Annotated in this window: 58 protein-coding genes (2 of these 58 cut by a window edge); 25 read left to right on the forward strand and 33 right to left on the reverse strand. The window is 37.7% G+C overall.

Annotated features, from left to right (window positions below; all coding sequences use genetic code 11):
* Positions 1-151, forward strand: partial view of a response regulator transcription factor gene (locus tag ACUN24_RS16095; RefSeq protein WP_445563413.1) — the end only. 542 nt of this gene lie to the left of the window's left edge; the window shows 151 of its 693 coding nt (coding positions 543-693); the start codon falls outside the window, past its left edge; the stop codon is at positions 149-151.
* A gap of 657 nt (positions 152-808) precedes the next feature.
* Here the strand turns inward: ACUN24_RS16095 and ACUN24_RS16100 are convergent.
* Together ACUN24_RS16100 and ACUN24_RS16105 are read right to left on the reverse strand one after the other, a co-directional pair.
* On the reverse strand, positions 809-1,513 hold the full coding sequence (locus ACUN24_RS16100) for a type 1 glutamine amidotransferase domain-containing protein (protein ID WP_445563414.1): 705 nt from the start codon (positions 1,511-1,513) through the stop codon (positions 809-811).
* A gap of 6 nt (positions 1,514-1,519) precedes the next feature.
* On the reverse strand, positions 1,520-1,666 hold the full coding sequence (locus ACUN24_RS16105) for a hypothetical protein (protein ID WP_445563415.1): 147 nt from the start codon (positions 1,664-1,666) through the stop codon (positions 1,520-1,522).
* Positions 1,667-1,805: 139 nt separating this feature from the next.
* Between ACUN24_RS16105 and ACUN24_RS16110 the strand changes: the two genes are divergently transcribed.
* Together ACUN24_RS16110 and ACUN24_RS16115 are read left to right on the forward strand one after the other, a co-directional pair.
* On the forward strand, positions 1,806-2,036 hold the full coding sequence (locus ACUN24_RS16110) for a hypothetical protein (protein WP_445563416.1): 231 nt from the start codon (positions 1,806-1,808) through the stop codon (positions 2,034-2,036).
* A gap of 78 nt (positions 2,037-2,114) precedes the next feature.
* The gene (locus ACUN24_RS16115; protein ID WP_445563417.1) at positions 2,115-2,402 is read left to right on the forward strand and encodes a hypothetical protein; all 288 of its coding nucleotides are present in this window, start codon (positions 2,115-2,117) and stop codon (positions 2,400-2,402) included.
* Between the two features lie 279 nt (positions 2,403-2,681).
* Here the strand turns inward: ACUN24_RS16115 and ACUN24_RS16120 are convergent, their stop codons facing one another.
* Entirely contained in the window at positions 2,682-3,008 is a 327-nt protein-coding gene (locus ACUN24_RS16120) for a hypothetical protein (RefSeq protein ID WP_445563418.1), read from the reverse strand.
* Positions 3,009-3,205: 197 nt separating this feature from the next.
* Here ACUN24_RS16120 and ACUN24_RS16125 point away from each other — a divergent pair, with 197 nt between their 5' ends.
* The 3 genes from ACUN24_RS16125 (at position 3,206) to ACUN24_RS16135 (ending at position 4,625) form a co-directional block, all read left to right on the forward strand.
* The gene (locus ACUN24_RS16125; RefSeq protein ID WP_445563419.1) at positions 3,206-3,409 is read left to right on the forward strand and encodes a DUF3891 family protein; all 204 of its coding nucleotides are present in this window, start codon (positions 3,206-3,208) and stop codon (positions 3,407-3,409) included.
* A 91-nt stretch (positions 3,410-3,500) separates the two neighbouring features.
* A complete protein-coding gene (locus ACUN24_RS16130; protein WP_445563420.1) occupies positions 3,501-4,328 on the forward strand; it encodes a transporter in 828 nt (275 codons plus the stop codon).
* Positions 4,329-4,439: 111 nt separating this feature from the next.
* Complete coding sequence (locus ACUN24_RS16135; protein ID WP_445565160.1) at positions 4,440-4,625, forward strand: hypothetical protein; 186 nt, start codon at positions 4,440-4,442, stop codon at positions 4,623-4,625.
* Positions 4,626-4,921: 296 nt separating this feature from the next.
* Here ACUN24_RS16135 and ACUN24_RS16140 read toward each other — a convergent pair whose 3' ends face one another.
* The 5 genes from ACUN24_RS16140 to ACUN24_RS16160 form a co-directional block, all read right to left on the reverse strand.
* On the reverse strand, positions 4,922-6,595 hold the full coding sequence (locus ACUN24_RS16140; RefSeq protein ID WP_445563421.1) for a MutS-related protein: 1,674 nt from the start codon (positions 6,593-6,595) through the stop codon (positions 4,922-4,924).
* A 300-nt stretch (positions 6,596-6,895) separates the two neighbouring features.
* Positions 6,896-7,444 (reverse strand): hypothetical protein, encoded by a 549-nt coding sequence (locus tag ACUN24_RS16145; RefSeq protein WP_445563422.1) that lies wholly within the window; start codon positions 7,442-7,444, stop codon positions 6,896-6,898.
* A gap of 61 nt (positions 7,445-7,505) precedes the next feature.
* The gene (locus ACUN24_RS16150) at positions 7,506-8,180 is read right to left on the reverse strand and encodes a hypothetical protein (RefSeq protein ID WP_445563423.1); all 675 of its coding nucleotides are present in this window, start codon (positions 8,178-8,180) and stop codon (positions 7,506-7,508) included.
* Positions 8,181-8,200: 20 nt separating this feature from the next.
* Positions 8,201-8,839 carry a suppressor of fused domain protein gene (locus ACUN24_RS16155; RefSeq protein WP_445563424.1) on the reverse strand — a complete coding sequence of 213 codons (639 nt, stop codon included), beginning with the start codon at positions 8,837-8,839 and terminating at the stop codon, positions 8,201-8,203.
* Between the two features lie 114 nt (positions 8,840-8,953).
* Positions 8,954-9,418 carry a hypothetical protein gene (locus ACUN24_RS16160; RefSeq protein WP_445563425.1) on the reverse strand — a complete coding sequence of 155 codons (465 nt, stop codon included), beginning with the start codon at positions 9,416-9,418 and terminating at the stop codon, positions 8,954-8,956.
* A gap of 550 nt (positions 9,419-9,968) precedes the next feature.
* Between ACUN24_RS16160 and ACUN24_RS16165 the strand changes: the two genes are divergently transcribed.
* Together ACUN24_RS16165 and ACUN24_RS16170 are read left to right on the forward strand one after the other, a co-directional pair.
* Positions 9,969-10,784: a hypothetical protein gene (locus ACUN24_RS16165; protein ID WP_445563426.1), complete on the forward strand. Its 816-nt coding sequence runs from the start codon at positions 9,969-9,971 to the stop codon at positions 10,782-10,784.
* 46 nt (positions 10,785-10,830) lie between these two features.
* The gene (locus ACUN24_RS16170; protein ID WP_445563427.1) at positions 10,831-11,661 is read left to right on the forward strand and encodes a M949_RS01915 family surface polysaccharide biosynthesis protein; all 831 of its coding nucleotides are present in this window, start codon (positions 10,831-10,833) and stop codon (positions 11,659-11,661) included.
* Positions 11,662-11,729: 68 nt separating this feature from the next.
* Here ACUN24_RS16170 and ACUN24_RS16175 read toward each other — a convergent pair whose 3' ends face one another.
* Positions 11,730-12,638 carry a hypothetical protein gene (locus tag ACUN24_RS16175; RefSeq protein ID WP_445563428.1) on the reverse strand — a complete coding sequence of 303 codons (909 nt, stop codon included), beginning with the start codon at positions 12,636-12,638 and terminating at the stop codon, positions 11,730-11,732.
* 718 nt (positions 12,639-13,356) lie between these two features.
* Here ACUN24_RS16175 and ACUN24_RS16180 point away from each other — a divergent pair.
* From ACUN24_RS16180 to ACUN24_RS16215, 8 genes are all read left to right on the forward strand, one after another.
* Positions 13,357-13,692, forward strand: a complete 336-nt coding sequence (locus tag ACUN24_RS16180) for a hypothetical protein (RefSeq protein WP_445563429.1) — start codon at positions 13,357-13,359, stop codon at positions 13,690-13,692.
* A gap of 214 nt (positions 13,693-13,906) precedes the next feature.
* Positions 13,907-14,629 carry a response regulator gene (locus ACUN24_RS16185; protein ID WP_445563430.1) on the forward strand — a complete coding sequence of 241 codons (723 nt, stop codon included), beginning with the start codon at positions 13,907-13,909 and terminating at the stop codon, positions 14,627-14,629.
* A 43-nt stretch (positions 14,630-14,672) separates the two neighbouring features.
* A complete protein-coding gene (locus tag ACUN24_RS16190; RefSeq protein WP_445563431.1) occupies positions 14,673-15,692 on the forward strand; it encodes a hypothetical protein in 1,020 nt (339 codons plus the stop codon).
* Positions 15,693-15,741: 49 nt separating this feature from the next.
* On the forward strand, positions 15,742-16,824 hold the full coding sequence (locus ACUN24_RS16195; protein WP_445563432.1) for a HEAT repeat domain-containing protein: 1,083 nt from the start codon (positions 15,742-15,744) through the stop codon (positions 16,822-16,824).
* A gap of 11 nt (positions 16,825-16,835) precedes the next feature.
* The gene (locus ACUN24_RS16200; RefSeq protein ID WP_445563433.1) at positions 16,836-18,353 is read left to right on the forward strand and encodes a glycosyltransferase family 2 protein; all 1,518 of its coding nucleotides are present in this window, start codon (positions 16,836-16,838) and stop codon (positions 18,351-18,353) included.
* Positions 18,350-21,229: a tetratricopeptide repeat protein gene (locus tag ACUN24_RS16205; RefSeq protein ID WP_445563434.1), complete on the forward strand. Its 2,880-nt coding sequence runs from the start codon at positions 18,350-18,352 to the stop codon at positions 21,227-21,229. The genes ACUN24_RS16200 and ACUN24_RS16205 overlap by 4 nt, the downstream gene beginning before the upstream one ends.
* A gap of 16 nt (positions 21,230-21,245) precedes the next feature.
* Positions 21,246-23,669 carry an NAD-dependent epimerase/dehydratase family protein gene (locus tag ACUN24_RS16210; protein ID WP_445563435.1) on the forward strand — a complete coding sequence of 808 codons (2,424 nt, stop codon included), beginning with the start codon at positions 21,246-21,248 and terminating at the stop codon, positions 23,667-23,669.
* 5 nt (positions 23,670-23,674) lie between these two features.
* Entirely contained in the window at positions 23,675-25,939 is a 2,265-nt protein-coding gene (locus ACUN24_RS16215) for a DUF4838 domain-containing protein (protein WP_445563436.1), read from the forward strand.
* A gap of 305 nt (positions 25,940-26,244) precedes the next feature.
* Here the strand turns inward: ACUN24_RS16215 and ACUN24_RS16220 are convergent, their stop codons facing one another.
* The 3 genes from ACUN24_RS16220 to ACUN24_RS16230 are packed head-to-tail and all read right to left on the reverse strand — an operon-like array spanning position 26,245 to position 28,844.
* A complete protein-coding gene (locus ACUN24_RS16220) occupies positions 26,245-27,057 on the reverse strand; it encodes a helix-turn-helix domain-containing protein (protein WP_445563437.1) in 813 nt (270 codons plus the stop codon).
* A 35-nt stretch (positions 27,058-27,092) separates the two neighbouring features.
* A complete protein-coding gene (locus tag ACUN24_RS16225) occupies positions 27,093-27,821 on the reverse strand; it encodes an SDR family oxidoreductase (protein ID WP_445563438.1) in 729 nt (242 codons plus the stop codon).
* A 3-nt stretch (positions 27,822-27,824) separates the two neighbouring features.
* Positions 27,825-28,844: an SDR family NAD(P)-dependent oxidoreductase gene (locus ACUN24_RS16230; protein WP_445563439.1), complete on the reverse strand. Its 1,020-nt coding sequence runs from the start codon at positions 28,842-28,844 to the stop codon at positions 27,825-27,827.
* Between the two features lie 393 nt (positions 28,845-29,237).
* Here ACUN24_RS16230 and ACUN24_RS16235 point away from each other — a divergent pair, with 393 nt between their 5' ends.
* The 6 genes from ACUN24_RS16235 to ACUN24_RS16260 all read left to right on the forward strand — a co-directional run bounded on the left by ACUN24_RS16235 (position 29,238) and on the right by ACUN24_RS16260 (position 35,080).
* Positions 29,238-29,855: an RNA polymerase sigma-70 factor gene (locus tag ACUN24_RS16235; protein WP_445563440.1), complete on the forward strand. Its 618-nt coding sequence runs from the start codon at positions 29,238-29,240 to the stop codon at positions 29,853-29,855.
* Positions 29,856-29,899: 44 nt separating this feature from the next.
* Positions 29,900-31,066 carry a FecR family protein gene (locus ACUN24_RS16240; protein ID WP_445563441.1) on the forward strand — a complete coding sequence of 389 codons (1,167 nt, stop codon included), beginning with the start codon at positions 29,900-29,902 and terminating at the stop codon, positions 31,064-31,066.
* Positions 31,067-31,552: 486 nt separating this feature from the next.
* Positions 31,553-32,407, forward strand: coding sequence for a helix-turn-helix domain-containing protein (locus ACUN24_RS16245; protein WP_445563442.1), 855 nt, complete (start codon positions 31,553-31,555; stop codon positions 32,405-32,407).
* An 81-nt stretch (positions 32,408-32,488) separates the two neighbouring features.
* Positions 32,489-33,175, forward strand: a complete 687-nt coding sequence (locus ACUN24_RS16250) for a hypothetical protein (protein WP_445563443.1) — start codon at positions 32,489-32,491, stop codon at positions 33,173-33,175.
* A 46-nt stretch (positions 33,176-33,221) separates the two neighbouring features.
* Positions 33,222-34,781, forward strand: coding sequence for a DHA2 family efflux MFS transporter permease subunit (locus ACUN24_RS16255; RefSeq protein WP_445563444.1), 1,560 nt, complete (start codon positions 33,222-33,224; stop codon positions 34,779-34,781).
* Positions 34,782-34,936: 155 nt separating this feature from the next.
* Complete coding sequence (locus ACUN24_RS16260) at positions 34,937-35,080, forward strand: hypothetical protein (protein ID WP_445563445.1); 144 nt, start codon at positions 34,937-34,939, stop codon at positions 35,078-35,080.
* A 559-nt stretch (positions 35,081-35,639) separates the two neighbouring features.
* On the opposite strand, the gene ACUN24_RS16265 is transcribed toward ACUN24_RS16260, so the two are convergent.
* Together ACUN24_RS16265 and ACUN24_RS16270 are read right to left on the reverse strand one after the other, a co-directional pair.
* Positions 35,640-36,941 carry a hypothetical protein gene (locus tag ACUN24_RS16265; protein ID WP_445563446.1) on the reverse strand — a complete coding sequence of 434 codons (1,302 nt, stop codon included), beginning with the start codon at positions 36,939-36,941 and terminating at the stop codon, positions 35,640-35,642.
* Between the two features lie 47 nt (positions 36,942-36,988).
* Entirely contained in the window at positions 36,989-37,282 is a 294-nt protein-coding gene (locus tag ACUN24_RS16270; RefSeq protein WP_445563447.1) for a hypothetical protein, read from the reverse strand.
* A gap of 68 nt (positions 37,283-37,350) precedes the next feature.
* Here ACUN24_RS16270 and ACUN24_RS16275 point away from each other — a divergent pair, with 68 nt between their 5' ends.
* Entirely contained in the window at positions 37,351-37,647 is a 297-nt protein-coding gene (locus ACUN24_RS16275) for a hypothetical protein (protein WP_445563448.1), read from the forward strand.
* A gap of 381 nt (positions 37,648-38,028) precedes the next feature.
* Here ACUN24_RS16275 and ACUN24_RS16280 read toward each other — a convergent pair whose 3' ends face one another.
* From ACUN24_RS16280 to ACUN24_RS16330, 11 genes are all read right to left on the reverse strand, one after another.
* Complete coding sequence (locus ACUN24_RS16280; RefSeq protein WP_445563449.1) at positions 38,029-38,457, reverse strand: hypothetical protein; 429 nt, start codon at positions 38,455-38,457, stop codon at positions 38,029-38,031.
* 1 nt (position 38,458) lies between these two features.
* Positions 38,459-39,322, reverse strand: coding sequence for an endonuclease/exonuclease/phosphatase family protein (locus tag ACUN24_RS16285; protein WP_445563450.1), 864 nt, complete (start codon positions 39,320-39,322; stop codon positions 38,459-38,461).
* Positions 39,323-39,394: 72 nt separating this feature from the next.
* The gene (locus ACUN24_RS16290; RefSeq protein WP_445563451.1) at positions 39,395-40,069 is read right to left on the reverse strand and encodes a M48 family metallopeptidase; all 675 of its coding nucleotides are present in this window, start codon (positions 40,067-40,069) and stop codon (positions 39,395-39,397) included.
* 1 nt (position 40,070) lies between these two features.
* Positions 40,071-40,370, reverse strand: coding sequence for a hypothetical protein (locus ACUN24_RS16295; protein ID WP_445563452.1), 300 nt, complete (start codon positions 40,368-40,370; stop codon positions 40,071-40,073).
* A gap of 14 nt (positions 40,371-40,384) precedes the next feature.
* Positions 40,385-42,049: a type I restriction-modification system subunit M gene (locus ACUN24_RS16300; RefSeq protein ID WP_445563453.1), complete on the reverse strand. Its 1,665-nt coding sequence runs from the start codon at positions 42,047-42,049 to the stop codon at positions 40,385-40,387.
* A gap of 297 nt (positions 42,050-42,346) precedes the next feature.
* Positions 42,347-43,663 (reverse strand): McrC family protein, encoded by a 1,317-nt coding sequence (locus ACUN24_RS16305; RefSeq protein WP_445563454.1) that lies wholly within the window; start codon positions 43,661-43,663, stop codon positions 42,347-42,349.
* Positions 43,660-46,158, reverse strand: coding sequence for an AAA family ATPase (locus ACUN24_RS16310; protein ID WP_445563455.1), 2,499 nt, complete (start codon positions 46,156-46,158; stop codon positions 43,660-43,662). The genes ACUN24_RS16305 and ACUN24_RS16310 overlap by 4 nt, the downstream gene beginning before the upstream one ends.
* A gap of 25 nt (positions 46,159-46,183) precedes the next feature.
* Positions 46,184-48,001, reverse strand: a complete 1,818-nt coding sequence (locus ACUN24_RS16315; protein WP_445563456.1) for an RNA-directed DNA polymerase — start codon at positions 47,999-48,001, stop codon at positions 46,184-46,186.
* 209 nt (positions 48,002-48,210) lie between these two features.
* Complete coding sequence (locus ACUN24_RS16320) at positions 48,211-48,447, reverse strand: hypothetical protein (RefSeq protein ID WP_445563457.1); 237 nt, start codon at positions 48,445-48,447, stop codon at positions 48,211-48,213.
* A 258-nt stretch (positions 48,448-48,705) separates the two neighbouring features.
* Positions 48,706-48,894, reverse strand: a complete 189-nt coding sequence (locus ACUN24_RS16325) for a hypothetical protein (protein WP_445563458.1) — start codon at positions 48,892-48,894, stop codon at positions 48,706-48,708.
* A gap of 223 nt (positions 48,895-49,117) precedes the next feature.
* The gene (locus tag ACUN24_RS16330; RefSeq protein WP_445563459.1) at positions 49,118-49,603 is read right to left on the reverse strand and encodes a hypothetical protein; all 486 of its coding nucleotides are present in this window, start codon (positions 49,601-49,603) and stop codon (positions 49,118-49,120) included.
* 87 nt (positions 49,604-49,690) lie between these two features.
* Here ACUN24_RS16330 and ACUN24_RS16335 point away from each other — a divergent pair, with 87 nt between their 5' ends.
* Positions 49,691-49,933, forward strand: a complete 243-nt coding sequence (locus ACUN24_RS16335) for a helix-turn-helix domain-containing protein (RefSeq protein WP_190328827.1) — start codon at positions 49,691-49,693, stop codon at positions 49,931-49,933.
* 149 nt (positions 49,934-50,082) lie between these two features.
* On the opposite strand, the gene ACUN24_RS16340 is transcribed toward ACUN24_RS16335, so the two are convergent.
* Complete coding sequence (locus ACUN24_RS16340; protein WP_445563460.1) at positions 50,083-50,988, reverse strand: hypothetical protein; 906 nt, start codon at positions 50,986-50,988, stop codon at positions 50,083-50,085.
* A 1-nt stretch (position 50,989) separates the two neighbouring features.
* Entirely contained in the window at positions 50,990-51,496 is a 507-nt protein-coding gene (locus ACUN24_RS16345) for a hypothetical protein (protein WP_445563461.1), read from the reverse strand.
* 324 nt (positions 51,497-51,820) lie between these two features.
* Between ACUN24_RS16345 and ACUN24_RS16350 the strand changes: the two genes are divergently transcribed.
* On the forward strand, positions 51,821-52,426 hold the full coding sequence (locus ACUN24_RS16350; protein WP_445563462.1) for a hypothetical protein: 606 nt from the start codon (positions 51,821-51,823) through the stop codon (positions 52,424-52,426).
* Positions 52,427-52,567: 141 nt separating this feature from the next.
* Here ACUN24_RS16350 and ACUN24_RS16355 read toward each other — a convergent pair whose 3' ends face one another.
* From ACUN24_RS16355 to mnmE, 6 genes are all read right to left on the reverse strand, one after another.
* Positions 52,568-53,530 carry a phage/plasmid replication domain-containing protein gene (locus tag ACUN24_RS16355; RefSeq protein WP_445563463.1) on the reverse strand — a complete coding sequence of 321 codons (963 nt, stop codon included), beginning with the start codon at positions 53,528-53,530 and terminating at the stop codon, positions 52,568-52,570.
* Between the two features lies 1 nt (position 53,531).
* Positions 53,532-54,131 carry a hypothetical protein gene (locus ACUN24_RS16360; protein WP_445563464.1) on the reverse strand — a complete coding sequence of 200 codons (600 nt, stop codon included), beginning with the start codon at positions 54,129-54,131 and terminating at the stop codon, positions 53,532-53,534.
* Entirely contained in the window at positions 54,112-54,408 is a 297-nt protein-coding gene (locus ACUN24_RS16365) for a helix-turn-helix domain-containing protein (protein ID WP_445563465.1), read from the reverse strand. The genes ACUN24_RS16360 and ACUN24_RS16365 overlap by 20 nt, the downstream gene beginning before the upstream one ends.
* A gap of 106 nt (positions 54,409-54,514) precedes the next feature.
* Positions 54,515-55,525, reverse strand: a complete 1,011-nt coding sequence (locus tag ACUN24_RS16370) for a hypothetical protein (protein ID WP_445563466.1) — start codon at positions 55,523-55,525, stop codon at positions 54,515-54,517.
* A complete protein-coding gene (locus ACUN24_RS16375) occupies positions 55,522-56,631 on the reverse strand; it encodes a site-specific integrase (protein WP_445563467.1) in 1,110 nt (369 codons plus the stop codon). The genes ACUN24_RS16370 and ACUN24_RS16375 overlap by 4 nt, the downstream gene beginning before the upstream one ends.
* 290 nt (positions 56,632-56,921) lie before the next feature.
* Positions 56,922-57,671, reverse strand: partial view of a tRNA uridine-5-carboxymethylaminomethyl(34) synthesis GTPase MnmE gene (gene mnmE, locus ACUN24_RS16380; RefSeq protein WP_445563468.1) — the 3' portion only. Its footprint extends 609 nt past the window's final position; the window shows 750 of its 1,359 coding nt (coding positions 610-1,359); its start codon lies off the right edge, out of view — the gene reads right to left on this strand; the stop codon is at positions 56,922-56,924.

A 57,671-nucleotide genomic window follows, 5' to 3' on the forward strand; every position in this document is an offset into this window, starting at 1 on the left:
GGATGCTTTGATCAAAATATGGGGGGAAGATAGTTTTTATAATGGCCGTAGTATGGATGTTTTTATGGCACACCTACGCAAGCTCCTAAAAAGTGAACCTGAAATACAGATTATCAGCTTAAGGGGAGTAGGGTATAAGCTTATTTGTTGATTGTATTCCGGATTGTATAGTTCCAGCCCTGATGTGGTTAGCTATTTTGCCTAGGGCTGCTCGTTAGCGTCTTCACAAAAAACAGTTTTTACACCTAATGTTCAGAAACTTAATGTGGATCAGAATGGCAAATAATCTATAACAGAGATAAAACTTTTCACAACTCGTTATATGGTAAGGTACTTAATAACCTGAGTTAGATAATATTTAAAAATTAATGTACTTTATTAGGACGATTGGCTAGCCGTTTCGTCATGCTGAATTTATTTCAGCATCTTTCCTGTTAGACCACCTTGCTATAAAAGACCCTGAAACAAGTTCAGGGTGACGGCCGTTCATGTAAGGTGCCAAATAACCCAAATTAAAGCACATTATTAATCGAACTCAGGTTAATAGATTCTTAATTATCCTTTAAGGTGCTTACTTTAATATGTCTGATGATAATTTCTTTTTGGTTAAGTGTTTTCTCCAGATTCAATTTTATCTCTTTCCAGAAGGATATGCTAAAATGAGGCGTCATCACTTCAATTATGATCAGTTTATCGTATTCTGTATGGTTGCCATCTTTCCAGATACCTTTTATGGGTTGTCGGGTGTAAAGACTTAGCCCTCCAAATTTTTCAGTCAGGCTTTTTTGAAGCTTTCCGTTTCTGGCGATTATTTCGATTGCTGTTGTGGTTCCTCTGCAAGTCGTTCAATCAATGCTTTAGCAACAGGTCCTGCTGATAATGGATTCTGTCCGGTAATTAACAATCCATCAATTTCCACGTGGGAAAGAAAAGGCACTAAACTATTTTTTATTTCAGCCCCCAGTTCTTCAATTTTTGTTTGTAGCAGATAAGGAACGTGGTCACCACGGCCAACTATTGTTTCTTCGGTATTGCTAAAAGCCGAAATTCTTTTGCCCTTTAAAAAACCAGGACGTATGTTTTCGGCACTAAACAATGCGGCCGGGCCATGACATACCGCTGCCACGGGTTTGCCAACGTCTAAAAAGTCATGAATTAGGATACCACTATTATTGTCGACTGCCAAATCCCAAAGTGGCCCATGTCCGCCGGGATAAAATACCGCATCATAGTCACTAGCCAGGATCCCGTTCAAGGTGCTGGTATGCGAAAAGGCGTTTTTGGCATGGTCATCATCCTGAAATCTACGGTTAGATCCGGTAATGTTTTCGGTCAGTTCACTCATCGGGTCTACTGGCGGTCGTCCTCCTTTAGTGCTCACAAGATCTACCTGATAGCCAGCATCGATAAATTCATAATAGAGATCGGTAAATTCGCCAAGCCATACCCCGGTTTTATCTTCAGTATTTTGCATGTCGCGATGAGAAGTCATCACCATTAATATTCTTTTCATCATATGTTATTTTATGTCTTCAGGATCAAGTTCATTACCTTCTTCATCTATACGCTGGTGTTCATCCCAATTGGAATTTTGTTGGTTTTCAGTTTGTGGATTTTCTGTTTGCTGTTCTACATTTTCCTCTTCTTGTTCTTTTGGATCTTTCATGTTTTTCGGATTTTAGTATATACAGATAACAAGTTTAAGCGACTAATGGTTCGCTAAAGCTGAAAAGAAATGTTTAACAGCGTAAAAAGATTTGGATAATACACAACTGTTTTAACCCCATGATCTAAAATTGCCTTAATTGTTTAAACCTTATCGCCATTTGCATGTTTTATTAAGAAAAATGATTATGAACGATAACATTGAACCAAGAGACACGGATGCTGAAGACAGCAATGGCCAGTCGCAAGTAAGTCCCAATGAGGAAAAAGAAGTCGATGATAACGAAGTACAACGGGGCCTTACAGGCGAAACAGATGATGAAGAAGATGTTGGTGGGGACCTTGCAGGTAATGCTGGCGGAAATGCTTAATTATTAGGTCTGATTAACCGTTGTTCCAAAATTGGAACGTCAGCACGGTTTAATTTTTAAAATAAAGAATCACTAAAAATGGAAACTGAAGAAGAAAATAAAAATTTAGGCGACAAAAATGCTGAAAATAGTGCGGAGCGCACCAACATGCCCGATAACCAGGTGCCAAGATTTAGAAGTAATGAGAATCATGAAAAAAACCGTGTAAAAAGCGAAGCTGGATTTTTGAGCAGGGAGGTGGGTGAAGGCGATTTCGGATCGGAGGAAGCAAGAGCAGATTCGGAAAAAGGAAATCAAGGGAATGCGGGAAATATGCCCAATTCGGTAGGTAAAGAAAATAGTGACGATGATGGAAATCAGCCTTAATCCTAATGGTAAGGTTGTCCAAATGATTAACATTCAATTACTTATTAAATCCGGATAGGCTATTTTTGTAAATAAGTATGTAAAAAAATGCAGTAATATTTTTAATCAGATTGAACTTTTGGATTTTAAAAAGGTTAGCCATGGCTAACCTTTTTTGTTTTCAATTGGAGTATTTTTATTTATCTTGCCTTTTCCCCCTTTTACTAAAATAGCACAACTTTCTCTTCGCATATTTTTGTGATATTAGCATCAATGGGTGCATTTATCTATGGTTGGTGACTATGCCATGTTTAAATTTTTGTTCAAGAAATCCTGCGCACTTCTTAAATCGGTGTTAATCTGTTCCTTGGTTAAATCAGAAATTGAATGCAGTGGATCATCTGTAAATTCGCTCACTAAACTAACTGCTTCAGTTCCATTTGCCCCGGTATTTCCAATAATATTAAAAATTCCTTCTACTCCCTCGTTAACAAAGCTATACTTTATTTCAAATTGTTGTTTGCCTTCTGTAGGGATCTCTGCAATTTCTCTATATTCACGGGCCTGTATAGTTTCAAGGCCTTGTTTCACTAATTTTATAGCTTCTGTTTTTTGCTCTTCTGTCATAATCCATTAATTAGATTTAATGGTTAACATTTAAGAAAGGCTAAAGTTTGATTTAAGCGACACGCTTGTAGAAAACAGCTCTTAGCATATCAATTATGATTGCTGACACTATAACTGGTAATTCGGATATAAATTTGGATATAAATTGAGTAGGTTTTTCTCACCTTATTCAATTTTTTTAGTTCAGATCGTACCATTTGAGTGAATCGATTAAATCATCTCTAGGCTGGCTGCAATCCGCTCACGTAAATAAAGCTGAAGTAGACCGCGCTTATGAATTACTTGAGTTTTGTGACGCACTCTCTTTGATTATCTGTCAGGAAATTGTTCCACCCGAGGGCCGAAGAGTAGAAATTGGCTGTGGCTCTTCTGGTACCACATATTTGCAAAAGCAGATGTAGAACAGGTTAGCTTGAAATTCAAAAACCTGCAGTATTCAGTTAAGTCCTAAACTTTTTTAACACCTGTCCTGTTTATACATAAATTTTAAAAATGAAAAATAGTATTTTAATTCTCGCTCTGCTAAGTATTTTCACTATTGAGGCTTTCGGACAGCAAAAACCCTTCTATCATCTATTCAGGCCAGTTCCGAGTGATAGTTTACGGGAAATGGAAACCGACCGGCCGGATGTAACTGAAAGTCCGAAAACTGTTGATGCCGGACATTTTCAGTTCGAAACTGATCTTATGCGCTTTCAACGCGAAAATAGCAATGAAGGCAGGAGCGACGAATACCTTTTTAACCAGGCCAATATAAAGCTTGGGCTTACAAATTCGACAGCCGTCCAGCTTACATTTGAAAGTTATGTGGTAAAAAAAGATTTTGATGCAGAGGGCAGTGTTGAGCGGAGCAGTGGATTTGGCGATCTTACCCTAAGGCTAAAACAAAACCTTTTGGGCAACGATAAAGGTAAATTTGCCATTGCATTGCTCCCATATCTTAAGTTTCCAACTTCCCATGCAGATCAGGAAAGCCAATACGAAGGCGGTATCATCATACCAATGAGTATTGAGTTTGGAAACGATTGGAAATTAGGCTTTCAGGTAGAAGCAGACCGTTTACAGGATGAGGAAGGATCGGGTCATCACAACCAGTTTTTACAGACACTTGCCGTATCACACCCGCTCACTAAAAAGCTTGATGGTATTATTGAAACCTATTATACCTACGAATTTAAAGATGCTCACTTAAAAAACTTTCTGAATGCTGCACTACAATATGAGTTATCTAAGGATTTTCTTATCGACGGTGGCCTTAATTATGGTGTTCAGCATGATGCGAGAAAAAGCTATTTTGTGGGGCTTTCTTTTAGATTATAATTTCTAAAACAACAGATAGTCAGTTATATGGAAAGAAAAATAGGGAGGGAATAAGGAGAAAAAACATTTAGCAGCCATCTGTAATAAGTAATAGATTAATCATCACATATTATGGGAAATAACCTATCGGGAAAAATCCCCCAAACTAATTTGCCCAAAGAAACTGAGCTTCCAGAAAATACAGATTACCGTAAAATCGCCGGAAAAGGAAGTCTGAGCAATGATCCGAACTCACCTGATACAGCGAGGCATCCGGAGAATAAGATCATAATGAAGAAACGGATCATAATCCATTGATCCGGGGCATTTAACTTTTGCCTGAAAAACGTATCTATAAGCTCACTAATCTTGCGAAGTAAATTCTCCTTGGGAATAATCAGCTCATAAAGCTTGGAAAACTCACTAAACTGGATTTTTTGTTGTCGAAGAAGCATCTTGAAAGAAGTAATAATATAACTTTAAAATACAATAAAAGGGACTTTTTTAGTGCCCTCGTGTTCAACTTAGAAGCTTTGTTAATTATCATTTTATTACAAAGTATTTGGCCTAGGTTTGGCTTATTTTACGGTATCCTGTTTTCCTACAGGTTTGGCTTATTTTATAATGTCAATTGGATTTTTGCTGGTTGATTTTTCTGCCAACCCGGAAGCCTCTTTGGTGATTTCTTCAGGATAACCGGACATTGCAAGGATTTTGATGGCATTTCTGGTTGTCAAAGGTCCTTTTTTTAACTGGTGGTCAAAATTCATTTGATCTTTCAGGATCGTTTCGGTAAAATGGTAGAGGTCGAATTCATCGTACAGAAGCCCGGACAGTTCTACATCGTGGGTTGATACAAATACCAGGCTGCCTGATTTTTTAAGGTAAGACAGGATTGCTTTCGCCGAAGCAATTCTTTCAGCAGTATTGGTGCCCTTGAAAATTTCGTCGATCAAAAATATGTTCCGGTAGCCACTTTGCACATTATCGATGAGTTCCTTCATTACCGTAACTTCCTGCAGATAGTAACTTTTGCCTTCGAATATGCTGTCATCGATCCTAATGGAAGAGAAAAGCCTTAGCAATGGGGCACTATAGTGCTCGGCATAACAGGTATAGATGGTTTGGGCCAGTATTGAGTTGATGGCCAATGCCCTTAAAAATGTTGTTTTTCCAGACATATTGGATCCTGTGATCAGTATTCCCTTATCCGATACTTCTAGCGAATTGGGCACACATTCTAACACCAATGGATGGATGGCGTTTTTTATGGTGAATTTGTTTTCGGTTGCTGTAAAAGAAGGGTTACACCAGGTATCGGTACCGGCCCTTAATGAAGCAACAGAGATTGCCACATCAATGGCACCGATATATTCGAAGATCATAGAAACCTGCTGCTGGTTTTTTTCTATAGATCTGATGAGACCGAATATGGTAAAAAGATCGATGAGGAATATAGCCTTAAGGATTTCAAACAGATAAATTGGTATCTGGCTGAGGTCTGCGGCACCGGAGGGATTGGTCTGGACGAACAGTAACCGGATCTTTCGCTGTATTTTTTTGAATACTACTGCTCCCTTTATCTTTCCAGCATCAAAAGGGATGTTTTTTTTTGATAGTTTTTGGGCGACCTTGATGAGTACGTCGAGCTGTACAAGCGATCTGGAAAATGATAAAATATGCCGTTTGTTCCAATAATTCAGATAGGTAACGTTGTAGGCTACTATGAGAATTGCGAACAGGAATGCGATCGGAAATTTAACGGATAGAATGAAGCAGGCGATCAGTACGAGGATGTCAAAGACTAGATAGCGCAGCCATCCGGGTTTTTCTATCAGCTCTTCTTTTAATAATAGAGAAACCGAGTAAGCATCACGGGACCCGAGTCTGTTAAGCTTAAGCTGGACCTCTTCCCGTAATAACGGGTTTTGCGAAAAAAAAATGGCCTGCCGGTCAAGTTCGGTCAGGTGTTCAAGATCATCACTAGGGTGTTGCAGTTTGTGGAATAAAAACTGTTCACCTATTTTGCTGGTGGTATGGTTGATGTGGGCGAAAAGCTGAAAGAAATCTATGTCTGAGCGTGTCTGGGAAGTCAGTTTATGGTAGTCGGATGGTCTTTGCGCAGGGCTGTACCAATCTAGCTTTGCAAGGTCTATATTTTCGCTGTTTGCCTTCGCCCAGTTTTCCCTTAATTTGAGGAGCTGTTTCTCTTTTAGCTTTTTATGGCTGAAAACCAGGAAAAAAGAGAGTATTACCAATAAAGAAACTGCAGCAAATACATAAACCATAATCTTATAATAGTGTTGACAATTTACAGAACGGATCTGAAACCTCCTTGAAAATTAATTTATTTTTTCCATAGATGGATTCACAAAGACAGTCTGATATCCTTCAAAAACATCAACGATTAGCGGTATACCTCATGAACGCATGCACGGCTTGACTGGAACCTAGAATAGTGAATGACGGTGTCTCCTTCACAATGACAGAAGTATGGTATAATATTATGGTTTTAGCTCGTTGTCTAACCGATATTAGATCGGGGAGCACAAGGGCGTGGGTTTATTTGCGTCATACCGGCTAGGTCTTCATTTTTTAATTAACCGTATGTACTTCGCATTACACTCTCCAATTTTCACATAATAGTTCATAGAATTACCTGCATTTTGGATAGTAATTTGATTTTTTTCCAATATGCCCTGAATCTCTGTTGGTAAAGTTATATCCGGATCAGTTGGGTCACCCTCATCATCCAATGTGCCTTCGTTTTCACTCCACTCAATATTTTTCAGCGTAAGATAATAGCCATCCTTACGCTCGTTAAGTTCTATTTCAGCCTTATCTGCTAAAGTTCTTGTATTGGTAATCAACTTGTAGACTAGTTGATCTTTTTTGTAAGATAGGATTAAGTTTATTTCACATGACGGATCGCCGTTTTCAATCATATAAGTTCCTTCAATAGGAAATATGGTCTTTTTTATGGTCGATTTTATTTTAACCACAGTATCAGTTTTCGCTTGCTTAGGCTCAGCATAAACTATTTTTTCGATTTTCTTTTTGCTTGTATGGTTTGTTTTTTTCTCTTCATTGCACGAAATAAAGATCAAAATGCATAAAATGACCGGTGTTATTTTCATATGTATCGCAAATTTAAATGGGGGCAAGGTTTTGTGGTTGCCAAAAGGATAGGGTGGCCTGCTAACATAAGAGCCACCATAACTTTAAATAATTGAGTTTGCCATTCTTGAAATAGAACAAAAAAGCATCGTCAGCTGGTGCTTTGAGATAAAATCTAAATCGAACTTCATCTGGATCTTCTAGCTTTTCCATCTTCGCATGGGGGAATATTTTTTTAAAATCTTCTACTGATGTATTTTTGTCAAGCACAATCTGGTGTGAGGGAATCTCAAATGAATTTGATTTAGCAAAAGCAGTATTAAATAATACAATGTGGTTATTCGTATTAAATTCGATATTATTTGCAAATAAGGTAGTCACATTCCCTTCGTATTTTTCGAATGTTCCCGACTTTTCGCTTTTGTCACCATAAGTTGCTTTCATCCATTTTTCGTCCAGCCATTCAAATGGATCTCCACATTCCCAAAGCTCTGTTTTTGAAGAATCGATTTTTTTGTACAACGAGCTAAATTTAGGACGTGATAGTATCATATGGTGCCCATTAACCAAAACATCTTTAATACTCATGTACCTTTCTGTATAAAAGATAGGTTTCTTGGTTTCCTTTCTTTTTAAGAGAACAGGTTGGGGCTGGATTGCTGTTTGCCGTTCATTTTTAGGCTTGTCCTCATTGCGGCAACCAATAAACATGATGGCGAATACGATAAATGAAATGAGTGTTTTAACTGCAGCCATATTATTCTATTTTTGAACTTTTAGGTACAAACATTTTTTCTGCCAATTTTTACAATTTCAGTTACATCGTGTTGGTCCAGAAGTTCCAATAATGCAACAGCACCGTTTTGGTTTTTAAATTCGAGTTCTTCCTTATACAGGGGAATTAAAGAATAGATAGAAACAGATTGATTATTTTCCAGTTCTATCTGTGTAAAGTCATCTGATATCTCCCTAGAATACGCTAACATTACGGAATTGAATCCTGCGCCTTCGGCAAAAGTTCCATCTTCCTGGTAGCTAAACGTGTGACCAAATCCTAGCCAGGTTTCGTCAGGATGCGGCAAAATCATCAGTTGTTTCATTAACCTGATCGGCCAATAATTGCGCTCGTCGCCGAAGGAATCATAATTGAGATTCCATTCTTTCGGAAGTAAAAACATGACCTCGGCGTAGGGAGAGGAATTAACATCTTCAGGCACTTTCATAGGCAAGGCACTCATCCCACAGCTTAAGAGAATATGATATGGCCTGTTTTCGTTAGCTTTTATAAAAAATATATCTCTATGGATGACCTCTGACTCAATTTCATCAAACGCGACAATATCTTCCTCATCATCAAAAAACTGGTCTAAGTGATTGTCGACAATCTCCACACTATTAGGAATAGAATTTTTCATATCATATAATTTTCCAAACTAAAACTACGGTAAACCTTTGAATATTACCAAAAACCTTTTAAATATGCAGTTGAATAATGGGTGCCCAAATGCCTTTAAATATCTCCATTGTATTTATTGGCTATCTGTGGATTCTATATCTAACTTTGAAATTGATTCGACCTTTCTTTTTTTTAAGGTAAATTCGAAAAAATGCTTTTTGCCGTCTTTCAGTATTTTAAAAAAGTTATCCTGGGATTTCATGGCATCCGTAAAATATTTAAAGTCGCCGGATAACTCAATGTTATGCGTTGCCGGTGAAATGCAGCGGATATCATAGATCGCCTTCTCCTGTTCATTATCACCGTTTTTATCACTAACGGAAGCGATACCTGTTTCGATGGAAGCACAATGAAACAACAATACAGTCCTGTCGGATTCTTTCTTTATGGTAACATTTGTAGCAAACACGGTGCTGTCAGTTTCTATTGTATTTTCACATATACAAACTTCTTGCTGGCTATACTTATCCGTTTGCGTATTACTGCCGGTGCACGCAGAGAGCATTACGATCAGGCTAAAGGGAATTATTGTTTTCATGCAATCTGTCTTAAATATTTAAATGCGTGTTGCCGGACATGGGTAATAAGGTCCCTTCCTGACCTACGGAGTGAAGTTAAGATATTTATATTTTAATATTTATTTTTCAATGGGAGGAAGTCCTACGATTGCCGATTACAATTTCGATGGTTTTGACAACGTTGCATTTTCCATACCGGATGCAGGCATTGGCGTATACCGCACTTTCAGTATCTATCTGTACAATCCCAAATCGAAACGCTTCAACAATTTCGTTATATTTTCAATCAAATGACTGTTTTACCAAGTTATTAAATTGTAATTTTCTGATCTTTTTCAGGCTCTTAAAGACAAAAAGTATAAGAATTTTGTCCTAACAAAGTTAGCAACTCCAATTTGTCCTTTATCTAGATACCTCAATAGTTTATTTAATATCGGCTGTCCGCTAAAATTTGTATTTTTACCTATTGTTACCTTTATTGTTTCGTAACTTCAAACGTAAACTAACGGGGCGGCGCTAGTGCTAATCTTTTTTTTTACGGGAAAACAGTGATAATTATTATCAAAATAAATGAAAATAACTGCAAAAATTCTTTTTTTACTGATGCTTACTGCTATTTTTAACGCAAAAGCCCAACAAATAAAATTCCCCGAAAACTTCAAACTAACCTCATCGGTAATACCTGGTTACAGGGTAATTAAAGATGCCGATGCTGCAAAAGGACAAATTACTGAAAATGTTAAACAAACCGATAGCCTTTACATACAACGTTTTGAAAGTGCAGACAAAAGGAATACTATTGAGGTTTATGTTTATCAGCTTAAATCAGAAGAGACGTTTAGTGAAAAAGAGTTTGTAGAACGGCTGCAATTAACTCAAGGTTATTTTCAGATGTTTAAAATGGGTGCTTTTGAATTTTTGAAAGTTAAAAACTATCTCATTCAAATTCAAAGTATAAATCCTAAAGCAACTAACAAAAGTGCTGGCAAGATAGAATTAGATAAGCTAAGCAATTATTATAAGAAAAAATTAGGTGCAGTTACCTTTAAAATTCCAGCGATACAAAATGCTGATAAGACTTCAGAAAGCACAAATAGGACTGCAAAAAGTCCAGATTATACAAATTTAAGACGTTGGGTGGCAAACAATTTTGGTCCAGCTTTTTACAGACAATATATTCATGAGGGTTCAGGTAGAATTACACTGATATTGAATTTTGATGAACAGGGTAAAACGACAGTTAAAGAAATTAAAGGTACAAAGAACGAAAAATTGATCAAAGCCATAAAAGAAAGAATAGAAAAAATGCCATTGTGGACCAAAGATGAAGCCACTTATTCATCTACATTAAGTTTGCCATTAGAATTTAGAGATGTTGAGCAATAAGAATATTTTTAATACTGTATAATGAAACAGCAAAATATCCTCAATATTGAAAAACCTTGTCAAAAAAGTGCAATGGGCAAGCATGACTAAAACGATGAATTGCTTGGCAAATCCTCACCCAGCTACCTTAAAACCTGAGATAAAAAACATAATGAAGAACGCAATCATTTTCTTAGCCTTTGTTTCTATACTTCAGTCTTGTGATGGCCAATCAAAAAAACAAAAACAAGTTCAGTCTGAAAAAATATTGAAAAGCAAAAAAGTTGCAATTTATAAAGGCAAAATGACTAAGCCTGTCAACATAAGCATTGATAAAATTCCCCAAGAAATTAAGTATGAAGGAAAAACTAAAAATGCTGTTCATTGGACAGATAAATTAGGGGAGAATATTGTAATTACCACAGAAACTGGCATTTATCAGAGTAATAAATTCAAGCATGAGATGGACGGAGGAGATGCCGAAATCTTTGCCTACCATTTCCTGAAATCCAACGGTGGTTTTAAACAAACATGGAAAGTTTATGACTTTATTAGTGATTGTCCGGTTGATATCGTCGCCTCATTTATTGATAAAACTTTTGATATAACAGACCTTAATAACAACGGAATTGCAGAAATATGGCTAATGTATGAAACAGTTTGCCACGGAGATGTTAGTCCTTCGAACATGAAAATTATAATGTATGAAGGACAACAGAAATTTGCAATGAAAGGAGAAAATAAAATTATGTTTGGAACTGGTGATAACGGACAAAAAATGTATGCTGGTGGGGAATATAAAATTGATAATGCTTTCTCTAATGGACCGACTGTATTTTTGGAGTTCGCAAAAAAACTATGGAACAAGAATATAACTGGCACACGTAATAGTTTATAGTTTACAAAAGCCTATTCCTTTATTGAAATGAAGATGAGTATTGGGCTGACATTGGCAGGTGTATGAATTTAAGCCCAGCCCGCTTTAAATCTGCCTTTATAAGTACGTATGAGACTTTCTAAATCCCTGCGCTTTTCGTAATGGGTGACCTCTATATTTCCCCAGCCTCCCGGATACTGAATCTGAAGTGTGTATTCATTACCACGCTTTGCATGAGTACTGACTGTTATTTTAATATTAAAAACATCATCCCAGCGTATAAAGCCGGTCTCCATGGTAAATATTCCCAGGTCATTCAGGATGATACGGGGCTGATGCGTGGATATAGCTATCGCACTGCGAACAATGATGTATAAAGAATAAGAAATCCATACTGCTCCAATTATAATCAGAAAGGTTGATGATTCATCTGACCTGAAATTAAAAATCTCTGCCCCAATGCCCATAGCAAGCATGAACAGATAGAAAAAAATCCTGATCAAAAGTTTGGGTGTAGAGTAGTAAATAATGGTTTCCGAATCAGTACCGGTGTCATCAATAAAAATGTCCGGCGCCCCGGTTCGTTGCTGCAGTCTACGCCACTGGTCACGTTCCATAGTTGACTGTAGCTGAATCTTATCCAGGAAGCTACCATAGCCGGAGCAAAGAGAAGCTTTTCTTGCAGCTCTTTTTAACTCTGTTACATCGTTTACATGGCTGAATGCCCAAAGCTTCCAGCGTGTGGTGCGCTTGCTCCAAAACCGAAATGGCAGGTAAAAAAATATAAAAGAAGTAACGATCAGTACCGAACCAAAGACCAGCAAGGTTTTCGTAGTTAATGCATGCTCTCCTGTTACGGCTATGAAAAATAAGGCAAAGGGGAACATAAAAAAGAATAGCCCTATAACCATTACTATTCTTGGCAGAAGCAACATCTGCCGCCCTTTCGCCAATGCCTGATTAAGTGAAACTAAGTCGGAATTTTCATATTCATTCATAGGATTATTTGCTTATAACAGAAATACCACAGATGTTTCTTTTCCGTGCGACATTACACAGTTATTATCTCTTGTGACTTGACGTAAACAATAGGAGAACACTTTGGGTTGATCTCCCGCTGCTAAACGCTCAGGTTAAATTAAGAAAATATATAATAATGTGAAACAGGGTTATGCTTATTCAGAGGCTCTTTTGTCATATCTAATATGAAATTACTGAGCACGTATTCTTACAGGCCAGAAGTAAATGCCATTAAAATCAGGTTAATAAAAATTTCTATTTTCATAGCATCCCATGTGGTCGGGCTTTCCGCTATATCTCCTTAAGGGAGGATGCTACTGCAATCCCTGATGCTAAATATGATGACCAGTGATTATGCTTTGTAATTATTCATTACTTTCCTATGATGAAACCTATTGAAGATACGGAAAATGGTAGTTCTCCTGAAGTAGGTTTCAAAAGCGTGGCTACGTTATAATATATTTAAAAAAGAAACAGGCTTAATGCCAACTGCCTATTTTGCACAGGAATTAAGCCATTAACGTGTTAGAAAGCCATTTTTTGGTCTAACGATCGTATCGTTAGAGGTTAAAACTGCAGTATTTTTAAGTACACAGTATAAATATCAGATACCTTTGGTTCACATCATGATAGGCATATGGCGTTTCAAATGAGTATGCTTGAATCTTTTTCTCGAAATCAAAACTAGCCTTAACTATGCCATATACAACATCTTTTTTACGCTCTCTTTACGATTATCTTGAACAATTCTATCCTTTATCTGGTGCCTTTAAAGCCGAACCTGAAAGGTCTTGCAAACTTACCCGTATAAAAAAAAATAAGCACATTCTCTCTCCAATAGATAGTAATGCTTCTCTGTATTTTTTGGTCAACGGGCTGGTACGTGGCTTTGTACGAGAGAGTAAAAAAGATATCAGCCAAATATCCAGAGGCCAACCCAATCGACAGAAAGCTATTGGCACTTCATTATTATGCTGCATCATAAAAAGCTATCCTTTCCCGGATAGCCAAAGCAACTGGCAGGTACCATAAACTACAGGAAAGATCTGGATATCAAAAGGATACCGCAGCGTTATTTTGTCGGTTACCTGGGTGTGCGTGTAGAAACCATAAGCAGAATCATAAATAAAGATTTAACCTTTATTAGCCAGAATTTGTGCTAGCGTCCGTGAAGCCTTTTACTCCATTAAATTTGAGTAATTGCAATCGTCGGCACTAGGGAAATATATTTAGAATTTATTAGGAAATGAAACAACTATTTAAGGAAAACGGGCTGCTAAAAGAAAAGCCATTTTCCGTACTACACATAGATGGTGACATGCTAATGCGTACGATATTTAAAAAAGCATTTTCATCCGAGCTGTTTCAGCTGGACTCAGCCGCTGACGGTAGAGAGGCGTTTGTGTTGTTGGAAAGCAAACAGTATGCATATGATATTGTCATTACCGAGATGTATATGAATTACGCGAATGGGTACGAGATCGTAAGCCAAATCATAAAAAACGCGCCGAAAAGTAAAATTATTATTACCTCTAACATGAGCTTTTTCCACATTTGCGAAGGACTAAATCTCGAGAAGGAAAACTATTTCAGAAAACCTCTGGTAATTGGTAAGTTAACCGAACACGTAAAGAATTTGATGAGACCAGAGGGTGCCAAAATTAGTAGCCCTTGCCCTGAGGACTCGTTATTGACCAGCATCGATGAGCCGTTGCTCAGCCACCCTGATGCACTTATACTTCAGATTGATACTATAGGGCATTCGCTGGCTGGCAGACCCGCAGACAGCGAAGATGTAATCGTTCAGGAGGACATAAGCTTGAACTTAGAATCTTTGCAATTATCAGCAGAAGATATTGAGTTCAGTGCCGAAGATTTAGCCATTGAGCATAAGGCAGAGGAAGCGACGTTACCCATCCGTCGCCAAGAGGTAACTGCTTCAGTCAATACCAGCGGCCGTTGGTGGTAACATAAAAAAAAATAATCCTTTATCCATAATAACTCTTCAAATAATGTATACCTCGCATTCTTTTTCTAGCCTTTTACAAACAACAAACGCCCCATTAACAAATACGGCCAGCGCTCTGCTAAGCGGTCTTAAGATTCGTTTTGATCAATCCTGGTATATTTGCGGTAGCTTAGCCTTGAGCGAGGGATCCAATCCAATCAGATCAATCAACATCAGCCCGGAAGGGCTCGAATACCAGGTGCTTTTTCGTGCCGCCCTTCTCGTCGCCAATAATAATCAAGCTAAGCCCATGGTGGTCACCGTTGGCTTTCCAAATAACACTTACCGCCTATTTAAGGATCTTGCGCGTGAAAAACTTCCCGGCAGCTACCAGATACAATGGGATGCTGAAGTGTATGGGGGTAATCCCGTTCAACCAGCCTCCGTTCAGGTAGACCAGATAGAGGTGCTGCCGGAAATCGTAAGCTGTATGATTGCGTTGAGGAAGGGAGCACACAAAATAAATGGCTCGTTTTTTATCATCAGCCTTGGTTTCGGCACGTTTGAAACAGGATTGAGTACAGACGAAGGTGTTGTCGAAAATGCTATGGAAAGCGCATATGGAATCCATTATGCGGTAAACCTTTTGCGAGAGGAAATACTTCAGACCCATAGTATGTCATTTAAGAATGTTCAACAGCTCAATGAAGCCTTCAGGGACGGTTACCTGTATATCAACAGAAAAAAGATAGACTTAGTTGCTATTCGGGCAAGAGCCATTAAAATCTATTACAAAGAAGTTGTCCTGCCTATGCTCCATTTGGTAATAAGTGACCAAAACCTGAAGAAAACAGACAGGATATTTGTATGTGGCGGAGGGGCTCATTACAGTGAACTACTGGATTGTATCACGAAGGAATTTGGTGAGTTTTGTCAGATCAGTATTGTCGAACAGCCGGAAACCCTGGCGGCACAAGGTTACCTGCTAAATTCTTTAAGGTTTACCGAAGGGACCGAGAGGGAACCGGTCGGTATAGACATGGGTAACATTGAGACTCGGGTGACCTTGCTTAAGGAGCTATAAGAAATTTTTTGCTCCCTGAAAACAAATCACTAAAGGAACATACGACATTATGAGTAACTCCACTACTTTCATTACCATTATTGAAATTATAATCGCTAGTTCTATTTTGGGGATATTAATTGTCTATTCGGCTATTATTGTCAGACGGATTGGGAACATGCACGATCAGCGGAAGAAGTTGAATCTCGATCAACTAATCATCGAAAAAATCCTCCCGCAATTCATTGACGAACATTCACAAAGTGTGGTAGACATACCTGCACTAGACCCGTCCGTACTGGAAGAATTGTCGCTTATGGATAAAAAAAACAGGCAACTATTAATCGACACCCTGATCCGGCTCCGTTGGCACGTGGCTGGTACCAATGCCCTGATCCTGCAGAAAATCTACATTATGCTTAATCTCAATCAGGATTCGCTGCAAAAAATACAATCCAGCCGCTGGTTTGTAAATGTACAGGGGCTACATGAGCTCACCCTTATGGACTATGCGATCTCTGATATAGATATCCTTCGCTTCAACCTCAGCGAGGTATCTGAACTGCGCTCGGCGGCGCGAAGCGCCTTTATGCGGTTCAGCAAAAACGAGCCTTTCCGTTTCTTCGATGAGGTACGTGATCCTTTGAGTGTCTGGGATCTTATAGGTTTCTTTCGGATCCTTGATCAATCGAACGATAATGCAAAGTCCAGTTTCGCTAATTGGATCCGGTACTCCCGTAACAAAACAGTGGTGATCTGCTGTATGAAACTTGCTGCGCATGAACGAAGTGTAGAAGCCATTGATAGTATAGAAGGGCTTCTTAACGTTAATGATCACACCCTGCGTTCCCACGCAATCAATGCGCTGGGGCATTTGCAAGCTTTACATACACAGGATCATCTGATTAAAATTTATGCAAACCAGCCTGTAGAATGCCAGCGTGAGATCATTTTTGCACTAGGAGCCTTCCGCACCCCGGTGGCAATAGAGTTCCTGAAGGAACAGTTTATGACAACCCGGGTTTTTGAAATTGAAAACCATGCGGCAGAAATCCTGGCCAGGCTGATGCAAAAAGGACTAATAAGCTGGTCTGTGCAGAACCTGCAGCATGACAAAGAGCACATATTACAATACTATTTAAAACAATATTAACTGCAGCAAATATGATACAATCTATTATTGACGTTTTTCAATGGTTCATCTTTACTTACAGCAGCTTAACCATGGCCATTTATGTAACGATGGCCATACTTTCGTACAGGCACATGCGCCAATATTCCCGAAAGAATATTGGATATTATACTCAAAATGTCATTTCAAGTCCCTTATCTCCGGGAATTTCGGTAATTGCCCCGGCATACAACGAAGGGTTAACCATCATAGATAACGTCTATGCACTGATGCACTTAAACTATCCGTCATATGAAGTCATTATTGTTAATGACGGCAGTACCGATGATACGTTAAGTAAATTAATCAGCCGTTTTGATCTGCGGGAAGTCGATTTACCTTATAACGAGCGAATCAAAACCCGTCCTATTAAACGTTTCTTTCGTTCCGGTGATAAAGCCTATGACAAACTGCTCGTCATCGATAAAGAGAATGGCCAGGGTAAGGCCGATGCTTCGAATGCTGGTATAAATGCAGCAAAGTTCGACTATTTTTTATGCACAGATGTTGACTGCATCCTGCACGAGGATACCCTTTCGCGGATGATGCGACCCATCTTAGATGAAAAGAGCACGAATAAGTTAAAGGATATCCAGGTTATTCCCGATACAGGTTATATCCACGTAGAGGATGGCCAGCGTCAGGTGATAGCTGTTGGTGCGCCCTTGCGGATGATAAACTCTTCGGATGTTGATAGCGGGGTGATAACGCGGTTCCGTCCACCTAATAAGATACTGCCACGTTTTCAGGAACTTGAATACATCCGTGCATACCTGCTTTCCAAGATGGCCTGGAGCGCCGTTAATTGTGTTCCCAATGTGTCGGGTGGCTTAGGCCTTTTCGATAAGCGCATTGCTGTTAAAGTTGGGGGCTATGATCCCAGATCTTTTGCTGAGGATATTGATATGGTGACGCGTATGAGCGTATATATGATCCAGAACAATAAACGCTACGCAATCCGGTATATTCCTGTTTCACTATGCTGGACCGAGGGTCCCCAAACGCTTGCTGTATTTAGCAGACAGCGCGTCCGCTGGGCAAGGGGTTTGATCCAGATCATGCGCCTGCATAGCCACGTGCTGTTCAATCCCAAATTTAAACGTTTGGGACTGGTCATATTTCCCTATAATTTTCTGTTTGAATTTCTTGCTCCTATACTTGAAGCCATGGGCCTGTTATTTTATATTTACCTGATTGTTATCGGGGCAATAAATTGGGGCAACACGTTCATTTTGCTTTCCTTCCTGTATGTATTTTCCGTTTTGGTTAGCGCAATAGCTGTCTTGTGGGATCAGCTGACCGAAGCCCACTACCGTAAAACATCAGAAGTGATGGGGCTTTGCCTGATGGCATTTGCCGAACCTTTTATCTATCATCCCCTGATTGTTTTTTTTAGCCTAAAAGGCTACGTACAATCTTTGTTCCGCAAAAAGCTGGTTTGGGGAAATATGCAGCGCAAGGGATTTTCATCATCATCTACAGAAAAACGATCAAGTATAGCAACATCATGAGGCAAATCTATTTATATGCCATAATCTTTTGTCTTCTGACAATCGCAAATACCCTCCATGCACAGACATGGAGTTCAGTACAAGCAGAAAAACTCTATCAAAAAGGGCTCGGCGAGATAAAAGCCAACCGGCAGGACAGGGCGATATTAACACTCGAAGAAGCGGTTCGGCTCAACCCACAGCATGTGGATGCCCAGGTATGCCTTGCCAAGTCTTATCTGAGAGTACGCCAATACAATCAAACTATTAAAACTTCGCAGCTCGTTATTAAGATGTCTCCAAGATACGAAGATGTTTATTACTACATTGTTGGGGCTTATCTTTCCGAAAAACGTAGCAGTGAAGCGCTTAAATACACCGATCTGGCACTTGGCTATTTTCCAGCGAATAAAGATTTCGCGGTCAAAAAACTTAACATCCTGGATCTATTGAAACGTTTCCAGGATGGGGATTCCTGGACACAACAGTTGTTGCGGCAATACCCTTCTGACGTTGGTGTGCGCCAGTCGGTTGCAGGGCACTATGAGGCCAAAGCAGACTGGTATGTGCAGAAGAACCTGGAGGATTTTGCCAGGGCCAATTATGAGAGGGCGCTGGAACTGACGCCCAGGAACCAGGACCTGATTGATAAACTAAACAACCTGGTGGCACAGGGTGGTGATCTTAATGCAAAGCTTGCCAGGACCAATCGGGAATTGAGCCGTAATAGTAAATCCTACACTGCCTTGTACCAAAAGCTGGGTTTATTGGAAGAAGATAAGCGCTATGCCGAGGCACTCGATGTCCTGCATACCATTATGCGCTATTACCCCAACGATAAAAAGGCTATTTTATTGAACAGCTCACTGCGAAAGGAAGCCGCTGCACATTATCAGAATACCGAAGCCTACAGCTTGTACCAATCCATCCTGGACCAAAGTCCTAACGATAAGGAAGCCTTACAGAAAGTAATCGGTATGTCGGTCGCTTCGGGTGATATTAGTCAGGCACTCTACCGGATTGACCGTGCATTGCAACGCGAGCCCGGGAACCTTGAGTTATTAAGGCAGAAAATGACCTTGTACTTCCAGACCCATAGATATCAAGCTGCGGCGGATATCGGTTCCAGCTTATATAAAGGTAACCACGATAAAGTATTCAGGGCAGAGGTTCTACAGACGATCGTTTCCTGTGGCGGATATTATATACAACAGCAACAGGCAGACAGTGCACTTATCTATTATAACCGCGCACTTATGCTGGAACCAGGAAACTTAGCCGCTACAAATGGGCGGATTAACGCCTTTATCATGAAGAACAACCTGGGGCTGGCCCTGGACGAAATTGATAAGGCTATTCTTCTTTATCCGGAAAATACGGCTATGAAGATTAAGAAATCCAGTCTCCTTGCCAAGACGGGAAAGATCCGCGAAGCGGTTAAATTGAGCGAACAGCTTTTTAAGCAAAATCCCAATACCCCCGAAATACGGTCGCTATATCTGGAACAAAGATTGGAGGCTGCCAACGCTTGTATCCTGTCTGAACATTACGATGAAGCAGAGCATTACTTACGCCAACTGCTCAAAGAAGAACCAGGTAACAGAGAGGCACTTAATTACCTTTCCAATATGCTGGACCTCCAGAAAAGATACAAAGAGGCATTGTTAACAGTGGACCTGGCAATAAAGGGAAACCCTGAAGATAAGGACTTTCTTCAAAAAAGGGCAGCTATCCTTTATAACGATCGCCAGTACCTGAGTGCCGCCAAGTATTCTACAATACTTTCTGATGAATACCCGTTCAATGTCAGGTACAAGCAAATGGCGGCAGAGGCCTGGCTGGCAGCCGGGCGAGATTATAGCAAAAGAAACCTGCCAGACAGCGCACTTTTAAGCGTGGATCAGGCGATAGCTAAAATGCCAGCAGACTCTGCAGCAATGCTATTGAAAACAAATATTCTTATAGGGCAAAAGCAATTTGTATTGGCATTAAGCACTACAGATGAAGCACTCGGCAAGTTTGAATATGCTGAATCATTCTTATTGAGGAAGACGATTATTTTAGATAGTTTGAGGCGATACACAGAAGCAGCTAATTATGCAGATTCGTTGTCCAGACATTATCATACCCAAAAGAACAATGACTATGCACTGTTGCTCAGGAGCAAGACTTTATTTAATTCTTTTGGGCTCAACTTGTTGAACAGCTCTTTTTCCCAGACAGAGGGTTCTGGAATACCACCGTCTTATAATCTTGCATCGCTGGACTACAATCGCATTGGCACTGGTAAAATAAGTTATGGCGGCACATTAACCTTTCTGGGCCGCCAACAGGGAACTGGCATTATGCTAGATGGGAATGTAAGTTACAAGCTAACTAAAAAATTGTACTGGAATGCTAGTTTAGGTGTATCTAATAATAACGTGATCCTGCCAAAATACAGGATATCCTATTCGTTATTTCCAACTTTCAGCAATGGACTGGAGGGGGAAGTGGGTGCGCGTTATTTTGAGGTGGCTGGCATTAGTGTGCTATCTGCAATTACCGGAGTGGGAAAACAATTCGGCCCTTTCAACTTAAACGTCAAAGTTTTTGGCCTGTTACAAAAAGGCAATCCTTATTTTTCAGCAAGTATGCTTTCCAGTTACGAGCTTAGTAACCGGGACATTATACAGGCAAATTTAGGCTTAGGGTCTTCTCCTGATGACATCAACCGTTTAATTCTATTCCCCCAGCTCTACGGAATTCTTTCCCATAGCATTGGAGCCGCTTACAGGCGAACTTTTGCCTATCGAACTTCTATTGGGCTTTCGGGTACTTATATCAACCAAAAGATTACGACTGACACCTATTATAATCAATACGACCTGCAGTTTTCACTTCGGGTCAAATTCTGATAATCTTTAAAAAGATATGAACAAAACTATAATAATATTAGGGGGGGATGGATATTTGGGCTGGCCATTGAGTATGAAACTGGCACTGCAACATCCTGACCAAAAAATCATTATTGTGGATAATCAATGGCGCAGAGAGACCGTTGGCCAAATGGGTTTTCAACCGCTCGTGCCAATTTTGCAACCTGATGGCCGGATAGCGGCTTTTCATGAGCATTATGGTCTCTCAAACCTTCATTACCAGCTATTCGATATTTGTTCTGATAAACTGGAACGCCTAATCATGATGGAGCGTCCGCATACAATTTATCATCTCGCGCAGCAGTGTTCGGCTCCTTATTCCATGATGGGAGTCGATCATGCCCTTTATACGCTGCGCAATAATGAGGAAGGAAACATGCGCCTGCTATGGGCTGTCCATACTCATGTCCCATTTGCGCACATTATCAAATTAGGATCCTTTGGTGAATATGCCAAGGGGAGTATACCTATAGCCGAAGGCTATTTTAAGCCCACATACAGAGGGATTACTGAATCGCAGAACATGCCTTACCCACGTGCGGCTAACGATATTTATCATGTGTCAAAGATCAATGATTCAAACTATGTAGGAATGGCTTCGCGTATGTGGGATTTACGCATTACAGAAGTCATGCAATCTACAGTATTCGGCATATTTACCGAAGAAATGTCTTTCAACCTTGGTTTATATACACGTTTCGACTGTGACACGGTTTTCGGAACTGTGGCCAATCGTTTTGTTGCGCAGGCAGTAACCGGTAATCCATTGACCATCTATGGAAACGGGTGCCAGCGAACCGGCTTGATGGCGCTGCCTGACGCAGTCAATTCGTTGAGCCGATTCGTCACCGAGCAGGCAGGGCCTGGTGAGCACCGGGTTATAAACCATATTACCGAGGTCGAATATTCAATCAAAGAACTGGCCTATGCTATTTCTGAGATTGCACTGGATGCCGGCATGATTACCGAATGTGTACATTTTGACGATATTAGAAAGGAAGATGTTGAAACTAAAGCCGTTTACCAGGTGGAGAGCTCGCTCTTAACTGACGCTGCGTTTCACAGCGACTTTCGCGAGGTTATATGCGAAACAATGAGGTTGCTTCAGGTTTTTCAAAAGCCTTTATCAAAAGATTATTTCGCGCCTTCTATAAGCTGGAAACCCAGGCCCCAACCTCGACAACTAATCTCCAGGGAATATGCTACTGGTATAGCAGACGTGGAAAAATGGGAAGAACTACGCAGAGAATTTTTCGATTCTCCTCAGCTAAACCTAAACCCGGGTTGCCTGGGAACTTTAGCCGTTTCGACCAGGGAGGTTTTCAATAAAGACAAATCAGGCAGACTCCGTGGAAACCCATTGGCACTTTATGCCTCATCCCGGGTGGCATATAGCGGGATCAAAAAAGAATGTGCAGTTCTTTGGCCGTCTCCGGGCTATCGGCTTGCGGTTACACAAAGTACATCGCAACTGATGAATTTGCTCGCCCTGTCTATGCTTCGCAAGCTACTCGAAAAAGGTACTGGTCCTTTTTGTGTAATCACCACCAGGCATGAGCACGCGGGGGCAATAGGGCCTTTTGAACGTTTGCCTGAATATAATGTTTTTTACCTCGATGATGAGATATTGGCAACTCCCCACCGGCTCGCCGAGCAGTTAGTGTTACTTCAGCCAGACATCGTATTGCTTTCGCATGTCTATTATGATCTGGGTGTTGTGGCACAGGACAACCATAGTCTGCGGGTGATTAAAGAAGCCGTTCCACAGGCATGGCTCATTCTGGATGTGGCACAGTCGATAGGAATAGAAGAGATCCCGATAGGGGTCGCGGACCTGATCACCGGGAGTACGCATAAATGGCTGTTTGGTCCCTATGGTGGGGGCTTAACCTGGATCAATAATGCTTTTGCGCAATGGCTTGGCGCCTTGTTTTGGAACGGTATGCAGTTTTTTAGCGAAGAAGATACCTACGGGTTCAGTTTACCAGGTGGCCAGGATTTTCATCTTTATGATAGCTTATACCAATGCCTGAAACTTTACCGTAATACAGGGCCTGAAGCGATATTGACCAGGAGCAGCGAGTTGGGCAAGTTCCTCAGACCTGCACTATCTGCGATTTTTATAGATGCCGGAATTGATCATTTTTTCACCAACAGCAATCCTTCGCCAAGCCTGGTGGTTGCATTTCTCGATTATGATCCTTATCCATTATACTGTTATCTCAACGATGCTAACATACATATCAAATGTATCAAGCATCGGAAATTGAGCAATGGTAAAACTACAAATCTACTGCGTATAGGTTTGCCCTATTATGAAAGCAAAGAACGCTTGAATCGGCTTTTATCTGAGATTGAAGCATTTCTAATCTGTTCTGTCCGAAACTTGTCAACCTCTGATTCCTTGAGTATTCAGTAAAGCCTATGATAGCCTTTAAAACTAAAATTTTCATTCTCCACCTTACCATCTTACTCTTGTGTCTGGGGTGTCATGCCAGCGATGTGCAACTGGTTGTCGATCAGAAACCAATGGCAGAGATCGTTATTCCGGAAAAACCTTCATTGACGGAAAAAAAAGCTGCACTGGTACTCCAGGACTTTGTTAGACGTATAACAGGAGCCACCCTTCCTATTGGTGCTTCGCCATCGGGAAATATGCCTCACCTCATTTTTATCGGTCGGACAGCGTCCTTTAAAGATCAGAGAAGGATGATACCCTTAAAAGCTGAAGGTTATGATGTTAGCGTATTTAAGGGCAATCTCTATTTTAATGGCGGTTCAGGTCAGGGTCTTTTATACGGTGTGTATGAATTGATCGAGAAGCAGTTCGGAGCACGGAAGTATGATCAGGGACCGGCCACTGTTCCGCAAAAGCCCGACCTCAGCTTACCCAATGATCTACACCTGCGACACGAACCGGATTTTGTTTACCGGGAATCTTTTTATCCTCCATCTGCAGACAAAGAATATCTTGACTGGCACCATCTCCAACGATTTGAAGATCTTTGGGGACTTTGGGGACATTCCTTTTTCAAAATCATTCCACCGGAGAAATATTTTCAAGACCATCCTGAATATTTTGCATGGAGCAATGGTCGTAGGCAGGCAACTCAACTCTGCCTGAGCAATCCAGATGTACAGCGTCTGGCCATCAGTTATATAAAAGATCAAATCGCCGATAACCCGGACGCTTTGTATTGGTCTATTGCCCCGATGGACAATGAGGGTTATTGCAGGTGTGAAAAATGTGCTGGGGTGGATTCCGTTGAAGGTGGTCCGCAAGGCTCTCTTATACGTTTTGTGAATGCAGTTGCAGCGAAATTTCCAGATCGTTTTTTTACAACGCTCGCATATGGGTATTCATCCAAGGCACCAAAAAGCATCCGGCCTGCAAAAAATGTTTACATTATTCTGAGTACGATCGAAGCCACACGGAGCCGGTCGCTGCTCTATGATCCAAATGCAGCGTCCTTCCGGAATCAGCTGGTTCAATGGTCAAAAACGACACCCAATCTTTTCATTTGGAACTATACCACACAGTTTACGTCTTACCTGAACCCCTTTCCGGTTTATGACCATTATCAAGCCGATATTCAATACTTTTTGGAAAATGGGGTAAAGGGAGTATTTGAACAGGGGAGTGGTGAGACGATCAGTGACCTTTCAAGCTATGCGAGCTATATTCAGGCTAAGATTTTATGGGATCCTTCCCTGAAAGCAAAGGATGTAGAGGCTGATTTCCTTCAGGGCTATTTTGGACCGGGCTCCGGCTCGGTAAAAGATTATATCGGCCAATTAATTACTGCGCGGGACGAGACCAGCGTAAGGCTTGACATTTACAGCAATCCTATTGCCAATCGAAAGGATTATCTTGCACCCGGCTGGATGGAAAAGTACAAAAATGCTTTGTCAAAGGCCCAGGATGCAGTTAATGCAAATTCAAAGTATGCAGAACGAATCAGAACTTTGAGTCTTGGGCTGGAGTACGCTGAACTGGAGCAGGCAAAGTCATACGGCGCTCATGCATCCGGTTACTTCACTATTTCAACAGATGGGCACCTGCAGATCAGACCAGGCTGGGAGGATCGTGTACAACATTTCGTAAAAAATGCGCAAAAGTCTGGTGTTACCGGGTTTTCGGAGTTGGGAGGGGCACCTGTAGAATATTTGAAGGATTGGGCAGATATTCTGCAACGGACCAGCCACAACTCGCTCATCTTTGGGGTAAAACCTGTTTTTTCAACTCCCTATCTGCCTGATTATCCTGCTAACGGAGAAATGACGCTCACTGATGGCGTGCCGGGTGGAAGGGACTACAGCTATAACTGGTTGCTGTTTTTAGATAATCAGGTTGTTATAACTTTTCCGGTTCCGCACAATATATCTTATTCGGAACTAAGAACAAATTTTCTGTTTGATCCACGTCATTATGTCTTTCTGCCCGATGAGGTCGTGATAGAGGGTTCCATAAATGGTGAAATCTTTACACCGGTAGGCAAACAGCAACTAGCAGCATCTTTCCCAGGGAAAATCATGCCCGAAATTTATCCTGTCAGCATTCTGTTAAATGGTCAGCAGTTTTCCTATTTACGGATCAAAGTACTGTCGGGAGGTCTCTTGCCAGAGTGGTTTGAAGGCTCACGCCACAGGAAGCCACTAGTCGCGCTCGATGAAGTCAGTATAAAATAAAACAATCCCCGACTAGGTTCTGGTTCTTAAGTGTTGAACGTATACTCTCCGATAAGATTGTAACATGTCACCCCATCTGTTGAATATTAATTTTTAAACTGAAATTACTCTTTAAGTGCTGTTAGCCCAAGATTTATTACTTTAGTTTATTATCATAATTAATTTTTAAAACCAGATGGTTCGATCTTTTTGAGGCCACCCAGCGTTTTGAAAGCAATCTGAAAACACTGCTTTTTTATTTAGGTGTTTGTTTTATGTATATAAATAGGGCCTTCTGTTTAAGATGATAGTGCGATTATAAGCTACTAGCCGTTTAATGCAAGTTGATTTGGAGAAACTCCGTATTTCTTTTTAAAAATGAAAGAAAAATGGGAAAGATCTTCAAAACCTACTTCGAGGTAAATCTCGGTTGGTTTTTTCTTTTTCTCTGCCAGGTAATAATAAGCTAGTTCCAGCCTTTTGTCCGTCAGCCACTTTTGGGGGGTGGTTTGGAATAGTTTTTTGAAGTCCCTGTTGAAGGTAGACAGGCTTCGTCCGGTCAGGTAGCCCAGTTTTTCCAGTGACATATTGAACATGAAATTACGTTGCATAAAATCGATCAGGTCGATTTTGCCCGGAACATCAAAGTTAGCAAGGACACTATCCACACTGGGATCGATCAGCCTTAGGATGTTGATCGCTTCTTCAATTTTTAGCGTGGCCAGGCTTTCCGTAAATTCACTTTCCACATCAAAATAGGGAATTACTGATGCAAGGCAGCTTTCCAGTAGCGGGTGGTTACTGAAACGGTAAATTTTCTGCCGGGGCTTTGTTTTCTTTTTATGTTCCGTTTTTTCATAGAACTTCTTCAGCCTTTCAGTAGACAAGTGCATCACCACGGTTTTATGTGGCAATCCATTTTTCGGATAATTGATGATGGTGGCCAGTTCGTTCCTTGGGATCAGAAAAATATCCCCTGTTTTGAAGCTGAAGGTAGATTCTGCCTGTATGATTTTTGTTTCTCCCGAGATGAACCATACCAGCATGTGGTCATCAAACATCAGGTCGGATTTGAACAGTTTGTCTTCGTAGCTGGAAAGCTTAATGTCTTTGGTCAGGTATTTGGATATATGTTCCATTGTGATAAAGTTATTGGTTTTTGATCAGATTTCTATCAGATGCACTGGCCGCCATCGATCAAGTATTCCGATCCAGTGATAAAAGAAGCCTCATCACTTGACAGGAAGGCAATAAGTTTAGCCACCTCCTCCGCTTTGCCGAACCTGGACAAGGGAATGGTACTGATCATATGCTCTTCTAAGGACTGGGATAGTCCGATCTTACCCATGATCTCGGTTGCCACTGGCCCCGGACTAACGGCATTGACCCTGATCTTGCGTCCCGAAAGTTCCAGTGCCGCGATTTTCATGACCGCATTTAATGCTGCCTTACTTGCTCCATAAACAGCTGCCTGGGCAGGGGAGATGTGTGCACCGGTTGAGGAGAGCAAAATTACCGATGCATTTTCGTTTAAGATGGGGATGAATTTGCTCAATGTAAAATATGCACCCTTGAAATTGATGTTCATCACCTCGTCGAAAACAGCTTCGGGCATGTGCTCAATGAGGGAGAATTTGGTGACCCCCTCATTGACCAGCAGGATGTCGATGTTGCCGAAGTGTCCGGCAACTGCTGTTGCCAGCGCTTCGATATCAGCTAGACTTGACTGATCTGCAATGAACCCGGTTACGTCCAGTTCAGTCGTGGCCTTTTCCACCGCTTCTTTTCTTCTGCCGGTGATAATTACCTGTGCGCCGTTTTCTTTCAGCTGTTTGGCAGCGGCATAGCCGATGCCACTGTTACCGCCCGTAATCAGGGCGGTTTTTCCTTTTAAATTTTTCATGGCCTAGTTTACGTTAAATTCAATGCCTGTCATTTCCTCGGTCAAGTCCCACAGTTTTTTAGCACTGCTTTTGTTTAATGAATAATCCATTACGCCGCTTTGGTGCAGTTTAGCGCTGGTTTGAATACAAGGATCTTCTGATAGTAGTTCAGCGATATCGGCATCTTCGCAGTAAACCCCGCCGATGTTGTTGAGCAAGGGACTGGTAGCAGCCCAAATGGATGTTGCCGCACCCTGTGGGATGTTTTTCAGGCTGGCCAGTATTTCTGGGCGCATGTTCCCGCTTTCATCAAAAAAGCCCATTTGTTTGAACAGCTCCATATCGGCATCCCTTGCCAGTTCTGTTCCTGCGATTGATCCGGGGTGCAGGGAGTAGACCCTTACCTGATGCGCTTTTGCGCGGTTATCCAGTTCCAGTGCAAAAAGATTGCTGGCTGTTTTTGATTGTCCGTATCCACTAAGCGTTTGGTATTCCCTGTGCTCGAAGTTCGGGTCGTCGAAATTGAAAGGAGCCATGTGATGTCCCAGTGAAGAAACATTGACTACACGTGCGCCATTAGCATTTTTTAATGCTGGCCATAATCTTGCCACCAGCTGGAACTGTCCAAAGTAATTGGTGGATAGCTGTGATTCGAAACCGCGGCTGTCCCTTTGCAAAGGCACCCACATGATCCCTGCATTGTTGATGAGTAAGTGCAGCGGTCTCCCTGATGACAGGAATTTTTCGGCGAACGCATCGATGGTTTCGGGCCTGGCAAGATCCATGGTATCGATTTCAACGTTTGGAATGTCCCTGAGGTTTTTCCTTGCTTTTTCGATGTCCCTTGCCGGTACGATCACGGTTGCGCCCGCTGCGGCCAGTACTTTTGTAGTTTCCAAACCAATGCCGGCGTTACCACCAGTTACGATAGCGATCTTTCCCGTAAGGTCTATTCCTTTAATAACTTCTGTTGCTGTTGAAGTAGCGCTAAAACCTGAACCCAGTGGGTGTTGTAATGCGCCTTGATAGTTGTTCTTTTCCATTTTGTTTTTGATTAAATGCTATAGGACAAATGTAGGCGGCCAGGCAAAAGCGGATTTTGTTCAGCATGTCAATTTACTTTGTTTAGAAAGTCAATTTGTGAAGTGTGTTACATCCGGGATAATTTATGCTGTAGATGGTTTGCTTTTATCTTCTGCCATAATTCCCGGATAATTTAGTTTTGTCGTTTATTTTTTAACTTAAGAAGGAAAACACGACCAAGAATCCTTGATCCTCCTTCCTGGGGGGAAATGTATTCTATAATTATTGTCGCCCATTCCCATGGACCTTCAGAAAATGGCCAATTTCAAGGAGAAACCTTTCACCATTTTCAATAGCGTAAAAAAAAATCTTATTTTAGCTAAACCAAAAGAATTACACTTTGCCCCACCAACATGGTTAATTATAAGGCCCTTTCTGATATTGCCCTGGTCGATCTTCTTAAGCAGGATGACGAGAAGGCACTATCTGCTTTGTATCTGCGCTATTGGGATAAGCTTTTCTCTGTAGCCTGTCACCGCTTAAATGCCCCCGAAGAAGCTGAAGAGGTGGTGCAGGATATTTTTTTCCGGCTGTGGGAAAACAGGCACACCCTGGAACTAAAATATACCATAGCTACCTACCTTGCCGTTGCGGTTAAGTACAGGGTCATAAACCTGATGGACCATTTATACCGCAAAAGAAACCGTGATGCACAATTACCAGATTATTCTATGTTGCTGTCGCCCTCACCGGAAGATTACACTTTTGAAAAAGAGCTCCGGGATCAGATCGAAGGTGTTGTGGGCGGCTTGCCGGAAAAATGCCAGATCGTTTTCCGCTTAAGCCGGGAAGAATACTTAACCAATAAGCAAATTGTTGAAACGCTTGATATCTCTGAAAAGACTGTAGAGGCGCATATCAGCAAAGCCCTACGCGAACTTAGGGGCAGCCTTGCCATTTCCGCTCCGGGTCTTCTATTATTTCTTACGGGATCAAATTTTTTCTTTAATAAAAATATTCGTCCTGACTAAGGGTGAAATGAAATTAATCTGACTATAGGATAAATACCCACCTTATGGAAGCAGGATATAACCGCGAACTATTATTAGAGATTGCCAATAAAATAAAGAATGGAAAGCAGACAATTGCTGAACAGGCTTATTATGATATGTGGTATGAAAGCTATGAGGACAGCCTGCTTGAATTGCCGAAAGGGTATGCAGCTAACCCGATTGCGATCCGCGACAGGATGCATGGAAACATTAAATCTAAAATAAGTCAGGAAACTATTGTCCGCCGTTTTCCGGTATGGATAAAAATTACCTCAGCAGCAGCCGCACTTATCCTAGTGGTTGGATTGTTGCTTTATATAAACCGCAAAATTACTCCGGCTAAGTCAACGCCGACGATCACCGCGTCATCAATTCTTCCTGGAAGCAATAAGGCAACACTTACACTTGCTGATGGAAGGGTAATCAGCCTTGATCAGCTCGCTCCCGGAATTATCGCAACAGAAAACGGTTTACAAATAACAAAGGATAGGGAAGGACGTATCGCTTATAACATCGCCATTACAAGTAAATCGGCGGCACTTGCCTTTAACTCTATTGTAGTTCCAAAAGGAGGGACCTACCAGGTTTCGTTACAGGATGGAAGCCGTGTCTGGCTTAACGCAGGCTCATCACTAAAGTACCCGGCAAGTTTTGCAGGGCAAACAGAGCGGAAGGTAGAACTAACCGGTGAAGGTTACTTTGAAGTAGCAAAAGATAAAGTCCATCCTTTTATTGTAAAAACCTGGGGACAGGAAGTCACCGTTCTTGGTACTCATTTCAATATTAATGCTTATCCCGATGAGTTAAACGTGGTTACTACGCCTGAAGAAGGTAGGGTTAAGGTTAGCTCTGGTGGAACCGATCTCACCATCAATCCAGGTGAGCGTACAGTACTCGTTTCTGAAGGAGATATGGAAGTACAGCAGGCAGATCTTGAAAGCGCGCTGGCTTGGAAAAACGGAAAGATCTATTTTAAGGATGCCGATATCAGGAGCATTTTGCGCCAGGTCGCACGCTGGTATGATATTGATGTTAGATATGAAGGAAATATCCCTACAAAGCTCTTTAGCGGAGGTGCTTACCGAAATTCAAACCTTAGTACCGTATTGAAGATTCTTCAGGAAAATAATATCCATTTTGATATTAGCGAACCTATTGAAGGAAAGAAACTCCTGACCGTGCGTTTTTAGACCCAAAGGGTGTAGAACTTAAAGATGTAATTGATTGTTGGTTAGGGTTTTGGATTGGGTTGCTATTTTTAAGATAACAAATGCTCACCTCTATTTTTTTGAATACTATATCTAAATTTAGCTGTATCAAATAACTAATAAATCAGAGCTTCCAAACCGGAGTTTTTATTTTAAGTAACCTGCAAATACTGTTTTTTTATCTTGGATCACTATGTACACGGTTTTAATGAGGTTACTTCTTATGATAATTTTTTGATGTTTAAGTCATGATGTTTTCTCCTATAGTGCTCCCGACGAGACAATTAACGAACTTTTTTATAGATGATTAGAAGCGAATTGCGGATTGGAATTCTCCTTTAGTTTGGTTTTCGGGGACCGTTAAAGTATCTGGTAGTTAAACGTTATGATTTTAAAGAGCGGTATACCTGCGCTTTTGTATATTTTACTTTTTAGCAAAAAAACCATTTTAAGGATTACTTTTACAGCATGAAGACGATTCCTTTACATTTACTTAAGGACAAGACCAATTTAGGTCTCCATCTAAAGTATTTTGAAAAAGGTGAAGTTTTTATAGATGACGAGGTGACCTCTGTTGCACATAGAGATGACCATTATATCTTTTTTTTACTGGAAAGCGGCTCTGGCTCGGTCATGATTGACTTTGTTGATGTTCCATTACCGGAAAAATCGCTTTATTATATCCTTCCAACTCAGGTCCACCAACGTATCCAGAATCAGAAAGCCAATGGCTGGTTTATAGCTGTAGATACCGCTTTGTTACCTCCTGAATGTCGCAGCATTTTTGAAAACACTTTAATATTGCAACAACCATATTTATTGAGCAAAGATAACTTCCAACAATTCCAAAAGTTATTAGGCTTGCTTCTCCTAAAATACAGGGAAGATAATACATCTCAATTTTATTTGATGTCGGTGCATTCATTGTTGCAATCATTCATCGCTATTGCTGCTAGCTGTTACAGTGTCGACATGGATACACAGTTAATCATGTCCCGTCCAATGCAGTTGAGGTCTCAATTCAAAAATTTGCTTACAAATGAGATACGGAAGGTTAAAAGTCCCGGAGCATATGCAGCTAAACTTAATATATCAGAAGCTTATCTTAGCGAGATTTTGAAAAAAACGACCGGCTTCCCTCCAAGTTACTGGATACAGCAGGAAGTTATTATGGAAGCTAAACGTTTATTATACCACAGCGAGCTAACGGTTAAAGAAATATCGCATGCACTGGGTTATACTGACCACTCTTATTTTTCCCGCCTTTTTGCCAAAATCACCGGTGTTTCGGCACTTACTTTTCGTAAGCAATACCGAAAATAATCCTATCATTACGCAAACACATCTATTTTAACAGACTGTAAAAGCAGGTTCCTTTGTAGCAATTAAAATTGTAACCAGGATATGCTCATTTTACACAACACAACAAGCGCCTTTGAAAATCCCATAAGGAAAGAATCAAGCGGTACCGCATTGGTACTGGATGTCCGTTTATGGCCCGGCTCAAATCTACTGGAGATTGACCTGCATTTACCATCTGTAAATATGCTGGACTGGATTGATATAATGCAGGTAACCTTTTGCATAGATAAGGCTTGCTTCTGGGACAGTATTCCTTTCGGATGGGATGCAGAAACTGCCACCTGTTCAATTCTGATAGACACAGCACAGGATAGCTTCGGCGCCAAATGGGCAACACAGCTTCGTCACTTAGACAAGGTAGCGTACACAAAAATCTGCTCTTATTCAGGGAAGCTGCACCCGTCTAATTTGATTGTTGGAATAGCGGATGGAAGTAATTTAGGCTTTCTACTGGCTTTACAGCAAGTAGTCAAACCTGCTTATAGATTTGAAGCTTTTGCGTTAATCAAAGAATCCGATACAGCAAAGTTATTTAATGAATATTTTAACATTAGTGCAACTACGGTAACCAGCCAGCGGGAGCTTATTTCGCTTGTTTTATCTCAGCAGTATTGCGCAAATCATACTTCTTTTTATCTAAGCGAAGAAATGCACCCCGACAACAATATCTGTAAATCCCTGGAAGCGACGAACTACGGAAACATTCATGTATTGCCCTTTGGTCGTTAAAAGCAACAATTTTTTCAAATAAAATATCACAAACCAAGAAAACTATATGGAAACAGGGTTTAGAAAATGGATTATTGTTGTAACCATTATAACGGCAACGATTTTAGAGCTGATCGACTCTACTATTGTCAATGTATCGATCAACACGATGAGTGGTAATTTGGGCGCATCACTTGAAGACACCGCATGGATGATTACATCTTACGCTATGGCGAATGTGATCATCATTCCAATGACAAGTTTCCTTTCTGATAAAATCGGCAGAAAGCAGTATTATATTGGCTCGATAATATTGTTTACCCTAGCTTCTGCCATGTGTGGTTTTTCAACCAACCTATGGGAGCTGGTGGCATTTCGCTTTCTTCAGGGAATTGGCGGCGGTGCGCTTTTATCAACCTCACAAGCCATCCTGTTTGAAACTTTTGCTCCAAAGGAGCGTAGCACGGCGGCAGGGATTTTTAGCCTGGGTATTATTATTGGTCCTTCCGTTGGCCCGGTGCTCGGCGGATACATTATTGATAACCTGAGTTGGCAGTGGATATTTTATGTTAATATATCGTTAGGCTTAATGGCAGGATTATTATCCTATATTTATCTTAAGCCCAGTAAGGCATCGACAGATAAACGGGGCATAGACTGGCTGGGCATAACCCTGTTAACCATAGGAATCGGTTCGCTCCAGGTGGTGCTGGAAAGAGGCGAGACTGATGACTGGTTTGCGGCTAATTACATTATTGTACTTAGTATTATTTCCTTTATTTCTATTGCTTTACTGATATGGTGGGAGCCGGAAACAGAGTTTCCGGTAATTAATTTAAGGGTGCTGAAAAGCGCGACACTTTCCATTTCTGCCGTGATGACATTCGTACTGGGATTTTGCCTGTTCAGTGCGATATTTGTTTTTCCCTTATATGCTCAGCGAATCATCGGCTACACGGCTTTTCAGACAGGAACAATGATGCTGCCGGGAACGCTTATGGCAGCAATGGTTTCACCATTTCTGGGGAAGATACTGCAAAGCGGTGTCCGGCCACAATATATTATTATTGTTGGATTTCTTTTTTCAGGAATATTCGGATATATGATGTCTGGTTCCAATCTGGAAACGGGCAGCGATTACTTTTTTATCCCGCTACTCTTTCGCGGACTGGGTAATGCCTTGCTAATTGTGCCTCTAACCATGCTGGCTGTTTCTGAACTTAAACCCCAGGACATTGCGCAGGGAGCTGCGCTAAATAATATGATGCGCCAGATGGGCGGTTCCTTTGGTATTGCCATTATCAACACGTTCATCGCTCACCGTGCAGCTGCCAATCGTACCGCATTAATTGCCCATGTTACACCAGGCGATCCTGCTACCCAGGAACGGATAAAATTGATTGTAAACAACCTGGTTGCCCATGGTTCCAGCTACTATAGGGCTACTCAGCAAGCAATATTTGCCCTTGAAAATACGGTAGTAAAGCAAACCTATCTGCTAAGCTATATGAATGCATTTCTGCTATTGGCTATTTTAAATGCAATATGTATTCCATTGGTGCTGGTTACCATTAAAAAGCGAAAAATTGAAAAGGGGGCTAAGGTGGTAGTGCCAGATTCGCATTAGTGCTAATGCATTTTTGAAGCCGGGACGAAAGGTGACGGCAAAGGATAGTTTATACGCTTCCTGTTAGCCCAAATGATTATTTCCGTGAATAGTCCTATAGAAGCCTAAACCAGTACAATAAAATTCGCTAATACCGGATTAACCTTTTATTACGTTTGCAGCATAAAAATCTTGAAAAATATAATAATAGAGAACGTTACAATAAAATTCCGGCAAAAAATCCAGATGGGATTAATGGAAAAATGAAAGCAGGGCATGTTGGATTGCGAACAACAGATTATGATGGATCAATTCAATGATAGGTAGAACAATATTATCATATGGTTTTTCTCCCAAAAATACAGTCTTTGCCCACATTTATAATTCTTGCTATTAGCCTGTAAACTTGTCCAGAAATTTATCAGTTGGCATTTCTAGGTTTTCTACAAGATATTACAGCAAGGTAATCTCCTTTTGCCATGCATGGCAAAAGGAGACTGGGTAAGCAGAAATGCGCACTGATGGAAGATTGGGGCTTTTAGTCATGTTCATGTTTCATGAACATTTTACTTTTGTGGACAAGTTCATTTTTCCGCTTTGAAGTGAACAAAGAATACTATATGCAGGACTGGAAAGGCAAATTGAATTGACTGGCCTCGATTATAATGTGCTTAAAAATGAAGTTCTTATAGAAGGGCGTATTGTTGATGCACTGGGATTTGGTGAATGGTTATGCGCCGCTCATTATCAGCCAGTAATACAGAAATCTGGATTTCTAAATAAGCACCTTATGCAATTTACTAAACAGTTCCGACAGAATCAGCCCAGTCTGGTAGATATAACAGATTACACGGTTAGTTGAGATAATGGTTTTAGCTGTTACCAAAACAAAGGCTTGGGTTCAGTTTTCCAAAAAATTATCCTGAACTCCTCTGAATGGTTGCCGTTTCCTATGGTATGGATGTCCTGGCCCTTGCCCAGGTGCAGCTTATGGAGCATTCCGGAGTAGGAGCCCACCCAAAGGGTCTGTTCGTCGTTGGAAATGGCCATGCCGCTAATGCTGGAGCCCAGATGGTGCCTCCATAAGGGTTTTCCTTCTTTGTCAATTGCCCTGATGTATCCGTGCGCATCGCCAAGGATATAGTAGGTGGAGGCTGCTACCCCTGAATAAACGCGCATCTGGTCATCCAATAGCGTAAAATCCCCGTTTTCTTCATAAGCAGGTATAGCGATGCCGTTCAGTTTGTCTGTATCTACGCCGATGCTGATCCCGTTGTAGAAATGGCAGGAATTGGTCAGCAGCTGGCTGCCGTCTTTGGAGAATAGGCAGTAGTGTGGGTAGGAGGATTGTGGTCCGATTACTCCAATCTGCTTGCCTTCGGGATCGAGAACGCGGTAATCGCTGCACTGATCGGCTGCTATGATGAGCTGGTTGTCGTCAGATATGGTGGCATTTTCCATATCAATGTTAGGGCTCCATTCCTCATCATCTTCATCTGCTACCGGATGGATCATCTGTTCTCCCTGGCGGGAGAGGATGAAGATGCCTTCAGCGGTGGTCAGCAGGATTTTTTTGCCGTCGTTGAAAGGGATCATTTCGGTAATGCCGTGACCTGAATCTTCGCTGAGCGTAAATTCTGCGATTATTTCGCCCTGCCAGCCTTGGGTTGTGGTAATTTTGTCCTTTACGGCAATGGCAAATACCGCTCCGGTTTTGGATTTGCCGATGGCGCGGATATTTTCATCCAGCTCCAGGAGGTCGCTGCCGTTTAGCAAAAAGGCCTGCCGCTGCTGATAAGGGGATCCGGTGAGGAAAACCAATTTTTGCCCTTCGATGAACTGGAGTTGGCAGATGCTTTGTGCGTTATTGTTCATCAGGCCAGTCAGGGGGGCATGTGCAGGTGGGAAATCCTGCCTGAATTGTTGAGTTTCTCCTTTTTCATTGGCTTCTTTTAGCAAGGCTATTACTGCCTGGGCAAGGTGTTCCCGATCATCGATTGGATCTTTGCCTTTCCAGTTGTCCCAGCCATGTTCATCTGCAAAGCGGACCATTTCATTTACGGCGCTGGCATATTCGGAGCCTTTTGTTTGCCATTCCTGTTGAATGTTGCTGTTTTTTTTCTTAAAGAGATTAAACACGGTATCGTTTTTTGTTTTTCTAATATAGAAATTATGCTTCAATGTGAAGTATTTTATTGACCGTTTTGCAGCCTTTGAAATAGTTTTCGCTATTTGCCCAGCGTGATTTTTCTGATGAAGTTATTTCCCTGGTCTGAAACATATAATATAGTTTGGTCAGGACTTAGTGCCAATCCCGCCGGATGGTTAAACGTTGCTGTTAAGGCGGCACCGCCTGCATGTCCTTTAATGCCTGGAACTGCTAAAGTAGTGACCATTCCTGTACTTGAAATTTTTCTGATCACATTGTTCGATGCATCTGCAACATATAGGTTGGCTTTCCTGTCCATCACGATTGCCTTGGGATTGTAAAATGTTGCGGCTGTGTGCGTAATATAAATCATCCAATCCCCCCAATATTGGACGATACCAGCGAAATAATGTGCAAAATTGCGGTAAATTAAACTGTGCTATGGAACCATTTGGCTTTGAGAAACTTCCCGAAATCATCCGTCAGTTATTTGAAAAGGTAGAACGGATCGAAGAAATGGTATCAGATCTTAATCCGGTTGATGACACATCGAATGATCTTTTGACTGTAAAAGAAGCAGCTGATTACCTAAAGGTTTCCTTGCAATCCCTGTACTCTAAAGTCTGCCTTACCACAGTGTCGCAGATTCGCTCAACTGTTATATTGCTACTCATTTCATCCTTTTTTGATGCATCTGCTGCAAGTCGACAGGAATTTAGACGCCTAAAACACCAGTAGTAATTCCCATAAAATAGTGGGCTATTAGTACTGTTTAATGTTTTTTAGTGTCGTTAAGTGTCGATAAGCGACATCATTTTACCCATGTTTTTGGGGAAAATTTGAGTCGCTCGAGCAACAAATGAGCAACAAAAATGCGAAAAATAGTGGTAAACCTCCAAGAGATCGAAGGAGGAATATTAATATAACTTATTAATAATCAGACTGTTAATTGTTGTAAGTTGTCGAAATTATTGGTTGTTTTCAGGGATTATTTGCCGATACAAAAAGTAACCTACCTATGATTTCCAATGAGTTATATTAAATTCTCTGAAAATTGTAGGATGGTTCGGTAGAGAATAGGAAGATATCGATAAATAAAAGCAAAATGAATGATATAAGTTACATACGATCACCTTCATACTTTCTAACGATCTCAAGTTGAATTTTCAATCCGGACAAAATATTTTTTGTTATAGAACTTGAAATAAATTCTCGAAGCTTGGATTCAAATTGATTACTGTAAACACTTTCGTATTTAGGTCTATTTTGTTTCGCAGTACCATATAATATCATGTCCACTGGATATACGTTTAGTAAGTCTTTCTGAATAACCTCGATTAATTTATAACTATAGTATCTCATATCGGGCACAATAAGATAAAGAGTATAAATTAGGCCAGTATTATCATCATTGTATGTTCTAGTAACATCACCAGAAATTATTTCATCTGTCGCCTCTAATAACTGTCCTGCATACTCAACTAAAAAATCAAAAGGAGTTTTTTCCTCTTGTTTTTCTTCTGAGAATTCCCAAATGCTTTTTTTCATATTAAATAATATTAAGATTAAATTTAATTGGAAGGTGATCTGAATGTCCGTAATTCAATAAACTTCCGCTCAATGTATAAGGTATTGATTTAACTAATTCATTTGTGGATATTTTAGTTATTACTTTCAGACTTTTCATATCTAATTCATTCATTATTTCTGGACTTAATATAACACCATCAAAAAGATTCCACGGATAGTCTTTAATGTCCTTTGGAACCCAATAATAAGTTCCAGAAATCTTATAACCACCGGTTTGGTAATCAAAATCACCTAATAAGTTCCACATAGGATTATAATAATATTTAACATCAAATGCTCTACCCTTTCTTGACTTCAAAGCAGTTATTAGGTGTTTATCATTTAAGGCATTAAGAAATTTAGGATGTAACATATTTGCTTCGAATGGGTGATAATTAAAATCTCCGAGTATAACAGTTTTATCGTTTTTTACCAATGACTGATATTCATCAATATGTATTCTTACTGGTAAATTATCTAAATCTTGATTTGAAGATGTCTTTCCAACCTTACTATAAAGATGGACACCAATTATATTAAACTCATTCCCATTATTAGTTTTAATCTTTAAACACTTGATCTTGTTATTTAGATAGGACACTGGATATGAATATGCTATTTTGGAATTTTTATTCAAAAAAACCCTCACATATTTCTTACCTTTTTCCGCTACAAATTCTGATATCTCATCGAAATCCGATAAATTAGTAATTGGGTACTTCATCGAACATTCTTGTAGAACTAATATATCAATTCCTTGAAGCATCAGCTCTTTATTTAAATCTGTGTAGAAGACAGAATTATTATTATTCTTGACATTCCAAGTAAAAAAGTTAACTGCCATTTGATAATAGTGGTATTATTGATTTGTAGGTTGCAATAAGTGGTTGTTAGGAAAAAAGGTGTACGAATATAACTAAAAATCAATTTCTAAAACATGTCCATTTTTTTTCAACCAATTCTTTGCTCTTTCATAATTAGGAACTTGAATAGACAAAATATTCCAAAAACGTGGTGTATGGTTCCCTTCAATTAAATGCACCAATTCATGAGCAACTAAATATTCTAAAACATACATTGGAGCCTTTATAATTCTCCAATTAAAAATAATGTTATTGTTTGGCGTACAAGAGCCCCATCGATATTTCATTTCAGATGTTTTAAATTCATTGAATTTTACCCCGAGATTTGTAGCATACATTTTTGCCAGTGGCTCAATTTTGGCAAGGGCTTGATGCATATACCATTTCTTAAACAGTTTATTTGCTTCTTCCTGATTATTTCTTGAAATTTTAAATCGTTGATTAAATTCGATTCCATCTATCAGTTCATCAGTTACAGATAACTGATAATTTCTACCCAAATAAAGAAGTGTTTCTCCTGATGTAAACTCTTTTGGCTTTGTAACAACTGGATATTTTTGAGTATGATTAATCTTTTCTTTTAACCATTGCTTTTTTGATTGTACTATTTCTTCAATTTTTTCTAATGACAAATTATCTGGAGCACGGACGATAATTCTTCGATCACGCTCAACAGTGATGTTAAGTGTTTTTCTTTTGCTGAATTTTATTTCGTACACTACCTCCATGCTAATATGCTATCATTTTAAAATGATTAGTTTTTGAGAGCTCCATTATTCTAGAAATCAATTCACTTCTTTTCTGAATGATATTAGGTAATTTATTAAAATCAGGAGACAGTAACATCTTCTGCAATTCGGCTTTTAATTTTGATTGTGCCGGAACGCTATCCCAAAATCCAGTTAGCTTTATTTCTGTAACTATTAAATTAAAGATTTGCTGTGTTAAATTTACGTTTTGGGCAATTTCAACTTCATTTAATATCCTATTATCGAATAATTCTGCTTTAAAAATACGGAATAAAGGCATCTGTTTTTTCCGATCTAAACCATATGTTTCTTCCTTCTCTCTTCTTCAATTTGGGTTTTAATTTCAGTTTTGTCAGTGATGGCAAATTCTTTGTATAGTTCATTTTTAGCTGCAAACAGAACACTACCATCGTACTTAAACTTTTTGCAAATGGAGTTTTGTACTGCGGCTATTTCAGCGATTGGAACACCACCAATTAAATGTGCTTTTACATCTTCGGGTTCCGGTTCTGGAGTATTATCAACGTATCTTCTAATGTTTAAGGTAAAATCGTTTTCTTCGATAGTTTTCAAATCAACTAATTTGGAGTATTTAGGTTCTTCAAACTTGGTGGTAAAAACATAATCTATTTTTTCGATATCTTCTGGTCGTAAAGAATTTTGTTTTTTTCCTTCTGCAAAGTCTTTATCTGCATTAATAAAAAATACTTTATTCTTTAAGCTGTCAGGTTTGTTCTTATTTAAAATAATCACACAAGCTGGAATACCCGTGCCATAAAATAATTGAGGTGGTAAACTTATTACACCTTCAATAACATTATCTTTTAACATCCCCTCTCTGATTTCCTTTTCCTTCCCACCTCTAAACAAAACTCCATGAGGCATTACAACTACAACTTTACCGTTCTTTTTACAACTTGCTAACATGTGTTGTACAAACATAAAATCGGCCTTTTTACCATCCTCTGGAGCAAAACCGTAAGGAAAACGAGATTTATATTTCATCTCTGCTTCTTTATAATTTTGAGAAAATGGCGGATTTGCAATTACCCTGTCAAACTGTAATAATTGACCATTTTTTTCATTCAAAGGTTCTTCTAAAGTATCGCCATATTCAATTGTATATTTTGAAATGTTGTGTAAGATGATGTTCATTTTACAAATTGCAACAACTGTAGGATCCATTTCCTGACCAAATAATTCCAAATTATTAGCATCTTGCCCCTGCTCTTCAATATATTGATGGGCTTGGATTAGCATACCGCCAGAGCCTGCTGTTGGATCATAAATCGACATACCTTGTTCAGGTTTCATCAATTGCACTAATAAGCGAACCACTTGATTTGGTGTATAGAATTGTCCACCTTTCTTCCCTCCCTCATCAGCAAAGTGCTTTAATAAGTATTCATAAGCAGCACCTAATAAGTCTGGAAATTCAAAATTTTCGTTAATTAATGCGGGAAAAGAGTTGAAGTGTTCCAGCATTTTGATAAGGTCATTGTTTTTTACAATTGCTTTTCCATCTACTTCTTTGTTAAAATTTATTCTTCCTTTAAAAATACCTGATAAAGTTTCGGAGTTAGAATCTTCAATAGCATCAAGTGCTTTATTAAGCATTTGACCGATGTTACTTTTTAAAAATTTTATTGGTGGTTGTGGGTGATTATTTTCATCAATAAATCCCTCATTCCATCTTGCCCTTTTTGGAACGAAAAAAGTATCTCCGTAGGTTATTTTATCTTCTAAAATTATTTCTAAAGTCTCTGCATCTAAATGAGCATAGTCTTTTTTCTTAAACTGCTCTCGTTTTTGTTCAAATACGTCTGACATTCTTTTAAGGAAAAGCATTCCAAAAATAAATTCTTTGTATTCTGAAGCATCCATTTTACCTCTCAAAATATCAGCTGCTTTCATAAGGAAGCTTTCAAGTTGAGAAAGTGTTATTTTGTCATTTTTCATTTGTATCCTTTACACCACTATAATTCGCATATACTCAAAATCCGCCAGACAAAAAAAAATATTAAACAACCAAATTTCTAACTATAGAAATGACATTCAGCTATTTATAGTCTTACTTTTCTCGCGATTCAGCAGGATTTTTTTAGATGCAAGCTATAAATTTTCTTCAGTAAAATAAACCCTTTTTTTAATTAACAAAAAGCTAAGATCACTAAGAAATTAATTTAAAGAGGATGCTTATTTAACCTATAAATAATAAGTTCTAATGCATTTATATACTTAAGGGGTATAATTACATTATTTCGCAAACAAAGGGATCAATTCACTAATTCTAGTTTCAATTATTTTATCAGCTGAATCATAATCATCGAAGCTGATATCTAAATTTTTCACATAGATGTTGATATCCTCAGAAAGCATCGCAGATGGAATTTTAAATTCAGCGTTATTATTAAGTTTACCAGCAATAAAAGGATATAAAAGTAAAACATCATAACAATTTCTTCTAAGGGCATAACTGATCATTTGGTAAAGATCTGATTGGTTTACCCCAGCTTTAAAATCATTTTCATTGTTCCTGATCTTATATTTTGTATCTATAATTAATTGCTCTTTGATATATATGTCGTTCCTAATCTGAAAGACTTCTTTTAAGTTATTTAAGGCTAAGAAGCTTTTGCTTTGTGTAACTAAATTAAGCCTTGGAAATTTATCGTTCATAAAGCCATAAACAAAATCTTCAAATACATATTCCATTGGAACAAGGAAACAAAAATTTTCGCTCTCATCAGAATCCATATCAATAACTTGATTAGAAAGGTATAGTTTACACAGATCTAATATCCTTTTATGATCACCAAAAAGTGAGTTCAAATTAACCTTATCACAATCCGGTGCAGAAAATGCACAATCTGATACTTCATCCAATAAAAATAAGACCTCATCTAGTTTTCCCTTGTTTATCCGATTTTGGCTTATTTTTAACAATCGCCTAGTAACATACTTTACAATTTGATTAAATTGATTATCGTAAATAAATGGTTGATGATTGCAATAAAAATTTTGCCATCTACCAGTTGCAAGATTTTTAATTGTGTAATTATTAAATGATAAACTCCCTTTGAGAAAATTAGTTTCTTCTTCTATTTTTTGATATGCTTGAAATGGCTGAATTGAAAGTATTTCTGCAGTGAAATTCGCAAAAACATAGATCATTAACTCTAAAAAATTTTCAAAGTCTATATTTGCAATATTGGCTGATGTAAATGGAAATTTTATCTTTCTACAATAACTTAACCAAAATAAAAGATTGAGCTGCCATTTTTTTGCATTCTCTTCTAACTCATATGCAAAAACTTTTGGATAAACTTCAATCCTTATGCCATCAAATTGTACAACACCAACATAATTCCTAGCAGATATTTTACCATCTATGGTAAAGTCAAAGAATCTTTGTTTTTGAATTTCCCGTTCTTTTTCCTCTTCTTCAGTTAGATCTTCAGATTGATTATATTTTTTCCTATTTTCCCATACCCCTGAAAGATACTCTACAAAAGCAAAAAGTTTATCTTTTTTTTCTAAAAAGGAGGTGCTTTGCCATTCGAATAATCTCACTCTGCAATGATTTGAAAGTTGTTATATAAATCAGGTGTTTTCAGTTTGATGTTTGCTTCCAGCAATATTTTTTGAATCATGCTTGCATTGTTCTGGCAATACTCATATAGTAAGGGTATTATCTTTGTATTGAAAACCTGCGTTTTTTCTGTTTCAGGAGAATTTATAAAAAAAGCGTGCCCTATAAAAAAGTCTGGATTCTTTTTCCAATTGTATATCGCCATATTAAGATCTAAAAGAATTTTCGACCACCATTCACCATCATGATATTGTGGATATAGCGCTTTAAATTCAAATCTTCTTCTCAAAGCGATATCCAAGAGGGCAATTGACCGATCTGCAGTATTCATTGTACCAACTAAGTATAAATTACCAGGTACACTAAAAATTTTATTTGAATATGGAAGATTAAGCCACATTTCATTTTTACAGCCTATTCTTTTGTCGTCTTCCAACAAGGTAATTAATTCGCCCAATACAGCAGAAATGTTAGCTCTATTTATTTCGTCTATGAAAAGAGCAAATTGCTTTGTTGGATCGTTTTTTATTGAATTAAACTTCTGGATTCTATTTTCGTATGAATCCTCATAACAATTCTCAAAAGAATCATAACCTGCTAGTTTCAAGGCTTCCAAACAACTATTATAAAAGATTCCTTTTTTTAATTCGAACTGTAAATCGCTAGCTTGTTCTTCAATCCCATCATCTTTTAATACAGGCTTTATCCCTTCAATGAAATCTTCGTACCCATACTTTTGATGAAAAGTTATAAAATTGTAGCGCAAAGTCTCTGTGGATTCACCACTTTCAATCACGGGGTTTCTAACGATTTCCAATAATTCTTCACCAATAATATTTAATAAGTCATTCTTTTTATCTTCTGCAATTGACCATTTACTTTCATTGTTTTTAGTGAAAAGTTTGATCGAACGTCTATATTTGGAAGCTAACTGCGTTGATTGATCATCTGCATAGGATTGTAGTTCAGACCAAGCAATGTTTTGCGGATTAGTTTTATTAATTGGATTTAATTTAGCTTTTACAATTGGATCTTGTATTAGATCTCCAACGCCTAGAGCAACCTTTGACTCATTTAATACGCCAGCAAGAACTTTCCAAAATGGATATGGAGAAAGTTTCTCTCTTAATATATCTTCTGGTTTTTTTGTAATGCCAGTATCCGTAAAAAGTGCTCTTTTATATTTGTTGAGTTCGTATGTTTTTCCGGTTCCCGGCGGGCCATACAGAATAGTATTTTTTGATGGGAAATTCATTTTTGATATACCTTGGGACTTAAAGTTAAAAATTGACTTTATTATAGGAATTGAAAATCTAGCCTCTAATTCCGTTACTGTCTTTATAGGAAGATCATAGCTTGGATTATAAGGAGACTTGTGCAGATCAATTAACCAATCTACATTGTGATATGCTTTAAATTCTATTTCGTCTTCATCTAAAATTGTTGCGGAAGATACAACCCCAACACCAATAATATCGTATTTTCCTGAAACAGCATAAATGACATCACCTATCTTAACATCTTTGAGAAACGAAATTATTGATTTTCGGTTATTTGTTTGTTTTGCATCTTTAGGGTCGTACTGGTCTAATTTTTTCAATACAAATTCATCACTAAAGTTATTTTCCGAAAATATATCGGAAACAACACTTCCCCAGCCAATTCTAATATTTTCTTCTTTTAACGCTTGTTTCCACATTTTACCTTTTTCACCAGGCTTAATAAGCCAAGATGAAATTTTTCTACTATCTATCTGATTTATGAGCTCCCCAATAGGATATTTCGAAAGAATTTTAGCCCTAAAATTATCTAGTAAAATGGAATTTTTATGGTAATTAAAAAAATCTAGAAGTGTTTTATAATTATCTGTATCAGTGTCAAAGGTTTTTTGTTGAACGAATAATTGCTGTCCTCTATCAAATAAGGCATATGATATCGCACCATTGTGAATTGAAAAAAATAACTGTTTTGCTGTAGTCTGATTGGGGTAAGTATTATTATAGATAGCAAACCAAGCATGATCATCTCCAGTATTTCTACTTCCATCAAAACCACTACATTTTATTTTTGTTTTATCTGATATCATTAAGTCGCCACACAGCTGATTCGATAAATCTTCGAGTACTTGATAAGTCGCTTCATTAGTCTGATACGTTAAAAATGGATATAAGATGGAATAAAGGTTTTTGTATTGGGTGTAAGCTTTTGGATTATTTAATTTACCACTTTCAAATTCTCTACTTATTTCATCTCTGTTTACCTTTCCGGCTACAAATTGAATTACAACCTTTTTCCTTATCTCATTGACGGGGCCTCCAATTGTGCTATTATATCGTCCATACAGTATTTTCTTTACTTCGAGAGGAATATTATCAATATATTCGAACAACACATTGGAATTTGTGATAGCATCATGAATAAATGTCGAAAATTCGCAAATTTCTTTTAATTGGTCTTTAAGTAGATTCCATTCCATAAAAGGAAGTTGTTTATTTTAAGGTTTAGTAAAAATCGAAATTACTAGTGTCGTCAAGCAAAAACAGAGTGTTTTCTAACACTTCTTCAGTTTCATTTTCTAAAACAGTTGAATTGTAAACTTCTAAAGGCAATTCTACAATTTCCTTTTTCTCCTTAATTTGATAAGGAATGAGTTGTTTGCTCAAGTCATAGAACTCTACATTTCTATCTTTTAAAATTTTAAAAAACATGTTATCATCTAATAAAGTAGGATTAGATGGTTTTAACCATCCCTTTTTCACACCCTCATATGCTAATAACCAATTTTCCGAAAATAATATGTCATCTTTAAGTTCAGTTTCGATTGAAGATATATTGGGACTACCAGTGACAAGAGTAGTATTGTTTATAATATCTAATAGTATTAAAATAGAAATATTGTCTTTCGAATCAATAACTCTATTTGCTGTTGCTTCTTCAATCTCAATCCCAAAAGTTTTAGCTAGCCATAAAGCCCATGATAGTTCAAAGTTATGATTGATTAAACTATGTTCATTTATTATAAATGTAATTAGCTCCTTTAGTTTTGAATTGGTTTCTACATCCAAATAAGATTTGTAGGTTAGAAGTATTCTTGTTACGATGTCAAGTATTGATGGTTCAATTAAAAAAGTTTTAAAAAGCAAATCTTCAAAAAGTTTCCAACTGTTTTTTGGTATTTCCTTGTTCCTAAATTCAAAAATTCTGAGAGCATACTTAAATATCCAATCAGCTTTTTTGGGACTTTCTTTTGCGAAACCCCATATTAGGCTGAAATAATGTTTTAGACTATTATTAAAATTAGTTTCTTTAAACTTAAACAGAAATAAACTTAGTGTAAATTCATTTTCAAAAGAAAAAGGGAATTCATTTATTTCAATTTTACCTTCATTTATTTCTAGTTGGAAGTCAGATAAAATCACTTGAAGGCCTTTTAAAATTTTATCGGCTTCATCTTTTGTAGATACGTATAAATAATAATCATCATAGTACCTACAAGCTTTTAATTTGAATGAAGAAAATTTATCAAAAAGCATAGAGTCAATTCTACTACCTATCAATTCTGATAGTATGTGTGAAGTATCTGGCCCTATTGGTACGCCAACAGACTGTCGTTCTTGACAATTTCTAACAGCCATATCTATTTGTTCAGATGTTTTGTAAAGTTTAGCATCTGTATCCCCAGCCGCAATAAGGGCATCTAGTTTCGATTTTTGTTGGAAATATTTTTTTGCTTTTTCTTTTCCCAATAATCCCCATGATATTGCATGTGTATATATAGTAGGATAAAATTTTGAAATATCAACCCTAACCTCAACTAATTTCCCTAAAGATGCTTTCAATAGGTCTGATCGAAAATCTGAAAGACTTTTACTCCAAGTCAAAATAGAGCGACCTGTAGCCAATGAATTTAGGACTGGTCGACTTTTTGAATAATTAGAAAGAGAATAGACATGATTAATGTCCGTCCAACTAGCAACTATTTTTTCTGATAATATAGAGAAATGCTTCGGATTTGGAATTTGAAGAAATCTTCGCGAAAATTTTCCTTTAGAAATTGAATAAGTAATGCACTTAGAGGAAGTATATTTTGAAATAAATTCATTTGCCAATTCTTTCTTTCTTGCTTTATATGCTGCATTACTTTCACTTGCTTTTTTAGCTAGTGGAAATGTTATCATAGAGATATCTGTATTTTCAACAAAAGTCTTGTTCCAAGCGGCCAATATATCTGTAATATCATCAGCCAATAACTTTGTGTTGAACGATGGTGGTAATTCTTTAGGAAAATATCCTTTTTCTATTAAGTCTTTTATATTCATGATGCTTCAACTGGCAACAGCATAAAAGCTCAAATTTGAAGCGCAGCAACACACGCCTAAATAGCGATGCAAAATGCACACGAAGTTAAGTTGTAGCTGAGAGCTTATTACCTATTTAATTTAGATTACAGCTAGCAAAGTAGTTTATTTCTTTGATAATAAAAAGAAATAAATAATAATTAAAAATCAGAAATTAATCTTTCCAGAAATCAGATTTTCATATTTTCAATTTTTGCGATCAAATCAATCAATTGCTTTATGTTTTTATCCTCCAGACTTTCAAAAAGTTCCTTGCCAAAGTAAAAATGCTCTCCAATTTCAATAGTTTCAGACCACTCTTTAAGCTCGCCGTTTATCGCTAAGTCAAAAATTTGATCAATTAATTTTTCCTTAGTTTCTTCTAGTTGCTTTAATGTTCTTTCGATGGCATGTTGGTAATCATCCATGATATTCAAAATTGGCTTTCTTAAATATATAAAGAGCTTTTAAGTAAATTATAATTAATATCAGTTACACCTTTTTTTCTCTAAAATCCTCTTATTTAAAGCATTTATTCAGCGTAAATGATAAAATACCTTACTCTAAGGATAAACCTGTTTAAAACAAAAATTTAAATATTATATGTTTAAACAAAAAAATAAGAACCTTTAGTTAGTTAGTACATTTCAAACTTGTACTTTTAACTAACTAAAGCTACTTTATCCTTACTTCAATTTCTTAAACTCAATTGTACTGTTTTTCCCTATGGAAAGAATCAGGTGTTCTGTTGAATCAACATATTTGGCTTTCATCTTTGCATTAACACCAACTAAAGTATTTTCATCTTGCTTGCTTAATATCAGATTATTACCAGTATATAACTTAAATGAATACGTTTCATCGCTGTTCTCCATTTTTGTTAAAGGTTGAATTATGCCCTCCATAGAATGATCATTTCGATTTTCAGTGAAATTATTGGCAACGACAATCCAATTACCAACAAATTTTTGGTCAGTTGTTAACGGTTCTGTTTTAGTAGAGTTGTTGTTGCATGAAAATAAAAATAGTAGACATGTAATGTAGTAACAGTAATTTCTCATCGTATTTATATTATTAATTGAATAATTTATGCGCTAATTATTGTAAATAAAGTTCTTTCGTTCTGGCGGAATCAATCATAATGTAATCAAGTAATTGCCAGCTATGATCACGTTTTTCAAAGTATGCTTTCCCGACAACCTTAAATCCCCAACCTGTTTTAGTAAAACTTTGCTCGGTAGAATCCGTACACTCAGAAATTCCAAAGTGTAAATGATCGGACGGCTCTGTTAAACCCTTTGAAATATATGAAGCTAAAGCCCCTTTTGACGGAGCAATTCTCCAGCAACAATTTCTCTTTGCGCCTATGAAGCCTGTAAACTGGAGTTCATAGACCATGTTTCCATTTTGAATTTCTTTACCATCTATCTTTTCGAAACTATCAAATTGTAAAAGCCCTTTAGATGCTGTATCAACATCGTGGTAAATCCTATCGATTGTAGCACGATTTCTTGTTTGATCATCTAAACATCCTGCCATTAGTACCGAAAAAGTGAGAATGCTAAATAAATAGTTTTTTTTCATTGTGTAATTTTTGGTCTAAATATATAAATAATTTAAGAGTACATGTACACGTGTATAAAAAACTATGGATTCCGTCCTTAGCCATTAATGGCAAATACTATTAATCCATCTGAAATTGAATTATTTGTAATCTCTCGTATCAAAAAAATGAGAGTCGATGCAGGTATGTCACAGGCTAGCTTTGCTCTCGAGATGAATCTATCTTATGGTTTCATCGGACAAGTAGAAAACCCAAATAGAAGAGCTAAGTATAATTTGAACCATCTTAATCAGGCTGCCAAGGTATTTAAATGCTCTGTTAAAGATTTCTTTCCAGAAAATCCATTCTAAGAGGGATTATGGCTTATGGATATGCCAATGAAACTGCTGCATTTCGTAAGGGTAAAGTGCCCATCATGGTTGAATTATAAGCACCAGAATTAATTTACGTTTTTTAAGTAGTAATAATGGAATTGGTTAACACCGATTTTGTGTTAATTCTAGTACTTTATTTCGCACAAATGTTTTCCAAAATATTTCAGCTTTGCAACATATGCCTCATAATTTTTAGCTTTATTTTTTATTGATGCCGAGGTAGCATCAATGTAGTTATATTGATTAATATATTCATGAATAGCTTCATTTGCCTCAGAGCTGATGCCTACAACATCAATTAAGTTACTATGGGCTACACACACTGCTGTATTTTGTTGAATTGCAGTTACCACTTTATTGAATAATTCATTTGCTACAGATGGATGTACTCTATTTTCATTTTGTTGCCATTCGATAACAGCTGTTTGAATTAGGCCGTAGAATGCTGCAAAGTCAGCTGTTGTATTAACCTCATGGTTAGTGATTCTGAATTTCTCTATACTATCTATCGCTTTACCAGCGGCTTGATTTCTTTTGCCATTGTGTTTTTGAATATTATCAATAATTTCCTTCGCTTCGCCAATAAAGCTCTCATGCGTTTCTTCTAAATGGTACATTGTACTCCAAAAATCACTAAAACATTGTATTCGTATTGGATCAGCCCTAAAGAATATGTTTTCAGGGCCTACAAAATAAGCTTTATATAATTCATGATATTTAATTGAAACAATTGCGTTTAATTGGGGGATGGACTTGTGCCTTACAATTTTTGGTTCATTAGAGTCAATATTTAAGAAGTTGTCAAAAAGTTTGATGCCGTTTATCTGTTCCTCCAGAGCGTTTATGATAGCAGTAATATTAAACTTAACCAACCGCCTGTTAAAGGCTCGCTCACTATATTTTGTTAATTCTTTTATTAAACCGTTGACTAAGAAACCGCAGGCAAAAACCGAAATTGTAATAATGACAGTAAGTATGGTATCAATTTTTACAAATTGCCCCTTTATAATTTCGAATGTAGAAGAATCCATCTTAAAAAGATCCTTTTTTTACATCGAGTACAGACTCAATACATTCTTTACCAATTTCTGAAGCAACATCTTCCGGAAGTTTCGAAAAACCATTAGGGTAGCGAGTTTTCAGTTTCTGAATAACACAAGAATTGAATTTATCACGTGCCTCTTTTGAGAGCACACTCAATTCTTTCTGGCTATTGAAATAATTCTTTACAAAATCCTCGCTTGCTTCTGTCCATTTAAAATTTAAAGTCATATTTTCAAGACAGATAGCACCGATTTCTTTACCTATTACTTTGGCCTGATCTGGACTAACTTTACTAGGATCTGGCATTTTAACTTTAAACTTTTCTATACAGCAAATTGTGTAATCAGTCGCCTGCGAATCGGATAGCCCGATAGTCTTACCTAAATTAAAGATTTGTACAGTAAACTGCACTTCCTGTTTTTTTGACCATTGTGCAGACGCACAAAAGCTAATCCCAATGAGGCAAAGAAAGATTTTGGTTGAGAGTAGTTTCATTAGTTGTAAGGGTTATCACCAAAAGTATAAAAATTGATTAAGTCTTCAATCGATTATTTCATATTTTCTCGGTTACTTTTTAACTTAAAATATAACCTGCTATTGATTTTCAATAAGTTACAATAAATTGTATTAAAAATACCAGAAATTACGAGTGTTTTTGCGGTATTTGCACAATTAAACGATCCACTTAGATGCCACAAAACGAAATTGAAACACACCCTTATCTTCAAGATGGACTTATCCCAAATGCAACAAAACTCATTTTAGGGAGCTTTCCAGTTTATGAATGTACAGATCACGATAACCCGTTAAAAAAAAGATATGCGATTAAAGAAAGGATCACAACGTTTTTTTTACGGCAGCAGTAAAAACAAATTTTGGGAAAAGTACAGTAACAGTTTAGATTCGACCATCATCCGTTCGTGGGATAAAGAAAAGATTTTAATTAGCCTAAAGGAACGTCAAATTGCAATATCTGATACTATAGTTTCCTGTGATCGATTCATAGTAAAAAAGGGTATAAAAAATGGTTTCAGTAGCGACGATTCTGCTCTACATAATATTGTCTACAATGAAGATGCAATAATTAACCTTATCAAACACGGTGTAATAAAAGTTATGTGTAAGTCAAAAGGCGTACTAAACGCACTTCATAAAATTCTGATTAGGCATGGTGGAAAAGTTGACTCAATATTATCTGCCAATTTTCAGGATAGTTTCCTAAAAGGAATCAATGGTGATTCGACACAGCTTTCTAAACCCATAACAATATCATTTAAGATAGCGGACAAAACCATTACAGCACTTGCTATCCCGTCCCCTGGCTCTTTTCAACGGCAACTCAAACATTTCGGTTTTAATAATGGCAGAGCAAAAAATTACGCAGATCAATATTTTAATAGTGCTTTTAGTTGGCTAAATGAATAACGTGTTTAAATTAATAAAAGCGCAAAGTGGTACAATTGATCCGTTAATACAAAAGACTTTGTTAAACACGAGAACAATGGGGTAAAACAAAAAAGGCGAAAGTATTACCTCCGCCAATTTATGTTGAGCGTTTATTGTAATTTAAAACGGGCAGAAAGATGTTAAAGCGGCATCTCTTGCTCTGTCAATTTTGTTTTGGAGTTCCAAAATCATTTGAGGAGTTTTATTTTCTGATACTCTGTTAACTAAATCTCGTACCGATCTTTTTAAATTTGTTCCTTGGTTTGGGTATTTGAATGCTGATCTTGCCCTTGCTTCGTGAATCATATTAATAACATTGCCAAATCCTCCACATTGTTTGATACCTTGGATTGCCAAATAGTCTTTAAATAAACTTGGCGTATTAAAAAACTTATCATCAGGAATTTCTAAATCTATCTCCTTAGAAATAAGATCAAAACTTTTAGACCATAACTTAACTAATAATTCGTAGTTCAAGATAACATCTGTTAGTAGGGGTTGCCTTAAATTTAGTCGCTTACCAATCTCCTTACTTCTATTCATCCTAAATTCATAACGAAGAACATTCTTTCCTTCCAAAAATGATTCAATCGGTTCCTTGTTCTTCTTTTGCTCAACCAACTTATCATACAGGAGTATCGATCTATTGTTATTTCGAAAATACAAACCATTATCATCTTCTCGCCTTTTTAAGAAACCACCTTTAATTAATAAAGGATAGTAACTACAAGGTATGCTTTCCATTAACAAGTTATCCGCCAAATCTATCCTTCTGACTATTGCGTTTTCCAGTTTCATCCTTAAAATGTTTTCTAACTGAACAATTGCATCTACAATATCATCATATAACATCGTTTTCTGGTTATTACCAAAATAAAATTTAGATAAACTGCCCTCAATAGCTATCGAATTTACACTTAACTTTATTTTTAAGTTACGTATTTTACCAGCATAATATTTTTGCCCTGTTAATTTACTCTTTCCAATCCAAGCATCTTCCCCAAATTGAAGTAAGATGTGATCCACTAACTCCTTGTTATTCTCAAAATCTGATTCTAAGAATAAATGTATTGAATCTAGCATTTTATAAAGAATCGTTATTATCTATTAGGTTAATATTATAATAGTAATCGAATTCATCAGTGTCTGGGCTTATATCGGGTAAATCCCCAAAATTACAGCCATCGAAATCATTTAAAACATTTGTGAAAGCTTTTGCTTCATCAGTTAAAATGCCATAGATAAAATCGTTTAATAATACAACTTGCTCTTTTTTGCGTCCTCTACATACAAAAACTTCAAATATTAAATCACGAGTTACGCGAATCAATATAGCATCATTAAACCCATTACTTAGTCTTCCGTATCCATATTGAGCAATTTCAGTAAACTCTTCGGTATCGTCTGACCTTACTAAAGATCTTAATGCCCCAAACTGTTGGGTTAGCTCAATTATGCAAATCGGTATCGACTTATCTCTGACCTTAATTGTAAAAACATATTGATCTTTACCAAAATATTCTCCATTAAAAAATTTAACCTCAATTTCTCTAACTTCTAAAATTGCGTTAAATATTGGGTGGTTATAAACTTTTCCAATTGGTAAAATTGAATAACAATTTTCAGTATCCTCAATTAATTGAAATTTATAATAGGAATGAATTTTAGACATTTCGACCTCCATTCCACGTTTTTCCAGTAACGAAGTTTATTGCCTGTTGTTCGATATCATCAAGTGTTGAAATTTTATTTTTCAAAAGCCAAGCATCAATTTCAGACTTTTTGAAGATTAAAATCTTATTGGATGGTTTATAATGGGGTATAGACTGTGTGGCAGTTTTTTTATAAACGAATGACTTTGATAGACCCGTGTATTTACATAAATCGTCGATTGTAAATACTTCCTTGTTGTTTAGCAGTAGATTTTCTATGCTTGTTAGTGTTTTTTCTGAATTACTCATTTTTCCTTTGTTTTAAAAATTTCTGGCCAAAAATCTTTTGTAAAGGGAACTATTTTCCTTAAAATGAGTCTATTGTTACACCTACACCTGATGGTGTAGGTTGTTCCTAAATAGTCAAGGCAATCTTTGCAATCTCTTTTACTAATAATTGTCTTACAGAAAGCTTTATTTTCTTTTTCATTGCTTTTTTTGTTTGTTTAATTTTTTCAGTATCCAATTGGATCTCTTCTCTTTTGCCAGCACCGCCATTCTTAATTAATTGATACACTACAAAATACTGCTTAATGAAGTACGATTGTTGTTCGTCTTCTTCCCCAACTAAACCGTCAACAAACGATATTAAAGTAGTCTTATTTACTTCTGCATTCACTTTATCGATCCACCTAATTTTTTCGTGAGATCCTGTATCTTTTCCTGAAAATATTTCGATGAAATTATGCTTGTTCGAGGAATGGTGGATAAACTGTTTTTCGACTAACGCATCATAAATTTTTGTAATTGCCTGCACTGACAATGGTGTAATACTATATCCTTTAGCAACTATTTTTATTTTTTGAATGCTCTGTTTCTCTTTTCTCAAAAATACTCGATACTTAATTGCATCCCAGAGCATTCCAATCTTTTTTAATTTAGTTAGAGTGTTAGAAATTTCATATTTGAAAGAGTAAAGATCTTCTTCAAGATTATCTTGAAAACATTCATGGATAAAAACCACTAATTCTCTTTCTATTCTAAAAGTTTTTACCAGTCGACCTATTAGATCAATTTGTTTATCGATAAACTCAACTTGATTAACACGAGTTAGCCCCAATGTCTTTCTGTTGAAATAATCCTTTAATTCACTAAAATACTTAAATGGCTGATGTAAAAAAACACTTTTAGAGGTAATTAAATCATCATGAAACGATTCTCGCCAATGATCAATTACCCATTTATTATACTTTTTAAGTTCTGTATGATTTCTTGGCTTAATAGTTATGAATAATTCATAAGATGAATTAAAAAAATGCGTTTCCTTTTTAAAGCTGATCCTTTCTTTATCAAAATATTGAAGTTTATCATCATAGCTGAGAGATTGAAAATACTCAATCTCTTCAGCAACACTTTCGTTTATCATATTCCTATTGTTGGTAACAAATTTACAACCTTAACTTTTTGTGTGTTGATAATTTTACCATAAATTTCGGTGGTCTTTAAATCTTGATGCCCTAATAATTTCGAAACAGTGTAAATATCAGCACCAGAAGTTAGCAATAACGTTGCGTATGTGTGTCTAGCGCAATGAAAAGTTATTTTCTTTTTGATATCTGCATCTTTCCAAATCCATTCCTGCAACAAATGATTATTCCATGCACTGTATTTTAATCCCTTAAATACACGTTCTTCATTATCTGCTCTAGCCCCTAAAAGTTTAAATGCTTCAAAAGATATAGGATTATATTGTAACCCCTTAGTTTTTTTCTGTCTAAAATTAATACTGTACCGTTGCTCTGTTTCAGAAAATATAACTTCTTCCCATATTAACTTGTTGATATCAGACCATCTTAACCCTGTTAAGCAGCTAAATAAAAACGCTTTTTTTAGTAATGGATATTCACACTCTGTTGTTGCTAGTGTTTTTAGTTCCTCTTCTAATAGAAATTGGCGATTGGTTTCTTCTGGTTTAATCCCTTTAACTCTTTTACCTGGGTTCTCCAAAATTATCCTGTCAACAAAAGCTTGCGATAAAGCTGCTTTTAACTTATTTAAATATGATATTGCTGAATTTGTAGATAAACTGGTACCACTTTTTGTAATCTTTGCTTCCCTCAAGTATTTCTTGAAACCATCAATAAACACTTCATCACAATCGCAGAATCTAAGAACTTCACTATTGTTATATGCTATTAAATGTTTATATGCACTTGCCCAATTACCATAATTGCCTTCGTTTGTACGTTTTTCTCTTACTAATTTTTTAAAATAATCCAAAAAGTTAGCTTGGCTTTTGAATCCAGTATGGATGTTAAAATGACTTTCTTGCATTTCTAAAATCCGTTTAGCTTTTATCTGTTCTGCAATAGCCAAAGTACGTTTATTATGTTCTTTCTCTAAAGTTGTTTTTGGTTTTTCGTAAACGAACATTTTAAGGTTTTCATACTTAGAAACCCCTTGGTAATAGATGTCTAATGATAAGCTGTAACGATCGTTTTTTAGCTTGTTTTGTTTAATTTTGATACTCATATCGTATTGATTTTTAATGAACTGTAAAGTTACTTTCACTAAAAATTATAAATAAATATGAGGGGTAAAACCTTTGTCAGCAACTATTTTATTTTATTTCAAAAGAAACTAAAAGACAACAAAAGATAAAACCGAAAGAAATCAGTTTCCTACAATTTTCATACTCAAAATTCATAGTCTGAAAATTCTCGGAAAATTTAGAGAATAAATACAGTTAAATGAATCTAAAAGAAGTTGAAAACCTAGTTCATCTTAATATATGATAATATATGCAAGTATCTGAAAATCAACTATTTACCGATACAAAACTTCGTAAATATATTCTCCAGCAAGTCGTCGGTAGTTACTGTACCGGTTATCTCACCAAGATAATGCAGTGCCTGTTTAATATCCATTGCTAAAAAATCGGAAGTAACCGGATTATCTACATTAGCCAAAACGTTTTGTAAAGCATGTTCTGTTTGTTTCAACGCTTCTACATGGCGGATATTGGTTACCAGGGTTTCGCTGGTATTAATGTGGTGCAAGTTAACCTGCTCCAGTAAAGTGTTTTTTAATTCTTCGATGCCCTGTTTCTCTTTGGCAGAGATAAAAACAACATCTAAAGCTTCGAAAGCTTTACGTTGCGCATCGGCAAGGAGATCGGCTTTATTGACTAAAATTAAATAGGGGATGGCCAATTGCGCTAAACCCCGAATCTGCTCTTCAATTTCTGAAATACTTTGAGCGGCATCGGCCATATAAATGATCAGTTTAGCCTGTTTCATTTTTTCTAAAGTGCGTTCTACCCCTAAAGCTTCAATAATATCTGCTGTATCGCGGATTCCTGCTGTATCGATAAAACGGAAAACAATGCCACTAATGGTGAGTTCGTCTTCGATGGTATCACGTGTGGTGCCGGCAATGTCAGAAACGATAGCGCGTTCTTCGTTCAGGAGGGCATTTAACAAGGTAGATTTACCTACGTTAGGTTTACCTGCAATCACAATGGGAACACCATTTTTAATCACATTTCCCATTTCAAAAGAAGAGATTAAACG

The sequence above is a fragment of the Pedobacter sp. WC2501 genome (assembly GCF_052682415.1).

Excerpts from the sequence above, each read along its gene's own strand:
- ACUN24_RS16135 (WP_445565160.1), top strand. The coding sequence starts at position 4,440 with ATGGGAAATAACCTATCGGGAAAAATCCCCCAAACTAATTTGCCCAAA.
- ACUN24_RS16310 (WP_445563455.1), bottom strand. The coding sequence starts at position 46,158 with ATGGAATGGAATCTACTTAAAGACCAATTAAAAGAAATTTGCGAATTT.
- ACUN24_RS16175 (WP_445563428.1), bottom strand. The coding sequence starts at position 12,638 with ATGAATGAATATGAAAATTCCGACTTAGTTTCACTTAATCAGGCATTG.
- ACUN24_RS16215 (WP_445563436.1), top strand. The coding sequence starts at position 23,675 with ATGATAGCCTTTAAAACTAAAATTTTCATTCTCCACCTTACCATCTTA.
- ACUN24_RS16235 (WP_445563440.1), top strand. The coding sequence starts at position 29,238 with ATGGTTAATTATAAGGCCCTTTCTGATATTGCCCTGGTCGATCTTCTT.
- ACUN24_RS16190 (WP_445563431.1), top strand. The coding sequence starts at position 14,673 with ATGTATACCTCGCATTCTTTTTCTAGCCTTTTACAAACAACAAACGCC.
- ACUN24_RS16250 (WP_445563443.1), top strand. The coding sequence starts at position 32,489 with ATGCTCATTTTACACAACACAACAAGCGCCTTTGAAAATCCCATAAGG.
- ACUN24_RS16365 (WP_445563465.1), bottom strand. The coding sequence starts at position 54,408 with ATGAGTAATTCAGAAAAAACACTAACAAGCATAGAAAATCTACTGCTA.
- ACUN24_RS16145 (WP_445563422.1), bottom strand. The coding sequence starts at position 7,444 with ATGAAAATAACACCGGTCATTTTATGCATTTTGATCTTTATTTCGTGC.
- ACUN24_RS16120 (WP_445563418.1), bottom strand. The coding sequence starts at position 3,008 with ATGACAGAAGAGCAAAAAACAGAAGCTATAAAATTAGTGAAACAAGGC.
- ACUN24_RS16210 (WP_445563435.1), top strand. The coding sequence starts at position 21,246 with ATGAACAAAACTATAATAATATTAGGGGGGGATGGATATTTGGGCTGG.
- ACUN24_RS16370 (WP_445563466.1), bottom strand. The coding sequence starts at position 55,525 with ATGATAAACGAAAGTGTTGCTGAAGAGATTGAGTATTTTCAATCTCTC.
- ACUN24_RS16115 (WP_445563417.1), top strand. The coding sequence starts at position 2,115 with ATGGAAACTGAAGAAGAAAATAAAAATTTAGGCGACAAAAATGCTGAA.
- ACUN24_RS16340 (WP_445563460.1), bottom strand. The coding sequence starts at position 50,988 with ATGGATTCTTCTACATTCGAAATTATAAAGGGGCAATTTGTAAAAATT.
- ACUN24_RS16155 (WP_445563424.1), bottom strand. The coding sequence starts at position 8,839 with ATGAAAAATTCTATTCCTAATAGTGTGGAGATTGTCGACAATCACTTA.
- ACUN24_RS16180 (WP_445563429.1), top strand. The coding sequence starts at position 13,357 with ATGCCATATACAACATCTTTTTTACGCTCTCTTTACGATTATCTTGAA.
- ACUN24_RS16200 (WP_445563433.1), top strand. The coding sequence starts at position 16,836 with ATGATACAATCTATTATTGACGTTTTTCAATGGTTCATCTTTACTTAC.
- ACUN24_RS16195 (WP_445563432.1), top strand. The coding sequence starts at position 15,742 with ATGAGTAACTCCACTACTTTCATTACCATTATTGAAATTATAATCGCT.
- ACUN24_RS16285 (WP_445563450.1), bottom strand. The coding sequence starts at position 39,322 with ATGGCAGTTAACTTTTTTACTTGGAATGTCAAGAATAATAATAATTCT.
- ACUN24_RS16320 (WP_445563457.1), bottom strand. The coding sequence starts at position 48,447 with ATGGATGATTACCAACATGCCATCGAAAGAACATTAAAGCAACTAGAA.
- ACUN24_RS16220 (WP_445563437.1), bottom strand. The coding sequence starts at position 27,057 with ATGGAACATATATCCAAATACCTGACCAAAGACATTAAGCTTTCCAGC.
- ACUN24_RS16205 (WP_445563434.1), top strand. The coding sequence starts at position 18,350 with ATGAGGCAAATCTATTTATATGCCATAATCTTTTGTCTTCTGACAATC.
- ACUN24_RS16300 (WP_445563453.1), bottom strand. The coding sequence starts at position 42,049 with ATGAAAAATGACAAAATAACACTTTCTCAACTTGAAAGCTTCCTTATG.
- ACUN24_RS16330 (WP_445563459.1), bottom strand. The coding sequence starts at position 49,603 with ATGAAAAAAAACTATTTATTTAGCATTCTCACTTTTTCGGTACTAATG.
- ACUN24_RS16360 (WP_445563464.1), bottom strand. The coding sequence starts at position 54,131 with ATGGAGGTCGAAATGTCTAAAATTCATTCCTATTATAAATTTCAATTA.
- ACUN24_RS16150 (WP_445563423.1), bottom strand. The coding sequence starts at position 8,180 with ATGGCTGCAGTTAAAACACTCATTTCATTTATCGTATTCGCCATCATG.
- ACUN24_RS16185 (WP_445563430.1), top strand. The coding sequence starts at position 13,907 with ATGAAACAACTATTTAAGGAAAACGGGCTGCTAAAAGAAAAGCCATTT.
- ACUN24_RS16240 (WP_445563441.1), top strand. The coding sequence starts at position 29,900 with ATGGAAGCAGGATATAACCGCGAACTATTATTAGAGATTGCCAATAAA.
- ACUN24_RS16315 (WP_445563456.1), bottom strand. The coding sequence starts at position 48,001 with ATGAATATAAAAGACTTAATAGAAAAAGGATATTTTCCTAAAGAATTA.
- ACUN24_RS16245 (WP_445563442.1), top strand. The coding sequence starts at position 31,553 with ATGAAGACGATTCCTTTACATTTACTTAAGGACAAGACCAATTTAGGT.
- ACUN24_RS16225 (WP_445563438.1), bottom strand. The coding sequence starts at position 27,821 with ATGAAAAATTTAAAAGGAAAAACCGCCCTGATTACGGGCGGTAACAGT.
- ACUN24_RS16345 (WP_445563461.1), bottom strand. The coding sequence starts at position 51,496 with ATGAAACTACTCTCAACCAAAATCTTTCTTTGCCTCATTGGGATTAGC.
- ACUN24_RS16230 (WP_445563439.1), bottom strand. The coding sequence starts at position 28,844 with ATGGAAAAGAACAACTATCAAGGCGCATTACAACACCCACTGGGTTCA.
- ACUN24_RS16335 (WP_190328827.1), top strand. The coding sequence starts at position 49,691 with ATGGCAAATACTATTAATCCATCTGAAATTGAATTATTTGTAATCTCT.
- ACUN24_RS16355 (WP_445563463.1), bottom strand. The coding sequence starts at position 53,530 with ATGCTAGATTCAATACATTTATTCTTAGAATCAGATTTTGAGAATAAC.
- ACUN24_RS16165 (WP_445563426.1), top strand. The coding sequence starts at position 9,969 with ATGAAAATAACTGCAAAAATTCTTTTTTTACTGATGCTTACTGCTATT.
- ACUN24_RS16295 (WP_445563452.1), bottom strand. The coding sequence starts at position 40,370 with ATGCCTTTATTCCGTATTTTTAAAGCAGAATTATTCGATAATAGGATA.
- ACUN24_RS16140 (WP_445563421.1), bottom strand. The coding sequence starts at position 6,595 with ATGGTTTATGTATTTGCTGCAGTTTCTTTATTGGTAATACTCTCTTTT.
- ACUN24_RS16350 (WP_445563462.1), top strand. The coding sequence starts at position 51,821 with ATGCGATTAAAGAAAGGATCACAACGTTTTTTTTACGGCAGCAGTAAA.
- ACUN24_RS16105 (WP_445563415.1), bottom strand. The coding sequence starts at position 1,666 with ATGAAAGATCCAAAAGAACAAGAAGAGGAAAATGTAGAACAGCAAACA.
- ACUN24_RS16275 (WP_445563448.1), top strand. The coding sequence starts at position 37,351 with ATGGAACCATTTGGCTTTGAGAAACTTCCCGAAATCATCCGTCAGTTA.
- ACUN24_RS16375 (WP_445563467.1), bottom strand. The coding sequence starts at position 56,631 with ATGAGTATCAAAATTAAACAAAACAAGCTAAAAAACGATCGTTACAGC.
- ACUN24_RS16100 (WP_445563414.1), bottom strand. The coding sequence starts at position 1,513 with ATGAAAAGAATATTAATGGTGATGACTTCTCATCGCGACATGCAAAAT.
- ACUN24_RS16270 (WP_445563447.1), bottom strand. The coding sequence starts at position 37,282 with ATGATTTATATTACGCACACAGCCGCAACATTTTACAATCCCAAGGCA.
- ACUN24_RS16130 (WP_445563420.1), top strand. The coding sequence starts at position 3,501 with ATGAAAAATAGTATTTTAATTCTCGCTCTGCTAAGTATTTTCACTATT.
- ACUN24_RS16280 (WP_445563449.1), bottom strand. The coding sequence starts at position 38,457 with ATGAAAAAAAGCATTTGGGAATTCTCAGAAGAAAAACAAGAGGAAAAA.
- ACUN24_RS16255 (WP_445563444.1), top strand. The coding sequence starts at position 33,222 with ATGGAAACAGGGTTTAGAAAATGGATTATTGTTGTAACCATTATAACG.
- ACUN24_RS16160 (WP_445563425.1), bottom strand. The coding sequence starts at position 9,418 with ATGAAAACAATAATTCCCTTTAGCCTGATCGTAATGCTCTCTGCGTGC.
- ACUN24_RS16325 (WP_445563458.1), bottom strand. The coding sequence starts at position 48,894 with ATGGAGAACAGCGATGAAACGTATTCATTTAAGTTATATACTGGTAAT.
- ACUN24_RS16290 (WP_445563451.1), bottom strand. The coding sequence starts at position 40,069 with ATGGAGGTAGTGTACGAAATAAAATTCAGCAAAAGAAAAACACTTAAC.